General features: G+C 32.5%; 56 protein-coding genes and 1 tRNA gene (2 of these 57 running past the window's edge). 30 read left to right on the top strand and 27 right to left on the bottom strand.

Features of this window, described 5'->3' with window-relative positions; translation table 11 throughout:
* The 5 genes from FDM27_RS05110 to FDM27_RS05090 form a co-directional block, all read left to right on the top strand.
* Positions 1 to 63, top strand: partial view of a hypothetical protein gene (locus FDM27_RS05110; RefSeq protein WP_071184408.1) — the 3' end only. Its footprint begins 312 nt before the window's first position; only the last 63 of its 375 coding nucleotides appear in the window; the start codon falls outside the window, past its left edge; the stop codon is at positions 61 to 63.
* Entirely contained in the window at positions 63 to 965 is a 903-nt protein-coding gene (hemF, locus tag FDM27_RS05105) for an oxygen-dependent coproporphyrinogen oxidase (protein WP_140485456.1), read from the top strand. Before FDM27_RS05110 ends, hemF begins: the two co-directional genes overlap by 1 nt.
* 429 nt (positions 966 to 1,394) lie before the next feature.
* Entirely contained in the window at positions 1,395 to 1,853 is a 459-nt protein-coding gene (gene tnpA / locus FDM27_RS05100; RefSeq protein WP_140485455.1) for an IS200/IS605 family transposase, read from the top strand.
* A gap of 99 nt (positions 1,854 to 1,952) precedes the next feature.
* Positions 1,953 to 2,951: a porphobilinogen synthase gene (hemB, locus tag FDM27_RS05095; protein WP_140485454.1), complete on the top strand. Its 999-nt coding sequence runs from the start codon at positions 1,953 to 1,955 to the stop codon at positions 2,949 to 2,951.
* Between the two features lie 7 nt (positions 2,952 to 2,958).
* Positions 2,959 to 3,426: a c-type cytochrome gene (locus FDM27_RS05090; protein WP_255510479.1), complete on the top strand. Its 468-nt coding sequence runs from the start codon at positions 2,959 to 2,961 to the stop codon at positions 3,424 to 3,426.
* A 106-nt stretch (positions 3,427 to 3,532) separates the two neighbouring features.
* On the opposite strand, the gene FDM27_RS05085 is transcribed toward FDM27_RS05090, so the two are convergent.
* On the bottom strand, positions 3,533 to 4,240 hold the full coding sequence (locus FDM27_RS05085; protein WP_140485453.1) for a class I SAM-dependent methyltransferase: 708 nt from the start codon (positions 4,238 to 4,240) through the stop codon (positions 3,533 to 3,535).
* Positions 4,241 to 4,573: 333 nt separating this feature from the next.
* Here FDM27_RS05085 and FDM27_RS05080 point away from each other — a divergent pair, with 333 nt between their 5' ends.
* The 7 genes from FDM27_RS05080 (at position 4,574) to FDM27_RS05050 (ending at position 12,563) form a co-directional block, all read left to right on the top strand.
* Positions 4,574 to 5,467 (top strand): LysR family transcriptional regulator, encoded by an 894-nt coding sequence (locus tag FDM27_RS05080; protein WP_140485452.1) that lies wholly within the window; start codon positions 4,574 to 4,576, stop codon positions 5,465 to 5,467.
* The gene (locus FDM27_RS05075) at positions 5,457 to 5,945 is read left to right on the top strand and encodes a methylated-DNA--[protein]-cysteine S-methyltransferase (protein WP_140485451.1); all 489 of its coding nucleotides are present in this window, start codon (positions 5,457 to 5,459) and stop codon (positions 5,943 to 5,945) included. Before FDM27_RS05080 ends, FDM27_RS05075 begins: the two co-directional genes overlap by 11 nt.
* A 126-nt stretch (positions 5,946 to 6,071) precedes the next feature.
* Complete coding sequence (locus FDM27_RS05070) at positions 6,072 to 7,244, top strand: serine hydrolase domain-containing protein (RefSeq protein ID WP_140485450.1); 1,173 nt, start codon at positions 6,072 to 6,074, stop codon at positions 7,242 to 7,244.
* Between the two features lie 4 nt (positions 7,245 to 7,248).
* The gene (locus FDM27_RS05065) at positions 7,249 to 7,962 is read left to right on the top strand and encodes a 3'-5' exonuclease (protein WP_140485449.1); all 714 of its coding nucleotides are present in this window, start codon (positions 7,249 to 7,251) and stop codon (positions 7,960 to 7,962) included.
* Positions 7,963 to 8,076: 114 nt separating this feature from the next.
* A complete protein-coding gene (locus FDM27_RS05060) occupies positions 8,077 to 9,516 on the top strand; it encodes a nucleoside recognition domain-containing protein (protein WP_140485448.1) in 1,440 nt (479 codons plus the stop codon).
* 360 nt (positions 9,517 to 9,876) lie between these two features.
* Positions 9,877 to 10,338 (top strand): IS200/IS605 family transposase, encoded by a 462-nt coding sequence (gene tnpA / locus FDM27_RS05055; RefSeq protein ID WP_140485447.1) that lies wholly within the window; start codon positions 9,877 to 9,879, stop codon positions 10,336 to 10,338.
* Between the two features lie 623 nt (positions 10,339 to 10,961).
* Positions 10,962 to 12,563, top strand: a complete 1,602-nt coding sequence (locus tag FDM27_RS05050) for a fumarate hydratase (protein WP_140485446.1) — start codon at positions 10,962 to 10,964, stop codon at positions 12,561 to 12,563.
* Between the two features lie 89 nt (positions 12,564 to 12,652).
* Here FDM27_RS05050 and FDM27_RS05045 read toward each other — a convergent pair whose 3' ends face one another.
* The 8 genes from FDM27_RS05045 to FDM27_RS05010 form a co-directional block, all read right to left on the bottom strand.
* Positions 12,653 to 13,312: a CoA transferase subunit B gene (locus FDM27_RS05045; protein WP_140485704.1), complete on the bottom strand. Its 660-nt coding sequence runs from the start codon at positions 13,310 to 13,312 to the stop codon at positions 12,653 to 12,655.
* A 77-nt stretch (positions 13,313 to 13,389) separates the two neighbouring features.
* The gene (locus tag FDM27_RS05040; protein WP_140485445.1) at positions 13,390 to 13,878 is read right to left on the bottom strand and encodes a hypothetical protein; all 489 of its coding nucleotides are present in this window, start codon (positions 13,876 to 13,878) and stop codon (positions 13,390 to 13,392) included.
* A gap of 36 nt (positions 13,879 to 13,914) precedes the next feature.
* Entirely contained in the window at positions 13,915 to 14,616 is a 702-nt protein-coding gene (locus FDM27_RS05035; RefSeq protein ID WP_140485444.1) for a CoA transferase subunit A, read from the bottom strand.
* A 78-nt stretch (positions 14,617 to 14,694) separates the two neighbouring features.
* Positions 14,695 to 15,129: a GNAT family N-acetyltransferase gene (locus FDM27_RS05030; RefSeq protein ID WP_140485443.1), complete on the bottom strand. Its 435-nt coding sequence runs from the start codon at positions 15,127 to 15,129 to the stop codon at positions 14,695 to 14,697.
* A gap of 26 nt (positions 15,130 to 15,155) precedes the next feature.
* Positions 15,156 to 17,462 (bottom strand): penicillin-binding protein 1A, encoded by a 2,307-nt coding sequence (locus tag FDM27_RS05025; protein ID WP_140485442.1) that lies wholly within the window; start codon positions 17,460 to 17,462, stop codon positions 15,156 to 15,158.
* 6 nt (positions 17,463 to 17,468) lie between these two features.
* Positions 17,469 to 17,948, bottom strand: a complete 480-nt coding sequence (locus tag FDM27_RS05020; protein ID WP_140485441.1) for a gliding motility lipoprotein GldH — start codon at positions 17,946 to 17,948, stop codon at positions 17,469 to 17,471.
* Positions 17,932 to 19,233 (bottom strand): stage 0 sporulation family protein, encoded by a 1,302-nt coding sequence (locus FDM27_RS05015; RefSeq protein ID WP_140485440.1) that lies wholly within the window; start codon positions 19,231 to 19,233, stop codon positions 17,932 to 17,934. Before FDM27_RS05015 ends, FDM27_RS05020 begins: the two co-directional genes overlap by 17 nt.
* A gap of 297 nt (positions 19,234 to 19,530) precedes the next feature.
* Positions 19,531 to 21,030, bottom strand: coding sequence for a S41 family peptidase (locus tag FDM27_RS05010; RefSeq protein WP_140485439.1), 1,500 nt, complete (start codon positions 21,028 to 21,030; stop codon positions 19,531 to 19,533).
* Between the two features lie 49 nt (positions 21,031 to 21,079).
* Between FDM27_RS05010 and FDM27_RS05005 the strand changes: the two genes are divergently transcribed.
* Entirely contained in the window at positions 21,080 to 21,460 is a 381-nt protein-coding gene (locus tag FDM27_RS05005) for a hypothetical protein (protein ID WP_140485438.1), read from the top strand.
* Positions 21,461 to 21,585: 125 nt separating this feature from the next.
* Here the strand turns inward: FDM27_RS05005 and FDM27_RS05000 are convergent, their stop codons facing one another.
* From FDM27_RS05000 to cysC, 4 genes are all read right to left on the bottom strand, one after another.
* A complete protein-coding gene (locus FDM27_RS05000; RefSeq protein WP_140485437.1) occupies positions 21,586 to 22,944 on the bottom strand; it encodes a rhodanese-related sulfurtransferase in 1,359 nt (452 codons plus the stop codon).
* A 150-nt stretch (positions 22,945 to 23,094) separates the two neighbouring features.
* Complete coding sequence (locus tag FDM27_RS04995; protein WP_140485436.1) at positions 23,095 to 25,365, bottom strand: helix-turn-helix domain-containing protein; 2,271 nt, start codon at positions 25,363 to 25,365, stop codon at positions 23,095 to 23,097.
* A gap of 47 nt (positions 25,366 to 25,412) precedes the next feature.
* Positions 25,413 to 27,185, bottom strand: coding sequence for an ABC transporter ATP-binding protein (locus FDM27_RS04990; RefSeq protein WP_140485435.1), 1,773 nt, complete (start codon positions 27,183 to 27,185; stop codon positions 25,413 to 25,415).
* 6 nt (positions 27,186 to 27,191) lie between these two features.
* Positions 27,192 to 27,815: an adenylyl-sulfate kinase gene (cysC, locus tag FDM27_RS04985; protein WP_317133610.1), complete on the bottom strand. Its 624-nt coding sequence runs from the start codon at positions 27,813 to 27,815 to the stop codon at positions 27,192 to 27,194.
* 203 nt (positions 27,816 to 28,018) lie between these two features.
* On the opposite strand from cysC, the gene FDM27_RS16035 reads away from it, so the two are divergent.
* The 7 genes from FDM27_RS16035 to FDM27_RS04955 all read left to right on the top strand — a co-directional run bounded on the left by FDM27_RS16035 (position 28,019) and on the right by FDM27_RS04955 (position 33,570).
* Complete coding sequence (locus FDM27_RS16035; protein ID WP_181161636.1) at positions 28,019 to 28,156, top strand: hypothetical protein; 138 nt, start codon at positions 28,019 to 28,021, stop codon at positions 28,154 to 28,156.
* Between the two features lie 133 nt (positions 28,157 to 28,289).
* On the top strand, positions 28,290 to 29,123 hold the full coding sequence (locus FDM27_RS04980) for a hypothetical protein (protein WP_140485434.1): 834 nt from the start codon (positions 28,290 to 28,292) through the stop codon (positions 29,121 to 29,123).
* The gene (locus tag FDM27_RS04975; RefSeq protein WP_140485433.1) at positions 29,120 to 29,983 is read left to right on the top strand and encodes a sulfotransferase domain-containing protein; all 864 of its coding nucleotides are present in this window, start codon (positions 29,120 to 29,122) and stop codon (positions 29,981 to 29,983) included. The genes FDM27_RS04980 and FDM27_RS04975 overlap by 4 nt, the downstream gene beginning before the upstream one ends.
* Before the next feature lie 5 nt (positions 29,984 to 29,988).
* A complete protein-coding gene (locus tag FDM27_RS04970) occupies positions 29,989 to 30,258 on the top strand; it encodes a PqqD family protein (RefSeq protein ID WP_140485432.1) in 270 nt (89 codons plus the stop codon).
* A complete protein-coding gene (locus tag FDM27_RS04965; protein WP_140485431.1) occupies positions 30,245 to 30,658 on the top strand; it encodes a lasso peptide biosynthesis B2 protein in 414 nt (137 codons plus the stop codon). Before FDM27_RS04970 ends, FDM27_RS04965 begins: the two co-directional genes overlap by 14 nt.
* Positions 30,659 to 30,744: 86 nt before the next feature.
* Entirely contained in the window at positions 30,745 to 32,559 is a 1,815-nt protein-coding gene (locus FDM27_RS04960; protein ID WP_140485430.1) for an asparagine synthase-related protein, read from the top strand.
* Entirely contained in the window at positions 32,560 to 33,570 is a 1,011-nt protein-coding gene (locus tag FDM27_RS04955; RefSeq protein WP_140485429.1) for a nucleotidyltransferase family protein, read from the top strand. It abuts the gene before it with no gap.
* Positions 33,571 to 34,014: 444 nt separating this feature from the next.
* On the opposite strand, the gene FDM27_RS04950 is transcribed toward FDM27_RS04955, so the two are convergent.
* The 5 genes from FDM27_RS04950 to FDM27_RS04930 form a co-directional block, all read right to left on the bottom strand.
* A complete protein-coding gene (locus tag FDM27_RS04950; protein ID WP_071184376.1) occupies positions 34,015 to 34,578 on the bottom strand; it encodes an OmpH family outer membrane protein in 564 nt (187 codons plus the stop codon).
* A gap of 247 nt (positions 34,579 to 34,825) precedes the next feature.
* On the bottom strand, positions 34,826 to 35,674 hold the full coding sequence (locus FDM27_RS04945; RefSeq protein ID WP_140485428.1) for a class I SAM-dependent methyltransferase: 849 nt from the start codon (positions 35,672 to 35,674) through the stop codon (positions 34,826 to 34,828).
* A 240-nt stretch (positions 35,675 to 35,914) separates the two neighbouring features.
* Positions 35,915 to 37,786: a tRNA uridine-5-carboxymethylaminomethyl(34) synthesis enzyme MnmG gene (mnmG, locus tag FDM27_RS04940; protein WP_140485427.1), complete on the bottom strand. Its 1,872-nt coding sequence runs from the start codon at positions 37,784 to 37,786 to the stop codon at positions 35,915 to 35,917.
* A gap of 95 nt (positions 37,787 to 37,881) precedes the next feature.
* Complete coding sequence (ybeY, locus tag FDM27_RS04935) at positions 37,882 to 38,301, bottom strand: rRNA maturation RNase YbeY (protein WP_140485426.1); 420 nt, start codon at positions 38,299 to 38,301, stop codon at positions 37,882 to 37,884.
* Positions 38,298 to 41,576, bottom strand: a complete 3,279-nt coding sequence (locus tag FDM27_RS04930) for a hypothetical protein (RefSeq protein WP_140485425.1) — start codon at positions 41,574 to 41,576, stop codon at positions 38,298 to 38,300. The genes ybeY and FDM27_RS04930 overlap by 4 nt, the downstream gene beginning before the upstream one ends.
* Before the next feature lie 154 nt (positions 41,577 to 41,730).
* Here FDM27_RS04930 and gltX point away from each other — a divergent pair, with 154 nt between their 5' ends.
* Positions 41,731 to 43,236, top strand: a complete 1,506-nt coding sequence (gene gltX, locus FDM27_RS04925; RefSeq protein WP_140485424.1) for a glutamate--tRNA ligase — start codon at positions 41,731 to 41,733, stop codon at positions 43,234 to 43,236.
* A gap of 32 nt (positions 43,237 to 43,268) precedes the next feature.
* Here gltX and FDM27_RS04920 read toward each other — a convergent pair whose 3' ends face one another.
* Entirely contained in the window at positions 43,269 to 43,910 is a 642-nt protein-coding gene (locus FDM27_RS04920; RefSeq protein WP_140485423.1) for an outer membrane beta-barrel protein, read from the bottom strand.
* A gap of 76 nt (positions 43,911 to 43,986) precedes the next feature.
* On the opposite strand from FDM27_RS04920, the gene FDM27_RS04915 reads away from it, so the two are divergent.
* The gene (locus FDM27_RS04915) at positions 43,987 to 44,976 is read left to right on the top strand and encodes an SPFH domain-containing protein (protein ID WP_071184369.1); all 990 of its coding nucleotides are present in this window, start codon (positions 43,987 to 43,989) and stop codon (positions 44,974 to 44,976) included.
* A 20-nt stretch (positions 44,977 to 44,996) separates the two neighbouring features.
* On the opposite strand, the gene FDM27_RS16140 is transcribed toward FDM27_RS04915, so the two are convergent.
* From FDM27_RS16140 to FDM27_RS04895, 4 genes are all read right to left on the bottom strand, one after another.
* Positions 44,997 to 45,251 (bottom strand): DUF6327 family protein, encoded by a 255-nt coding sequence (locus FDM27_RS16140; RefSeq protein ID WP_140485422.1) that lies wholly within the window; start codon positions 45,249 to 45,251, stop codon positions 44,997 to 44,999.
* Between the two features lie 5 nt (positions 45,252 to 45,256).
* Positions 45,257 to 45,607: a competence protein gene (locus FDM27_RS04905; RefSeq protein WP_071184367.1), complete on the bottom strand. Its 351-nt coding sequence runs from the start codon at positions 45,605 to 45,607 to the stop codon at positions 45,257 to 45,259.
* Between the two features lie 29 nt (positions 45,608 to 45,636).
* A complete protein-coding gene (locus tag FDM27_RS04900) occupies positions 45,637 to 45,936 on the bottom strand; it encodes a YtxH domain-containing protein (protein WP_071184366.1) in 300 nt (99 codons plus the stop codon).
* 337 nt (positions 45,937 to 46,273) lie between these two features.
* Entirely contained in the window at positions 46,274 to 48,397 is a 2,124-nt protein-coding gene (locus tag FDM27_RS04895; protein ID WP_140485421.1) for a glutamine--tRNA ligase/YqeY domain fusion protein, read from the bottom strand.
* Between the two features lie 111 nt (positions 48,398 to 48,508).
* Between FDM27_RS04895 and FDM27_RS04890 the strand changes: the two genes are divergently transcribed.
* From FDM27_RS04890 to FDM27_RS16030, 4 genes are all read left to right on the top strand, one after another.
* Positions 48,509 to 48,727: a hypothetical protein gene (locus FDM27_RS04890; RefSeq protein WP_140485420.1), complete on the top strand. Its 219-nt coding sequence runs from the start codon at positions 48,509 to 48,511 to the stop codon at positions 48,725 to 48,727.
* Complete coding sequence (locus FDM27_RS04885; protein ID WP_140485419.1) at positions 48,715 to 49,023, top strand: hypothetical protein; 309 nt, start codon at positions 48,715 to 48,717, stop codon at positions 49,021 to 49,023. Before FDM27_RS04890 ends, FDM27_RS04885 begins: the two co-directional genes overlap by 13 nt.
* A gap of 2 nt (positions 49,024 to 49,025) precedes the next feature.
* Positions 49,026 to 49,385: a dihydroneopterin aldolase gene (gene folB / locus FDM27_RS04880; protein ID WP_140485418.1), complete on the top strand. Its 360-nt coding sequence runs from the start codon at positions 49,026 to 49,028 to the stop codon at positions 49,383 to 49,385.
* 116 nt (positions 49,386 to 49,501) lie between these two features.
* A tRNA-Cys gene (locus tag FDM27_RS16030) sits at positions 49,502 to 49,572 on the top strand.
* 662 nt (positions 49,573 to 50,234) lie between these two features.
* On the opposite strand, the gene FDM27_RS04875 is transcribed toward FDM27_RS16030, so the two are convergent.
* From FDM27_RS04875 to rnr, 3 genes are read right to left on the bottom strand one after another with little or no spacing between them, the layout of a single operon-like run.
* On the bottom strand, positions 50,235 to 50,912 hold the full coding sequence (locus tag FDM27_RS04875) for a LysE family translocator (protein ID WP_140485417.1): 678 nt from the start codon (positions 50,910 to 50,912) through the stop codon (positions 50,235 to 50,237).
* 39 nt (positions 50,913 to 50,951) lie between these two features.
* Positions 50,952 to 51,620: a head GIN domain-containing protein gene (locus tag FDM27_RS04870; protein WP_140485416.1), complete on the bottom strand. Its 669-nt coding sequence runs from the start codon at positions 51,618 to 51,620 to the stop codon at positions 50,952 to 50,954.
* Between the two features lie 5 nt (positions 51,621 to 51,625).
* Complete coding sequence (gene rnr / locus FDM27_RS04865) at positions 51,626 to 53,818, bottom strand: ribonuclease R (RefSeq protein WP_140485415.1); 2,193 nt, start codon at positions 53,816 to 53,818, stop codon at positions 51,626 to 51,628.
* 117 nt (positions 53,819 to 53,935) lie between these two features.
* Between rnr and FDM27_RS04860 the strand changes: the two genes are divergently transcribed.
* The 3 genes from FDM27_RS04860 to FDM27_RS04850 all read left to right on the top strand — a co-directional run bounded on the left by FDM27_RS04860 (position 53,936) and on the right by FDM27_RS04850 (position 56,603).
* Positions 53,936 to 54,175 (top strand): putative signal transducing protein, encoded by a 240-nt coding sequence (locus tag FDM27_RS04860; protein WP_071184361.1) that lies wholly within the window; start codon positions 53,936 to 53,938, stop codon positions 54,173 to 54,175.
* Between the two features lie 663 nt (positions 54,176 to 54,838).
* Positions 54,839 to 55,270 (top strand): ribose 5-phosphate isomerase B, encoded by a 432-nt coding sequence (gene rpiB / locus FDM27_RS04855; RefSeq protein ID WP_140485414.1) that lies wholly within the window; start codon positions 54,839 to 54,841, stop codon positions 55,268 to 55,270.
* Positions 55,271 to 55,463: 193 nt separating this feature from the next.
* Complete coding sequence (locus FDM27_RS04850; protein ID WP_140485413.1) at positions 55,464 to 56,603, top strand: ATP-binding protein; 1,140 nt, start codon at positions 55,464 to 55,466, stop codon at positions 56,601 to 56,603.
* Here the strand turns inward: FDM27_RS04850 and FDM27_RS04845 are convergent.
* Entirely contained in the window at positions 56,586 to 56,870 is a 285-nt protein-coding gene (locus FDM27_RS04845; protein ID WP_140485412.1) for a DUF1294 domain-containing protein, read from the bottom strand. The genes FDM27_RS04850 and FDM27_RS04845 overlap by 18 nt on opposite strands.
* Positions 56,871 to 57,209: 339 nt before the next feature.
* On the opposite strand from FDM27_RS04845, the gene FDM27_RS04840 reads away from it, so the two are divergent.
* Positions 57,210 to 57,671: the 5' portion of a hypothetical protein gene (locus FDM27_RS04840; RefSeq protein ID WP_140485411.1), read on the top strand. Its footprint extends 183 nt past the window's final position; the window shows 462 of its 645 coding nt (coding positions 1-462); its start codon is at positions 57,210 to 57,212; the stop codon falls past the right edge of the window.

Below are 57,671 nucleotides of genomic sequence, written 5' to 3'. Positions count from 1 at the left end.
GAAAGCAAGACTTTTTCGTTTGGAATTTTTAATAAAATAGCTTCCGCAAAAGCCAATTTATAATGAAAAATAAATTTTACGCCTACATACAAAACTTGCAAGACCAAATCGTAGCCGGATTGGAAGCAGTTGATGGTCAAGCCAAATTCAAAGAAGACCTTTGGAAACGTCCGGAAGGTGGTGGCGGACGAACTCGCGTGATTGAAAACGGAGCCGTTTTCGAGAAAGGCGGAGTAAATATCTCTGCCGTTCACGGAAAATTACCCGATTCTATGCAAAAACTGTTCAACGTAGGCGAAGCCGATTTTTTTGCGTGCGGACTAAGTTTGGTCATTCATCCTAAAAGCCCAATGGTTCCTACGGTTCATGCCAATTGGCGCTATTTCGAAATGTACGATGATAACGGAAATGTCATTCAGCAATGGTTTGGTGGCGGACAGGATTTAACGCCTTATTATTTGTTTGAAGAAGATGCAATCCATTTTCATCAGACTTGCAAAAGCGCCTGTGACAAACACAATCCTGAATTTTATCCGAAATATAAAAAACAATGCGATGCTTATTTTTGGAATGCACATCGCAATGAAGCAAGAGGAATAGGAGGATTGTTCTTTGATTATTGCAAAGCAACTCCGGAAATGTCAATGGAAAATTGGTTTAACTTTGTTAGCGAAGTAGGGAATAGTTTTCTTCAAGCTTATGTTCCAATAGTAGAACGAAGAAAAGATTTACCTTATACTCCTGAACAAAAAACCTGGCAGGAAATCCGTCGTGGTCGTTATGTAGAATTCAATTTAGTTCATGACAAAGGCACATTATTTGGCTTAAAAACCAACGGAAGAATTGAGTCTATTTTGATGTCTTTGCCACCAAATGTTCAGTGGGTTTACGATCATCATCCAGAAGCAGGAAGTGAAGAAGAAAAGTTAATTAAAGTGTTAGAATCACCAATTGATTGGATTTAGAAAAAACAAGAAAATATTAAAAGTTAAAACAATTGTAATCAGATTAACAATTAGTGTAACAAAATATAAAGACCTGATATTAAACTTTTCTTTGTAAAACTTAAACAAACTTATTATAAATAAAATAAGTGAAACTAAAACTAAGAAAGGTACTCCAACATAAATTAATATTGTTGCTGAAGCAATATCACCAGTTTCAAAATTTGTAATTTTAAAAATGAATATATAAACTAGTGCAATTAAACTCAATGCAAATTTTGTTTTCATAATGTAAAAATATAAATAATTATGATCCATTACGAAGAGTGAGAAAATTAAGAGTAAACTAAAGATAAAATAGACATTTCTAATTAAGCTCCATTGGAGCGTAATATTTATAGCAATAAATAATATTTTTCAAAAGAGCACCAGAGGTGCGACATATTTATAATGGCAAATACCTATACTCAATTATATATTCAAATTGTCTTTGCTGTAAAGGGAAGACAAAATCTGATTTCCAATAAATGGAAAGATGAATTATTTAAATATATAACAGGAATTGTCACAAATGAAGATCAAAAATTGATTGCAATAAACGGAATGCCTGACCATATTCATATTTTAATTGGGTTAAAGCCCAATAAAGCATTATCTGATTTGGTGAGAGATATAAAAGCCAATTCATCCAGATTCATTAATGAAAAAGCTTGGATAAATGGTAAATTTGAATGGCAAACTGGATTTGGTGCATTCACCTATAGTCATTCACAATTGACTAATGTTATCAATTATATTCAAAATCAGGAAGAACATCATAAGACAAAAACATTCAAGGAAGAATATATCGAATTTTTAAAATTGTTTAATGTTGATTTTAAAAATGAATATATATTTGATGATGTTTAATTAAAAATAAAGATATCACCCCTACGAGGTTCATATTCAAAACGATTATACAAATTGCTATAAATATTACGCTCCTACGGAGCTTGAAAAACTATAATTATGTTCCCATTACAAAGAGGTAGAAGATTAAGAACCAACGAATCCATTCGTTCTTTAGTGCGTGAAACCAGTTTAAGTCCATCGGATTTTATGTTTCCGATGTTCATTGCCGAAGGCGAAAACGTACAAGTGGAAATTCCATCGATGCCGGGAATCTTCCGCCGTTCGATAGATTTAACCGTAAAAGAAGTTGAGGAATTATTCGCTTTAGGAATCCGTGCGGTGAATATCTACGTAAAAGTATCTGAGAATTTAAAAGACAATACAGGAAAAGAAGCCTGGAATCCAAACGGATTGATGCAACAAGCCATTCGTGCTATCAAATCCGCTTGTCCGGAAATGATTGTGATGCCGGATGTAGCCTTAGACCCCTACTCTATTTATGGCCATGACGGAATAATTACTAATGGCGATGTTGAAAACGATTCGACTAACGATGCCTTGGTAAAAATGGCGGTTTCTCATGCAGAAGCCGGTGCCGATTTTGTAGCACCATCAGATATGATGGACGGAAGAGTTTTAAGATTACGTCAAGGTTTAGATGCTGCTGGCTTTCACAATGTGGGAATCATGAGTTATTCGGCTAAATATGCGTCAGCGTTTTACGGGCCTTTTCGTGATGCCTTAGACTCTGCACCAAAAGAAGCCAATGTAGTTGTTCCAAAAGACAAGAAAACCTACCAAATGGATTATGCCAACCGCATTGAAGCCATCAAAGAAGCTTTGTGGGATGTCGAAGAAGGTGCCGATATGGTGATGGTAAAACCGGGAATTGCGTATTTAGACATTGTTAGAGAGGTTAAAAACGCTGTAAATGTTCCCGTAACGGTGTATCATGTTTCAGGCGAATACGCAATGATTAAAGCTGCTTCCGAAAGAGGTTGGCTAGACAACGATAAAATCATGATGGAGCAATTAATGTGCATCAAACGTGCCGGTGCCAGTCTGATTTCGACTTATTTTGCCAAAGAAGCCGCAATTATTTTAAATCAAAAATAAACCAAAAATGAAATCGAAGATTCACGACTCGAGCTTTTGCGAACAGGCGGAGCAATTCCAAAAAAGAAATATTAATAACATGAGTAAAAAATTAGCAATAATAGCGCTGGCTATTCTTTCTTTTTCATGCAAAAAAGAAAGTCAGGAGTCTTTTGGAAATGAAACTCCAGCGGTTACTGAAGAAAAAGAATTAACACCTGAAGAACTAGGAAAAGTTATTTTTGAAGGAAAAGGAAATTGTATTTCTTGCCATCAAATTGAAAGTAAAACCATTGGTCCAAGTACACAAGAAATTGCCAAAATTTACAAAGAAAAAGGGGCCAATATGGTTACTTTCTTAAAAGGAGAGAGCGAAGCCATTGTCGATCCTTCACAATTTGCAGTAATGCAGGCCAATCTGGCTTTAACAAAAACATTTACCGATAAAGAATTGCAAAGTCTGGAAGCTTATATCAATTCCTCTTTAAAACAATAAATTAGCCCACAGATCTTAAAGGATTACACAGATTTTCACCGATTTAACTAAAAATGAAATCCGTTTTTTATCTGTAATATCAGTATTATCTGTGGGCTATTTCTAATTATTTTATCCCTCCAAAAGCCCCAAAACAGGCATTTTTATGTAAAATTTCGGTGCATGAAAAACCTACTCTTTTCATCAAATCCAATTGGTAAGTCATCGATCTCGGCGTGTCTTCTTTTTCGATATAATCAAATACTTTTTGCTGGTATTCCTCTCCACCGTGTTGCGTTAAATAGTTCGCATACATTTTCCAAACCAATCCATTAACACCTTCATGATCTTGAATCAATAAATCAGATATCAAGAAACAGCCTCCGGGCGTTAAACTGTCAAACAACTTTTGGAACACCAATTCCCAATCGGAATCTTCTCTTAAATGATGTAAAACCGCTCCAGCTAAGATAATATCAAAATGGTTTTTAGGCAATTCGATATCTCGAATATCTCCTTGAATGGTTTCAACTTTAGCTGAAGTAACTTCAGAAACACGTTCAAAAGCTTTATCCAACATATTCTGACTCAAATCCACCAAAGTACAATCTAAATTAGGTACTTTAGATAACATTTTCAACGTATAATTTCCAGCTCCGCAACCCAAATCTAAAATGGTTTTTGCTTCCGGTTTTATAGCTCTTGCAGTACACGTAATCAATTCTAATGCAATTTTTGCATCCACTGTAGCTACCTGTCCTGTTTCTAAATTCGAGAAACGTTCGACCTCATTATCAAAACGTTCCCTGATTTCTGTTACTGTTGATTTTTCCATAATATCAAATTTTAAATTCCTTTCACCATTATTTGCCACGAATGCACGAATAAAAGTTCTCACTAAGCTCAATTATTTCACTAATTCGTTGCTTTAAGACTATTATACTCATTATTTGCCACGAATTCTCAAACAATAATCTTTAAGTAAATCAATTATTCCAGTAACAATTTGATTTGTGTAATGTCGTCTTCCACCTTTTAAGATTAATTCGTGAATTAGTGGCTTAAAACACATTGGTAGCAATTAACTTGTTTATTTCACAAACCTATCATTTTTATATATGCTATAAAAATGCTTATTTTGTCAATTATTAATACTTAAAAGGTATTTATGGAATTGCGTCACTTAAAATATTTCCTAAAATTAGCCGAAGAACTTAGCTTTGTTCGAGCAGCCGATAAACTATTCATTTCTCAACCGCCTTTAAGCCGACAGATTAAAGAATTGGAAACCGAACTAGGAGCTACACTTTTCGAAAGAAATAATAAGCGGGTAATCCTTACCGATGCAGGAAAATTTTATCAAAAAGAAGTTCAAGAACTACTAAAAAATTTAGAGCGCATCAACATTCAGACTAAAAAAATAAGCGAAAATCAAAGCGGCGAATTCCGGATTGCCTATGTGAGTTCCACATTTTCAGGAGATATTTCTAAGTTGATACAATTTTTGTCTGCTCAATATCCTTATGTTAATTTTCGTCTTTATGAAGTACCAACTGTCAAACAAATTGCCGCTTTAGAAGAAGGAAAAATCGATTTTGGAATCATTCGTGCGCCTTTACATTCTCCAAAAATCGATTCTCAATTATGGTTTAAAGACAGTTTTTCGCTGGTATTTAATCGAAATAAATATGCTATTGCCTCGGAAGACGAACTGGAAATATTAAAAGAAGCCACCTTTGTGTTTTTTAATAAAGAATATGCGCCGTATTTTTACGATGCTTTATTGCAAATTTGTGCCCAATATGGTTTTAACCCAAAAGTGGTACATGAATCCAATAATATTTCGTCTATCATTCAATTGGTTAAAAATGGATTGGGAATTTCGATAGTTCCAACCGCCATTATGAAAAGTCATAACTATCCCGAATTGGAATTTTTAGAACTCAAAAAAGTGAATCTTTCTACCGATATTTTATTGGCTACGCCAAAAGGAAATCAGTCCGAAATTTCAAAAGCAGCCATAGAATTTTTAATGGAACAAAACAGTAAAAATGAAAACTAACGAACAAGCCACAGCTTACATCAAAACACCTTTAGGAATTACCCAAATCACAGGAGATGAAAACGGAATTTCAATAATTTCAATTGCTGATGAAGGAGAAATTAGTCCTGAAATTCCTGTCGTTTTACAAGAAGGAGTTACACAACTTCAGGATTATTTTGATGGAAAAAGAACCACTTTCGACTTTAAACTGAATCCAAAAGGAACCGAATTTCAGCAAAGAGTATGGCAGGCGCTGCTCGAAATTCCATTTGGAAAAACCTGCAGTTATATGGATTTGTCTAAAAAATTGGGCGATGTAAAAGCCATTCGCGCTGTGGCTTCCGCCAATGGTAAAAATCCGCTTTGGATTGTAGTTCCTTGTCATCGGGTTATTGGAACCGACGGTTCACTAACGGGTTACGCCGGTGGATTGTGGCGCAAGAAATGGTTATTGGAACATGAAAATCCATCGCGAAAACAAGAACTTTTGTTTTGAAATTAACCCGTTGGGTGAAATCATCAAAAACGTCAGTTCGAGTGTTTTTTGCGTAATGAAATGAAGCAAAAAATGTATCGAGAACCATTTTTTATGTAAATTCGTACTGAAGCTAATTCAAACCCCATGAAAAAACTCAAAAAATTTCTAGTCGGATTGCTCATTTTTATAGGTGTTCTAATCCTTTCTCTCTATATTTTCAAGAAAGACTATTTGTTAAGAGCTGTTAGAGTTACTTATTTTAACGGACATACAACTGCTTTTTTAGATGATTATAAATATTTTGACAATCGAATTATCCAAAAAAGTAATCAACCGCAACCTTGGAATTTAGCCAAAGATTACAACCAGACAAAACCTACGGACAGATTAGAACAGTTACACAAAGAAATGGGAACTGTGGCTTTTTTAATTATCAAAAACGATAGCATCTGGAACGAAAATTATTATGATAATTACGGAAATGATTCTAAATCGAATTCTTTTTCGATGGCCAAAAGTATCGTTTCAGCTTCCTTGGGAAAAGCCATTATGGATGGAAAAATCAAGAGTTTAGACCAAAAAGTAGGCGACTTTTTTCCTGAATTCAAAAAAGGAAAATCGGCACAAATGACGGTGGGCGACTTGGCTTCGATGTCCTCAGGATTAGATTGGGATGAATCCTATTACGACCCGTTTTCAATTACTACTCAGGCCTATTTCGATGAGAATTTAACTCCAGTCATATTAGGTTTGAAAAGCATTGAAGAACCGGGAAAAGTTTATAAATACCTGAGCGGAAATACCCAACTTTTAGCAATGTGCATCGAAAAAGCAACAGGAAAAAATTTAGCCGATTATGTTTCAGAATCTTTTTGGAAACCCATGGGAGCTCAAAGTGATGCTTTTTGGCAAACTGACAGGGAAAACGGAATTGTAAAGGCCTATTGCTGCATTGCCAGTAACGCCAGAGATTTTGCCCGTTTTGGAAAACTCTATCTTCAACATGGAAAATGGAACGGCAAAGCAATTTTAGACAGCACATTTGTTGCCAAATCACTAATACCACGATTTAAAGATTCGCCGCAATATGGCTATGGATGGTGGTTGAGTAATTTTAAAAACAAAAAAGTGTTTTACATGCGGGGACATTTAGGTCAATACGTAATTGTAGTTCCAGAAGACGATTTGATAATTGTAAGACTTGGAAATCATGATAAACCGAGTACCAATGGTTCGCCACATAGTGATGATTTTTATGTGTATTTAGAGGAAACTTATAAAATGCTGCAACAAGAATTACCTCCAAACAAAAATTAAGAACATGATTGAAAAAATAAACCTCAACAACATATTATTTCTGGATATAGAAACGGTTCCTGAAACGGAAGATTTCAACTCTTTGGATCCGGAGATGCAAGCCTTGTACGAGCAGAAAACCCAATACCAACGCAAAGACGATTTCTCGGCAGAGGAATTTTATGATCGTGCCGGAATTTGGGCTGAATTTGGTAAAATTGTATGTATCTCAGTTGGTTTTTTTGTCATTAAAGGCGATATCCGCAACTTTAGAGTAACTTCATTTTTTGGAGAAGAAGCCAAACTTTTGAAAGATTTCAATAATTTATTGAACAATCATTTCAATGGGCCACAACATCTTTTGTGCGGACATAATGCCAAAGAATTTGATATTCCGTTTCTGGCTCGCCGCATGATTATCAATCAAATCCCAATTCCCGACAAGCTGAATTTATTTGGCAAAAAACCTTGGGAAATTCCGCATCTGGATACTTTAGAGTTATGGAAATTTGGTGATTACAAACATTTCACTTCCTTAAAACTGATGTGTAAAGTCCTCGGAATTCCTTCTCCCAAAGGCGATATCGACGGCAGTCAAGTGGGGCATGTTTTTTATGTAGATAAAGACATTGACAGAATTGTAACCTATTGCGAAAAAGACACTATTGCCGTGGCGCAAATTTTCCTCCGCTTGCGAAGAGAGGATTTATTGATTGAAGACGAGATTATTCATGTTTAATAATTTACCGCAAATTCGCAAATTGAATTTTAGCAAACCTAAATATTTATTTTAATTTGCGAATTTGCGGTTGAACTTTTTTCAAAATTTTTACATTTACAAAAATTATAAATTATGGTATTAAGTAGATTTTGGTTAGTAATTTTCATTTCGTCGATTGCGTTTGTGATGTTCAGTTTGTTTTCGGGTAACAGTTATACAATAGACCATGTTTTGAACGGGAAAAAAGACGATCCTATTTTAATTTCTGAAAAATATATTGATCAAATCCCTGTATTTATAAAAGACAGTATCAATAAATCGGAAGAAAAAACCTTTACTATCAATAGAGATACGCTAAATATTGATACTACTTATGTCTACAAAAATAAAACGGTAAAAATCTACAGTGGTGTTCAAAAATCGGATGGTTTATTACCCACTTGTAAAAGTACCTTACTTGATTTGATCTTGCCACTTATGGCTTATTTAGCCTTTTTCTGTGGATTAATGGAACTTTTAATCATTTCCGGAGTTTCCGAAAAACTGGCAAAAGTATTGAGTCCTGTATTCGTGAAAGTGTTTCCAAGTATTCCTAAAAACCACCCTTCAATATCCTACATGACCTTAAATTTTGCTGCTAATTTCTTAGGATTGGATTCGGCTGCAACACCTTTTGGATTAAAAGCCATGGAGAGTTTACAAGAAATAAATCCTGAAAAAGACAAGGCCAGCGATGCACAAATTATGTTTATGTGTCTACATGCTTCGGGACTTACCTTAATAGCAACTTCAATAATTGGCTATCGTGCGGCGGCCAATGCTGCTAATCCTGCCGATGTAATGTTGCCTTGTATCATTACCTCTTTCATTGGTACCATTGCTGCTTTTCTAATTGTAGGAGTTAAACAAAAAATTAATTTCAAAAGCGCTTCTTTACTCATCGGATTAATGATGTTAATTGCGGCTATTGTAGGTTTGTTAATGTACGTAAACCATTTGGATTTAATTGGTAAAAACTATTTCACTACTAATCTTTCAGCCATAATATTGATAGGAATTATTGTTGCTACTTTGATATTTTCTTTTCTTAAGGAGAAGAAATTTACTGAGGCTAACACTACTGTTTACGAAGCTTTTGTATCAGGAGCCAATAATGGTGTTAAGACCGGGGTTACCATTTTTCCTTATGTTTTAGGAATGTTGGTTGCTATTTCTTTATTCAGAAACAGTGGTTTATTTGAAATTATCAGCAACGGACTTGGATTTATTTTCTCGAATATGGGAGTCAATAAAGAAATTGTAGATGCTTTACCGGTTGCCTTACTAAGACCATTCAGTTCTGCGGGATCAAGAGGGTTTTTGATTGATTCGATGAATACTTTTGGCGCCGATTCCATGACGGGAAGATTGAGTTCTATTTTTCAATGCAGTGCCGAAAGTACTTTTTATGTGATTGCGGTTTACTTTGGTTCGGTTAATATAAAAAACACCCGATACGCCTTAGGAACTATGCTTATAGTTGATGTGATCTGTGTAATTACTGCTATTTTCGTGGCAAGCTGGTTTTTTTAAATCAAATATGCCGAGCCTAGGGCTCTCATTTGAATGTAGATTGATCGTTTTCAACGGATTAATCCCGAATGCTTTCGGGACGTTGCTACAAAATGTACCGAGCTGATGGCTCTATGATATGTGCCAAATATAAAAGTTCCGTAGGAACGATAAATATTGTAACAATTCTGTAGAAACGCATCGAATATGAGAGTTCTGTAGAAACGAATTATATTGTAACAACGCATTTTTGTTGCTACAAAATGTACCGAGCCGATGGCTCTATAAAATATATCAAATGTGAAAGTTCCGTAGGAACGACAAATATTGTAGCGACGGATTTTAATCCGTTGATGATATGAATTATAAAAAAACCAAATTATGGCAAATACCTATCATCAAGTATATATCCAGGTTGTTTTTGCGGTAAAATATCGGGAAGCAATTATCGCTGATGAATGGAAATCCACATTATTTGGTGTTATTGGCAATTTGATAAATGAAGCAGGATGTAAAACCATCATTGTAAATGGTGTAGAAGATCACGTTCATTGTTTTTTAGGTCTTAAACCTACAGTCTCCATCTCGGAATTGATGAAAACTGTAAAGGCAAAATCATCAAAATATATTAATGACCATAATTTAACCAAATCGAGGTTTGAATGGCAGGAAGGTTATGGTGCGTTTTCTTACGGACATTCTCAAATTAATATAGTTTATAAATACATTGCTAATCAAGAGGAACATCATAAAAAACAAACTTTCAAGGATGAATATTTAGAGTTTTTAGATAAATTCCAGCTTTCATTTGATGAAAGATATATTTTTGAAGATTTGATATGAATCCTATTTGTATATGTACCGAGCCTACGGCTCTCATTGGATTTGGTTTGATTATTTTCAACGGATTAAAAATCCGTTGCTACAAAATGTACCGAGCCGATGGCTCTATGAAATGTACTAAATGTAAAAGTTCCGTAGGAACGACAAATATTGTAGCAACGGATTTTAATCCGTTGGTGATATGAAATAACAACAAACGGAGTTCCGTAGGAACGGCTCATATTAAATAGCATTTTATTCTGTTATCAAAGAAACGAATTATATTCGAGCAATTAATTTTAACAGATTGATATAACAATAATTCTAGGTTTTTTAATCTATTTTTCATTCTTTTGAATTTTACAAAAAATACTTTTTAAATAACTCATTAATTAATCTAAAAAAATGTCAAAATACACTAAATACATCGCCATAGGATTACTGATTCTATTTTTAGTTACTAGCTTATTAAGCTAGTTTTTAAAACATTAATCGTACAAACAAAGGGATGGTATTTATGAAATATCATCTCTTTTTGCTTGTTTTTATAACAAAAAGTGTGATTTTCCGAAAGAATCACAGCTGTTAAAAGACTGTGGCTACGCCAAATAATTTTTATATTTGTCAAAAAAAATAAAATACCAATGGACTTTATATACCAGGATCCTTATCCAATTTTAAAAGACGATACCCAATACCGCAAAATCACTTCTGATTACGTAAAAGTAGAGAAACTCGGCGATAGAGAAATCTTAACTGTTGACCCAAAAGGCTTGGAATTGCTTTCGCAGGAAGCGATGAAAGATGTTTCTTTTATGTTACGTACTTCGCATTTGGAAAAATTAAGAGCTATTCTTGATGATCCGGAAGCAACAGACAACGACCGATTTGTGGCTTATAATTTATTGCAAAATGCTGTTGTAGCTATTGATGGCCAATTGCCTTCTTGTCAAGACACCGGAACAGCGATTGTAATGGCTAAAAAAGGGGAAAACGTATATACAGGTGTCGATGATGCCGAATGGCTTTCTAAAGGGATTTTTAACACCTATCAGGAACGCAACTTACGTTATTCTCAAATTGTACCTATTAGCATGTTTGAAGAAAAGAACTCAGGTTCAAATCTTCCGGCACAAGTTGATATCTATGCTAAAAAAGGAAGTTCGTATGAATTCTTGTTTTTAGCAAAAGGTGGAGGTTCTGCCAATAAAACTTATTTATACCAACAGACGAAATCCTTGTTGAATGAAAAATCACTGGATGCTTTCATTCGTGCTAAAATCATGGATTTAGGAACTTCTGCTTGTCCGCCTTATCACTTGGCTTTGGTAATTGGAGGAACTTCTGCCGAAGCAACTTTAGCAGCAGTTAAAAAAGCTTCTGCAGGGTACTACGACAATTTACCTACTACAGGAAACATGGCTGGTCAGGCTTTCCGTGATTTGGAATGGGAAAAACGTGTTCAAAAAATCTGTCAAGAAAGTGCTATTGGAGCTCAATTTGGAGGAAAATATTTCACGCATGATGTACGTGTAATCCGTTTGCCACGTCACGCTGCTTCTTGTCCGGTTGGATTGGGAGTTTCCTGTTCTGCCGATAGAAATATCAAAGGTAAAATTACCAAAGACGGTATTTTCGTAGAGCAATTAGAGGTAAATCCAAAAAGATTATTACCTGAAACACCTCCACATTTGGAAGAAGCTGTTGAAGTTGATTTGAACCAACCAATGGCTGATATTCTTAAAAAATTATCACAATATCCAATCAAAACGCGTTTGAAACTAAACGGAACTTTGATTGTTGCCCGTGATATTGCACACGCTAAAATCAAAGAATTATTAGATGCCGGAAAACCAATGCCGGAATACTTTAAAAATCACCCAATTTACTATGCAGGTCCTGCTAAAACACCAGACGGAATGCCATCAGGAAGTTTTGGACCAACAACTGCAGGACGTATGGACGTTTATGTGGAAGAATTCCAGAAAAATGGTGGAAGTATGGTTATGCTTGCCAAAGGAAACAGAACTAAAGATGTAATGAATGCCTGTAAAACTTACGGTGGATTCTATTTGGGTTCTATCGGTGGGCCAGCAGCTATTTTGGCGAAAGAAAATATCCTTTCGGTTGAAGTAGTTGACTTTGAAGAGTTAGGCATGGAAGCCGTTCGTAAAATCACTATTAAAGATTTCCCTGCGTTCATTATTACTGATGATAAAGGAAATGATTTCTTTGAAAATTTATAAAGATTAACCGCAAAGAACACAAAGTTTATAAAGAATATTTTAACCGCAGATTCGCAGATTTTAAATTTGCTGATCTGCGGTTTATTTTTTTAATCAATTTTCATTTCAGGAATATCGCCTTCGATAATCAATTCTGCTTCGGTGGAAGCGATGATATGCTCTACTGTTACTCCGGGAGCTCTTTCCTGTAATTTAATTCCTTTTGGGGTAATTTCCATAACTGCTAATTCAGTCACGATTTTTTTAACGCAGCCCACACCTGTTAACGGCAAACTACATTTTTTTAGGATCTTAGACTCCCCTTCTTTGTTGACGTGCATCATGGCAACGATGATATTTTCGGCAGAAGCCACTAAATCCATCGCGCCACCCATTCCTTTAACCATTTTACCGGGAATTTTCCAGTTGGCTATATCGCCGTTTTCGGCTACCTCCATAGCACCAAGAATCGTTAAATCAACATGCTTGCCGCGAATCATTCCGAAACTTAATGCCGAATCAAAAAAGACAGCACCGGGAAGCGTTGTTATGGTTTGTTTTCCTGCATTAATTAAATCAGCGTCTTCTTCTCCCTCAAAAGGAAACGGCCCCATGCCCAGAACGCCATTTTCGCTTTGAAATTCGACGTTAATTCCCTCAGGTATATAGTTGGCCACCAAAGTAGGAATTCCTATCCCTAAATTAACGTAAAAGCCATCTTTGAGTTCCCGAGCAATTCGTTTTGCGATATCTTCTTTTGTTAAAGCCATAATTTTATTTTTTGAACCATGTAATGAATTTAAGGTCATTTAAGTTATTGGTTGAAAAAGAGTATTTAATATAAATATTATTTTATCATTTCGTTTAGCCATTTTTCTGTAGATTTTGATAAAAAATTATCTTCCGAATAAAACATATCATTCAAAGTTAATTCTTCTTCGTTTGTACAACCGCTACAAATGGTTACTTTTTCCTTACTTGATTTATTAACTTTGATTTGATCAGACTCTTTTATAGTGAGTTTAATTAAATTTTTCTTTCCTAATTTTTCACAGGCAACTGTAGCTAAATATTTCTCGGCAGGATTAACGTCGTAAAGTTTAGCTTTTAGGTTTGTAAAGTTTTTGTTTTTCAGAATATCAGAAATTTTTTTAACAGAATTAGATTTACTTCCTGCATAATAACAAGCAAATCCAATTAAAGTATTTTTGTCAATTACTTTTGGCGGAGGTGGAGGATCAAGTTGTACAATAACTTCTTTTCCATTGCTGTTTTCTAGTTGTTTTTTACAACTCAATACAATAAAAATTATTAATAAAAGTAAAGCCTGTTTCATCAATTTAAATTTTGTTTTAAAACTAAACACTGAACACTATTTCCTTTCTCGAACCGTTCTCTTCTCAATCCGTTTTTCATATTTCTCACCTTGAAAAATCCGTTGCACAAATATTCCGGGAATATGAATTTGATTAGGATCTAAAGTTCCTGCTTCAACTAGTTCTTCTACTTCGGCAATAGTGATTTTGGCAGCACCGGCCATGGCAGGATTGAAATTTCGGGCAGTTCCTTTAAAAATTAGGTTTCCTGCCGTGTCTCCTTTCCAGGCTTTTACAATGGAAAAATCAGCATTGAAAGCCAATTCCATCACGTGCATTTTTCCGTTAAATTCCCGGGTTTCTTTACCAATGGCAACTTCGGTACCAAAACCAGCTGGTGTAAAAAAAGCAGGAATTCCGGCTTGGGCAGCACGACAACGTTCGGCTAGCGTTCCTTGTGGAATAAGTTCTACTTCGAGTTCACCCGAAAGCATCTGACGTTCAAATTCGGCATTTTCACCCACATAAGAAGAAATCATTTTCCTGATTTGTCTTTTTTGCAAAAGCATCCCCAAACCAAAATTATCCACTCCGGCATTATTAGAAATACAGGTGAGATTTTTAATTTCTTTTTGGACTAATTCGGCAATAGAATTTTCGGGAATACCACAAAGTCCAAAGCCTCCCAACATAATGGTCGCATTGTCTTGAACATCACGCAATGCTTCCTGAACAGAATTTACTTTTTTACAGATCATAACGAATTGATTTCTTTTGATTCTTAAAAATAAGCCTTTATTTTCAAAACAAAAAACAATATTACAATTCGCCGTAAATTAAAGTTTTGGCTCTATATTTTTATGAAAATGATAAGCACTGATTGTAAAATCTTCTTTGAAATAGAGTTTATGAGCTGTAGTTCTGCCTGGACCGGAATCCAATTGAATTGAGACACAGTTGTTTTCTAAAGCTATTTCTTTTAAATGATTTAAAAGTTGCGAAGCATAGCCTTTGCCTCTATATGTTTCCAGAGTAGAAAGATCATCCAGATAAAGCATTTTACCGCAATAGAGCATCGTATAAATGCGATAACCGGCAATTGCAACCGTTATACCCTCTTCCTGAATATAAAGCAACTGATAGCCTTCTTTTTGCAAATCCTTTATTAGAGAAACAAAATGTTCTCTTTCTAACATTGGTCGTAATACAGAAATAGCTTCCCAACAGGAAGCTATTTCATTATCGGTAATTGCAATTTTAATTTCAGTCATAATGAACAAATTAAAATAAAACGTTTTTAGAATTCAAACTCGTCTGTATCCTGAATAACTGCAGTGGTATCCTTTTCTACTTTTGGACGCGGTTGATAACAATCTACTTTTATAGAAAGATTAGCCGGTCTTTCAAATGGTTCTTTTGAGACTTTTAGATTTGGATCCTCATAACATAATTTCATAAAATATCCCCAAACCGGTAGTGCTGCTGTAGCTCCCTGACCATAAGTAAGACTTTTAAAACGAGCCGAACGGTCTTCGCAACCTACCCAAACTCCTGTCACCAAATTTGGAACCATTCCCATGAACCATCCATCAGATTGGTTTTGTGTTGTTCCTGTTTTACCTGCAATCGGGTTTTTAAATACATACGGATAACCTGTCCAACGGTTGTCTCCGCTACCTCCGTATTCAGTTCTTAATCTGGATCCCGAACCTCCTTCGGTAACTCCTTCCAGTAATTTAACTACTGCAAAAGCAATATCTTTGTTCAAAACATCATGCGATTCCGGTATTGGCTCATAAATAACCACACCGCTTTTATCTTCAATTCTGGATAAAAATTGTGGTTTATTATAAACTCCCTGATTAGCAAAAGTACTGTAAGCAGCCACCATTTCTTCAACAGTAATGTCTACTGCTCCAAGTGCAATCGAAGGCTGAGCAGGAATCTCTGTTTTAACCCCTAATTTGTGTGTTAATTTAATAACTGCCTCTGGTCCTACTTTGTCAATTAATTTAGCCGAAACAGTATTAATCGAATTTGCCAATGCTTTTTTCAAAGTTACCATTCCAAGGTAAGTGTTGTTTGAGTTTCTTGGAGTCCAGGTTTCTGTAACGTGATGACGACCAACAGGAATAGTGAATGGTGCATCGATAATAGAATCGCAAGGAGACATGTTCAACTGCTCTATGGCTGTTGCATACACAAAAGGTTTGAAAGTAGAACCCACTTGTCTGGCTCCCTGAGCTACGTGATCGTATTGAAAATACTTATAATTGATTCCTCCTACCCAAGCTTTGATGTTTCCTGTTTGTGGCTCCATAGCCATCAATCCGGATTGCAGGAAATGCTTGTAATAACGAATAGAATCCAAAGGTGTCATAACCGTATCTCGCTCTCCTTTCCAGGTAAAAACAGTCATTTTTGTTTTCTTATTGAAAGATTCAATAATTTCATCTTCTGATTTTTCCATTGATTCCATAACAGTCCAACGGTTAGAAGCTTTCATAGCCAATTTTAAAATTCGATTGGTTTCTTTCTCAGAAATACCAACAAATGGCGCATTTTTATTGGTTTTTGCCTCAATAAAAAACTGTTCCTGAAGATTTGCCATGTGCTCAGTAACCGCCTTTTCAGCATGCAATTGCATTCTGGAATCGATAGTAGTGTAAATTTTTAATCCATCTTTATAGATATCATAATCTGAACCATCCGGTTTTTTATTGGTTTCTGCCCATTTTTTCATGTAGTCACGCAAGTATTCTCTGAAATAAGTAGCAGTTCCTTCTCGATGACTCTCTAATTTAAAACGTAAGTTTAGAGGTAGTTTTTTTAATTTTTCTTTTTGGGCTTCAGTAATCATATCCGACTTTTCCATTTGTCCCAAAACCACATTTCTACGGTTTTTTACACCCTCAGGATTTCGAATTGGATTATAAAGACTTGAATTTTTAAACATACCCACCAAAATTGCCGACTCGTCCACCGTTAATTCTTTTGGAGTTTTTGAAAAATAAGTCTGAGCTGCCGAACTTACTCCTACAGCTGAGTTTCCAAAATCATATACATTGCAATACATCGCCAGAATCTCATTCTTGGTATATTGTCTTTCTAATCGAATAGCAATAATCCATTCCTTCGCTTTTTGAACAATACGAAAAGGCAGGAATTTAGATCCTTCACCATGAAACAATTGTTTAGCCAATTGCTGTGTTAAGGTACTCGCACCACCATTTGTTCCTAAACTTACAATAGCTCTTAAAGTTCCTCTTCCGTCAATACCTGAATGTTCATAGAAACGCTCATCCTCAGTTGCAACAAGTGCATCTACTAGATTTTTAGGCAAATCAGAATATTTTAATTGCGAACGGTTCGTTTGAAAATACTTTCCAATAACTACTCCATCAGCAGAAATAATTTCGGTAGCCAAATTAGAATCCGGGTTTTCTAAGTCTTCAAATGAAGGCATGGAACCAAAAAGTCCCCAGGATGCAAAAAGGAAAAACAACATAATTCCTGCCATTCCATAAAAGAAAAACTTCCAGAATTTTTTGGTGTAGTACTTAAAATCGTGTTCTGTAGTATTTGTTTTTTTATTAGTTGTCATAACTATTTATTCTTTTTTTTCAATTCTTAAACCTACTTCGGTAATGCCTTCTAATTCTGTAACTCCCGGAACCTTACCACCTTCTCTAACAGCCTGTTTGATATTGAGTTTGTATTTTCCTCTGAACCTTACATTCTCTTTAAAATACAATTTGCTCTCTTTTATATCGGTAAACCCATTCCCCAACAATGTGCCATCAGCCGCAGCCATTTGGTATTCTAAGGTATCCACTTTAGTGTAACCATTTGGTTTTTCAAGTGTTACAATCAAAAATAGATTACTAAAAGGATAATTATTATTATCTCTGATATTTATAAAAAGATCATATCTTTTTGTAGAATCCAATTCAGGCAAATTAAAGGAAACGACGCTATCTTTATGCCAGGCTCTACCAACGGATTTATATTCATCAAAAACTCTTTTTTTATCACAGGAGAAAAAAAGTATGCTAACTAAAAGTAATACAACGCTATTTTTTAGCCTCATTTTTTTTAATAATTATAGGTTTTCTAGGTCCTTTAGGTTTCTTTTCTGACGGTTGTTTGGGTGCAGATGGAGCTGCAGCCGTATTATTGTTGTTATTATTTGCCGGTTTGTTTTGCTGTTTTTTGGCATTTGGTGCTCCGGCATTATTTTCAACTGCCTTTTTGGGTTTTTTATTGTGTCTTTTGCTCTTTTTTGGTTGATCAAAACGAGTTAAACTTTCTTGTCCCATGGCATTATTAAAGTCTTTTTCAACTTCCTGAACAACTTCAATTGCAAAATCTTCTAAGGACGAAACTTTATTTTTTAGCTTATTTTCAGCAACAATTTCCTTAACCTTATCAATTTTTAAAACATGCCAATTGGCAAAATTGTTCGTGTAAGCAAACCACATCAATCCTTTAAAAATATCTTGTTTTTGACAAACAGCATCCCCTTTTTCGGTAATCAATTTGGTGTCAAAATCAGGAAATCCTTTTAAGGCATCCATGTAAGTGTCTAATTCATAATTCAAACAACACTTTAATTTACCACATTGTCCCGCTAATTTTTGCGGATTTAAAGACAATTGCTGGTAACGTGCTGCCGAAGTATTGACACTTCTAAAATCAGTCAGCCAGGTAGAACAACACAGTTCTCTGCCACAAGAACCTATTCCACCCAAACGAGCCGCTTCCTGACGGAAACCAACTTGCTTCATCTCGATTCTGGTATTGAATTCTTTGGCAAAATCTTTAATTAATTGTCTGAAATCGACTCTGTCATTAGCCGTGTAATAAAATGTTGCCTTAGAACCATCTCCCTGAAATTCGATATCCGAAATTTTCATTTCCAGTTTTTGAGCAATAGCCAATTCGCGGGCGCGAACTTTCATTGGCTCTTCTTTACTGCGAGCCGCCGACCAAATATCGATGTCTTTTTGAGATGCTTTTCGGTACACTTTTGGTACTTCATTGCTATTAGGATCTACTCCTTTTTTCTTCATTTGGATTCTTACCAATTCTCCCGTCAAAGTAACAATTCCAATATCATGCCCGGGAGAAGCGACAGTTGCCACAATGTCTCCCATGCTTAAAGTTAATTTCTCGGTATTGCGATAAAATTCTTTTCTTCCGTTCTTAAAACGAACTTCAACACAATCAAAAGGAGCTTCACCACCCGGTAAACTCATATTCGAAAGCCAGTCAAAGACCGTTAATTTGTTGCAGCTATCGGTGCCACAAGTCCCATTATTTTTGCAACCTTTTGGTGCGCCACCATCAGAGGTTGAACAACTTGCACATGCCATAATTTTATATGTAGTGTTGTGACTGGCACAACTTAAGTTCTTAAAACGTTTAATCCGTAAAGATAGTATTTTTTAATCTTAAGATGCAAAATTAAGAATTTCTCAAAACATTAAAATTTTTATAAAAAAAGCCTGTTTCAAAATGAGTTGAAACAGGCTTTAAAATAATTTATAATTGAAATTTTAATCCAAAATTTTATATCATTTATAAGACAAACGAATTCTGAAAAGAATTAAAACAGTTACAACTTTCTTTTGACTTTATGACTTTTAAAATTTTGTCTTACATATTGATTATTATTGTTTTAAACTTTTAAAATCTTCAATATACAATCCTTTGGCAGCATTCGTAGGATTGAACGAAGCAAGATTGTCGTTTCTAAAAGACAATGAGGTGTTGGTGTTTTGAGTATTAGTCCGCAAAGTTTGCCCAGTAATCAGTTCGAGAGCCTTTTTTAAACATGGATCTTTTACGTTTCCAAATTCAACCAGATTTAAGAAAGTAGAATAAGGATTAATCTCGTGATTAGGTGTAATTTTAGTTGGATTTACGTCTTTGTCTTTGTTGTAATAGGTAAACGTAATGGGTTGCAATTGCCATTGGTGTTTGGTACTTCTATTAGCGTATGAGGTATAATTTGATGTAGGAGAATCATATAGTGTATTAGATCCTACAAATTTACCTACTGTTTCTTCACCAATTGTAATTACGCTAATGTATTTTTTTAGACATTGAATAGTGAGTTCGCTGGCAGAAGCCGTTTGAAAACTTACTAAGACATATATTTTTGTTAAAGAAAGGCTATTGATACTTTCGTCTCTCTGAAAAGTGGGTTCGTTATCAACCAAATTGAAAATTTTTACTTTATCAGAAAGGTTTTCAAAGCCATCGTTGCTATTATGTTTAGCATTGAAATCTAAATAAGCATACGGCTTGTTAGTAAAACTTCCATTGATCATTTGTGCCAAAGCTACTGCTGTTTCTAATGATCCGCCTCCGTTATATCTTAAATCTAAAACCAATTCGTTAATTCCATCCGATTGCATTTTGGCGAAAGCAGCATTAAGTTCATCATTATAATCGGATTTGAAACTGTTATACACCAAATAGCCAATGTTTTTACTGTCATATACTTTCTTTTCGTAATAAGCAACCGGGTTTTCATCAATTTCTGTTTGGGTTACATTTACAGTTCCTGCTTTGTCAGTGGTTACCATTCCAGTAGTTATAAATCCCACAGTTGCTGCCAAAGTAAGTGATACTTGAGTATTGGCTAGTTGATCATAATTACTTGAGGTAAGTTGGTTACCATTTATTTTTGTAATAACGTCACCTCTTTTCAATCCCGCTAAATCCGCAGGTGAACCTGGTACAATATAATTTATCAAGGCTACCAAATTTACATTATTCAAATCCTTAGGATAAACTCCATAACTAAAACCGCCACTTTTTTTGACTTCGGCAATTTTTGAAACATTCACCACTTCATTACTATTTTCAATCCAGGAAAATCTATCCACAGTTCCTCTTTGATAAAGGAGTGAATAAAAAAGAGCATCTGGAGTTTTTCCGTTAATGAAATTAGCATAGTTATTGCTGGAAGTAATTTTGCTATCGGATAAATTGGCAACATTGGATTGCCAATAATACCAGGAATTCATCGCTTTCCAAACAAAGTCATTAATCTCATCAGGTACAACGGTTTTGACTGCATCAGAATCCGAATCAGAATCCTTGCTGCAAGAAGTAAAAGCCAATCCAACAAGCAATATTAAAATTAGATATTTTAGTTTCATTATTAATCAATAGTTTAAATTAAATTTGTGCGAATAAAACATCAAAACTATGAAAAATAGTACACCAAAAGTCATTATTTTATTACTTTATTTAGGATCTTTCTTTATTTTCTCCTGTTCCAAGCAATTATTAGATATTAAAAACCAAACCTATAAAAGCTATAACAGAGATAGTGAGAAAGGATATACAGTTAGTTTTGAGCTTATTAATACTGAAATTATTCCAAAATCGATTGTGATTAATGGTATAGTTCAAAATATATCATTAGCAAACAAAACTGGTAAAAACTACCAAGTAAATGTGATTGCACAAACTAATATAATTCATAACTACCAAGTAAAATTAGAGAAAAAAGAAAACGGAATATATTTTGAAAAAGATTCAAAGGTGTTTTTTCAAGCTGTGAAATTCAAATTAATTAAGGATTAATTTTTCGCTACTCTAAATTAATCTTATGTTGCAAGATTAAGAACTGTCTAAAAGATTAAATTTTTTATAAAAAAAGCCTATTTCATTTTACTGAAATAGGCCTGCTTATAATTTTATAACTGTATTTAATCTAATATTTTAAATAATTTATCAGATAAACGAATTCTGAAAGGAACGGCAAAAGTTAGTTTGTCTCCTGCCTTGGCTTGAGTTCCCTCATAACCATTAACAAACATTTTTTCTAAAACCAATTCCTGATTACCAGTCGTAGGTCCTGAAATCAGGATTTTATCGCCCAAATTCAATTCATTATTTTCAATGGTAAAAAGACCAATATTCGCTTTTACATAATAATGCTCGGCTTTACCCACTAAGGTCTTTTTTACTTTTATTTTTTGACGAATATCGGCAGTTTTAGGAGCTGTGGCCAAAGCAGTATCAGACAGTTCACCCGAATGTTTGAACTTCAAACTTTCTGATTTTCCTTTTCTAAAAACTTTATTACCTACTTGCTTCCCTTTTCTTAATTTAATTTGTTCGTCATAAGGCAAATGGATTGTTTCCTGACATTCGGTAGAACAGCAATTTTCCATAGCTGCTTTACATTCATCACATTGGATAAACAATAAATGACAACCATCATTAGCACAATTGGTGTGATTATCGCAAGGTTTTCCGCATTGATGGCATTGCGAAACAATATCATCAGTGATTCTTTCTCCCAAACGATTATCAAAAACGAAGTTTTTCCCGATGAATTTACTTTCCAGTCCTTCCTCTTCAATTTGCTTGGCATAATTGATGATTCCACCTTCTAATTGGAAAACATTTTTAAAACCTTGGTGTTTAAAATAAGCACTTGCTTTTTCACAACGAATTCCTCCGGTACAATACATCACCAGATTTTTATCTTCTTTGTGGTCTTGAAGTTGCTCGTTGATGATAGGCAAACTCTCTCTAAAAGTCTCCACATCAGGAGTGATAGCCCCTTTAAAATGTCCCACTTCACTTTCGTAATGATTTCTAAAATCTACTACAATAGTATTTGGATCTTCCAGAATTTCATTGAATTCTTTGGCTTTTAAGTGTACGCCTTTATTGGTTACATCAAAAGTATCATCGTTCAATCCGTCAGCCACAATTTTGTGACGCACTTTGATAGTCAATTTTAAAAACGCGTGATCGTCATGTTCTACGGCTACATTCAAACGAATGCCTTTCATAAAATCATAAACCTCCAAGGTTTCTCTAAAAGCTTCAATATTTTCGGCAGGAACGTTCATTTGAGCGTTAATACCTTCATGGGCAACATAAATTCGTCCCAGGGCGTCAAGTGCGTTCCAGGCTAGAAATAAATCGTCGCGAAATTTTTTAGGATCTTCAATTTTGGCATACGCATAGAAAGACAACGTAAGACGTTGTTTACCCGCTTGATCAATGAGTTCAGCTCTTTCTTCTGCGCTTAAGGTGTTGTACAGTTGCATGCTATAAACGGTTTAAGTGAGAATATTTTTTGCAAAAGTATAAAAAATAAATGGTTTAGCTGTTACGCAAAGATTCTCAAAGAAATCTCATTTGCAAATCAAGCGTTGTATAGCTCTTAGTGAGATTGCTTCGTTCCTCGCAATGACTTTTTAATTCAAACTCGCCTTAAACATTCGCAATTCTTCCCAACTGTATTTCTCTCCCAATTGTCCTTTCATTGGAGTAAGCGATTCTTCTTTGTAATATTTAAAAGCTTCGGCTAATTCATCCATTTTATCCTGCGGTAAGACTTCGCTAATTGAAACTCTTTTGGCTTGAATCAATTTAACCAAATGACTTTGAATAGTATTAACCGTTAATTTTCGAATATCGGCAATATCCTGAATCGAATTTTTAGCTATCCACAAATCGAAAGTTTCCTCAACAGTCGATTTTTTCGGCTCTTTTTGATCTTTTTTCTTCGAAGTATAACGTTCCACATCCTTTTCATCTTCAATCAGCGTAATATTCGCTTCCTTGAATTGATTTTGAATGGCTTCTTTTTTTCTCGAAAGATATTTTTTTATCTCGTCTGAAGTGAGTTTTTCTTTCGAAATAGCCTCATTCGCAATAACCGTTTCAATTAAAAGTTTGGTTTTCATCAATCGCAAAACAGCCTTGGATTGCAACTCTTCCAATTCAGACAATTCTTCGAAATAGGCTTTGGCTTTCTTCAGTCGTTTGATTTCTTCAATTTTCCACAAAACCTCAAAAACCAAATCGTCCATAGGTTTGAAAAAATAATCAAACGCTGCCTGAATTCGGGCAGAAACATGAATTAAATCCACCGTTTCATTAGCAAAGATTCTGTTCAATTGTATGATGAATTTTTTGGATGGATCCAAAAGCGATTCGATATTTTCCAATTGTTTCGCTGCCCAAAGTGCATTTTTAGATTTTGCCGAAGTTTCCGTTTTATCCGAATAACTGAACTTATGATTGCGCCATTCCTGAGCCAGATTATACCAATCAAAGCTGTTAATCAAATAATTATGAATGAAATTCTTGGTTTCAAAATGCAGGGAATTCTTCAACACCTCTTCCGAAGCCTTATTTTGGGCATATTCCATCACATCCTGGTCGTTAGAAATGCCATTCATTCGCAGCGGAGAAAGCAAAACCAAGCCATCTAACGAACGTAAACGCGACAAAGCCACATAAGCCTGACCAGGCATAAAAACCTGCGAAACATCAATCGCAGCTTTGTCAAAGGTTAATCCCTGACTTTTATGCACTGTAATTGCCCAGGCTAATTTGATAGGATAATGCACAAAAGTGCCCAAAACCTCCTCTTCCACTTCCTTGGTCAATGGATCCACTTTGTAACGAATGTTTTGCCATTCGTATCGTTCCACTTCTATGGTTTTATTTTCTTCCGGAAAATGCACCAGGATTTCCTGACTTGAAAGTGATTTGATAATCCCCATTTTGCCATTGAAATAGTTTTTCTCGAAAGCCAAATCGTTTTTGACAAACATGATTTGAGCACCTACTTTCAATTGCAAATTATACTCCACAGGATAGATTTTCTCAGGAAAATCGCCTGTAATTTCTGGTTTATACGTAATCAATTCTCCTTTTAAATCTTCCAAAGCCTGAGCATTCATCGCATCAGCTTTGGCATTATGAGTCGTTAATGTGATATAACCTCTATTGGTTTTTAAATCGAAATCAGGTTTCACATATTGGTTCAAAACCTGAACATCTTCGGGAGTAATTTGGTTATTCCTCAAATTATTTAAAACCGAAATAAAACTGGAATCCGTCTGGCGGAAAATTTTAGATAATTCAATATACAAAGGCGGACTTTGCTGAATAACATGCGAATGGAAAAAGAATTTTCCCTTGTAATAATTGCGTAAAGTGCGCCATTCTTCATCCCGAATTACAGGCGGCAACTGCAATAAATCGCCAATAAAAAGAACCTGAACACCACCAAAAGCAATCGCTTTTTTACGAACGGTTTGCATCATATAATCCATCGCATCGAGCAAGTCGGCACGAAGCATACTCACTTCGTCAATAACCAGCAATTCCATATTTCGAATCACTGATTTCTTTAAACTGTTCATTTTAAAATGCCTACGCAAACTTTCCTTAGTTTCAAATTTGACCGTTTCAGAAAATTGAGATTCGGCTGTATGCGAAGGAATAAATCCGCTAAAAGGCAGTTGAAACATCGAATGTATGGTAACACCTCCAGCATTTAAAGCCGCAATACCTGTAGGCGCTACAACCACTGTATTTTTATGGGTGGTTTCAATAATTTCACGAAGCAAAGTAGTCTTACCTGTACCCGCTTTTCCAGTCAAAAAAACCGAACGTTGCGTTTGGTTAATGAACTGTAAAGTATATTTAGCGGCTTCTGATACGGTTTGCATGGAATGAAAAATTTGGAACAAAATATAATTCAAAAAACTATTTCAAACTACAATTGATCATCAAACATTTCACAAAAATAACTTTTTTGGGCTATTAATGTTTCAAAATCACCTTTCTCCACGATACACCCATTCTTCATGACATAAATGACATCAGCCTTTTTCAATTGAAATAAACGATGAGAAACCAAGATAATCATCTTTTCTTTACCCCAATCTCTAAGTGAATTGTACAATTCACTTTCTGAAAAAGCATCCAAAGCACTTGTAGGTTCATCCATTACAACCAAATCAGCATCGCGATAAAACAATCTGGCTAAAGCTAATTTTTGCCATTCTCCCCCACTAAGCTGTTCCCCCATCCAAAAAGTACGTCCTAGTTTAGTATCCAATCCGTGTTTCATTTTATCAATAAAAACCTTTGCTCCACTGTTTTTTACAGCTTCATTTAGTCGTTCTAAATTCACTTCCCCTTCGGCTCCTAAACTAATGCTTTCAGCTACACTTAAAAAATATTTTTCGAAATCCTGAAAAAGGAAAACACTATTAGTTCTAAATTCTTCTTTATTAATATTTTTCAACGAAATACCATCAATGGTAATAGTACCATTTTCATAATCGTATAACTTACCTAAAAGCTTTACCAGAGTCGATTTTCCTGAACCATTAGCCCCAACAATAGCAATAATTTGTCCTTTTTCACAAGACAAAGAAATGTCTTTTAGAATCTCTCTTTTGGTATCCGGATAAGTAAAATGGAGATTCTTAACTTCCAATTTTGAAGGTTTTACTGGAAAAGGAACTGTATTTTCTTTTAAATTTCTTTCAGGAATATCAAGAAATTGGAAAAGATGATTAATAAACATCCGATGTTGAAATAATTGTACTAAAGCCGTTAAAAAGCTTTTTGTCCCTGATTGTAATTTCTGGAAACCCTGAAGGTAAATTACAAAAAGTCCTGGAGTAATAATTTGCTCCCAGGTATTTTGAGCCAACGATAAAAAGATAAAACCAACCAAGATAATTTCACCTGCTTCAATAATAACACTGTAAAAATTTTGCTTGTTTTGAATGGATTTTCGTTGCGTGAACAAATATTCTCTTAAAGCACTGTAACGGCTAATGAATTTTTGTCCAAAACCAAAAAGACGTACTTCCTTTGCATAACTCAATCCCGTTAAAACCTGCTGTAAATAATTGGATTCTCTTTCGGCTGCTGCCAATCTTTTTTCTTCAGTAAAACTCTTTCTGGAAAAAAACCATTTTACGGCAAACAAAGGCAGAGACAGCACCACAATAATTACAGCATATTGCCAATAATAATAAGCTAACATACTCGCAATCATAATAACGCTCGAAAACTGCATCAACAAATTACTGAATCCATTCAACAATTGGGCAGCTTTAAAAACCGCTTGTTGTTGTGCCAAATGCAAAGTATCATGATAAACAGGATTTTCATAATACGAGAAATCAACCGAAATGGCTTTGTCAAGCACACGTTTAGACAAATAATCACCTACTTTTTGTTGGTAAAGTGAGTTTACATAAGTTGCCATTTGGCTGCAAACTGAAGAAATAAGCTGCAAAACACAAAACCCTATAACCAACTTAACAACTTCATTGAAATCATGTCCTTTGGGAGTCGTTATGATATCAATAATCTCTTTGGTAATGTAAAGCGACAAAACCGGAACAACCGACTGTAACAATACCAAAATAAAATAACTCACCGCATTTCCCGGAGAAGATTTGTAAATGATTTGTAAAATTTGGACATAGTCCTGAAGTATTTTTTTAAATTGGAATTGTTTTTTCACAATGTATTATAGCTTTAATTCAGTAACCGCCTGCAATTTGTTTTCTAACAACCAATCGGTTATGATTTGCAAAGAAATTTCAATACTATCAATAGTAGTATCCACAACAATATCCGGATTGGATGGCACTTCGTAAGGACTATTGATTCCTGTTAAATCCTTGATTTCCCCTTTTCGTGCTTTTTCGTACAATCCTTTAGCGTCTCTTTGAATACAGGTTTCTAAAGGCGTAGCAATGTAAATTTCTACAAAATGTTCTGCTCCCACGATGGCTTTAGCCGATTTTCTGTCTTCTTCAAATGGAGAGATAAAAGAACTAATCACCACTACTCCGGCATCATTAAAAAGCTTGGCCACTTCGGCAACACGGCGAATGTTTTCTTTTCTTCCTTCACGGCTAAAATCCAAATCACGGTTAAGATGCATGCGGGTATTATCTCCATCGGTAATGTAAGAACGGATTTGACGCTTATAAAACCATTGATCCAATGCAGCTGCAATGGTCGATTTACCTGAACCCGAAAAACCCGTAAGCCAGATAGTAAAAGAGGCATGTGCATTTAATTCCTCACGGTCTTTTCTGGAAACCGAATAGTTTTCCTGGAATAAATTGTTAGCTGCACTCATCATTATAAAATTTATTAAAGGCTCAAATTTAGTCTTTTTGGTTTTAGTGAATAACACAAATAAACTTGATTTTTTATTTTCTAAAAAAATAAGGAACAATACAAACCCTATTTTATTGATTACAAAGCACTGTTTTTTTCTGACAAAAAGTAATATTTTAAATTATTTTTATTTATTTTCGCTTCAAAATAAATAACAAAAAAATTATGAAAAAAGAAACTACTCAAAAGAAAATCTGGCAAAAACCGGAAGTACAAGATTTAGACGTAAAAAATACAGCAACTGGAATGTTTCCTGCCACAACTGAATCTTTTTTTCCTACTGACAGTCCAGACCCGTCCTAAAAATCCAATTAATAGTCTTTATTAAAAAATAGAGAATAACTAGAATTTATTGTTGTGTTTAAAATTTTAATTACTTAAAAAAAACCAAAAAAATTGGTTTAATAAACACATGAGTTTTATTAACTTAAATTGAATGAATTTACAATTTCCTATTACTATAGAAAAACTTGATTTTTCTATAGTTGATTTAGAGACAATATCTAATCCTCGTTTTTCCTGCTCCTATATGCAGATTAACGAGGATGATTTTTATTTGAAAGTAAATGAAGTAGCCAACTACAGAGTCCAAAAAGGCAATATCATTAAAATTTTCCCTCATAAAAATTCTGATATAGCCTCTATCAAACTGTTTTTAAATGGTTCAGTTTTGGGTGCTATATTGCATCAACGTGCTACACTACCCTTTCACGGCAGCTGTTTTGAATACGACCAAAAAGGTATTATGATTTGTGGGGTTTCGGGTGCCGGAAAATCATCGGTAACAGCCGCTTTTTGTAAAAATGGAGCACAATTCATCAATGATGATATTACCCCAGTGGAAATAACTGATGAGTCCACCACCATCATTCCTATCAAAACTAAAATTAAACTATGGGATGATTCTTTAGCAAAATTAGACATAGTCACTAATGATTTAGAAAAAATAAGACCTAGCTTAGAAAAGTTTTACCTGCCAGTTGAAAAAGACTTCAAGAAACAACAAACGCTGCATCACATTTTTGTCCTCAGCACCCATACTAAAAATGATTTTGAAAGTTTTGAATTAGAAGGCATGGCCAAATTTAATACTTTACGCAAACAAATTTACCGTAAAATCTACTTGAAAGGCATGCCAGAAACCGAAAAAAAATATTTCAAGCAACTCTTCCTTTTGGTAAAAAACGTTCGAGTTACTCGAATTGTTCGTCCACAACTGGCTGAAATTTCTACTACCATGGAATACATTAAACAACAGTTGGAGGAATGAAAAAGAATATTGTTTGGCTGGCTTCTTATCCTAAATCAGGAAATACCTGGTTCAGGATGTTTTTGGCAAATTACTTAAAAAATAGTGTAACAGCCATCTCTTTAGAAGAAATTGAACGTACGCCTATTTCCAGCGATGCAGTTGGTTTTGAAGAAATTAGCGGTTTCAATCCTTTTGAACTTAGCCCAGACGAAGTTGATCTCTACCGCCCAGAAATGTACCAGTACTTGTCTGAAAACGAGGAAACCGAAGCGGGTATCCTGTATAAAAAAACCCATGATGCCTATATTCATAACGTACATAATATTCCATTATTCCCAAAAGAAGTAACTAAAGGAGCCGTTTATTTTGTTCGCAATCCGCTGGATGTCTGTGTCTCTTACGCCAATCATGCAACAGCTAAAATTGAACGAACCATACAATTTTTACAAAATGAAAAGGCAGAGATTGCTGGAAAAAAATCGGGACAATTAAGACAAATTATGTTTTCCTGGAAAAACCATATTAAAAGTTGGCAACAACAAGATCAAATCCCGGTTCATATTGTACGCTATGAGGATATGAAACAAGATCCTATAAATACTTTTGGTTCCATTATCCAATTTTTAGGAATAGTATATGACGAAGAACGTTTAAAGAGATCCATTATTAACAGCGATTTCACACTGTTACAACAAATGGAACAGGAAAAAGGATTTAAGGAAAAACCGCAAAATAGCAAAGGTTTTTTTAGAGAAGGAAAAACAGGTAACTACAGAGAACATCTAAACGAAGAACAAATAAAACAATTAGTTACCTACCATTATGATACCATGAAGGAATTCGGGTATCTTGATGCACAAGGCAATTTAACTATATAATAAAAATGGAAAAATACAGCAGAAACGAACAAATTATTGATGGTGAACTAGACGACAACCAAGTAATGATGCACTTGGATAAGGGCAAATATTTTGGATTAGATCCTGTAGCTAAAAGAATATGGGAATTAATCGAAGAACCTAAAAACATTACAGAAATTACTTCCGCTTTATTAGAAGAATTTGAAGTATCTGCTGAACAATGCAAGCAGGAAGTAAAAATTTTTTTAGACAAAGCCATTCAATTTGATATTATAAAAAGTGAACTTGCTTAAAAAAATAATACAACTACCATTAGAAGAAAAAATACTGTTTTTAGAAGCGGTATTTTTTTTGTTTTTCTCTAAGGTTTTTCTTTTTTTGCCTTTCAAGTTTTGTATTAGGCAATTAGATTCTATTGAGAGTTTACCTCAAAAAGGAGATCCTATTTTGCTAAAAAAAGTGCAACTAGCCGTTGCCAGAGCTAATAAACTAGCTTTTTGGCAAAACATTTGTTTGGTCAAATCTTTTGCTGCCCGGTTTATGCTGCAACGCAGGCAAATTGGTTCAGTAATGCACTTAGGCTTACAATTCAAAAACAATAAAGAATTAGTAGCCCATGCCTGGTTGGTTGCCAATGAAATCTATGTTACCCCTAAAGGAAGAACCCGTTACAAAGAAATATTTAGTTTTTAAAACAATTATTTTCATTTCAACAAAGAAAAAATCAGATTATAAATAATACATTAACCCTATAAATAAGTCCATTAAAATCCGAACGCATGAGTTTCATTTACGGTATTATCAATTTAGACCAAAAAGCAGTAACAACACAAGAAATTGAAGCATTGGCTACTGCTGTCAAATGGAAGGAATTTCAAGAAAATAATACTACAATCGCTAATAATTATGCTTTGGGCTATTGCCATCATACGGAAAGAGAACCTAATGCGGACATTTTTGAATATGAAAACCTCATCGTTCTTGCTGATATCCGAATTTATAATATACCCGAATTACAAAATCATTTTTCTTTTACATCTCCCGAAGAAGCTTTTACTAAAGCATACTTAAAATGGGGTATCGATTGTGCCAATTATATCAATGGGGATTTTGCTGTAGTAGTTTTTGACCAAAATAAAAACGAAGTACACTTATTTCGCGACCATATTGGTACACGACCTCTAACCTATTGGTTTGAAAACAACCAACTCCTATTTGCTTCGCATGAATTTGGTTTAGCACAATCTAAATTAGTTACTACTGCTCTTTCTGAAGAAAAATTAATTATCGATTTTTTTCAACAAAAGAGAAATTATTCCCAGACTACATTCGAGAATATATATAAAATAATTCCAGGGCATAGCGTTAGTTTTTCATCTAATGGAAAACAGCAAACTAAATATTGGAAACCCGAGCAACTTAAAAAGAACAAAACACTTACTTTTGATCAGGCAGTTTTACAATTGCGAAAACTACTTCTTGAAGCTACCGAAAAGCGCATCGAATCAGGAAAAACAGGAGTACATGTAAGTGGTGGTCTGGATTCTACCGGAGTGGCAGCCATATTAGCAGATGCTATTGAAGACAAATCGCAACTTATTGGTTATTCCTGGACACCCGAAAAACTGGATATTGAATTTGAAGGAGTAGATGAAAAAGTATTGATTGAAACTTTTGCAACTGAAAAAAAAATTACAATTAATTACCAGCAATTAAAAGAAAATGAATTAAGTAAAGACTTCATTCTTCCTGAATTTGAACGAATGTCTATTGAGCATCCAACGATGCAAATGGCAGGAAAAGATCAAGTAACTACCATTTTTAGCGGTTGGGGTGGAGACGAATTTGTTTCACTAAGTACCCGTGGTATTTACAATCATTTGTTTTTTAGTCTCAAATGGAAAACACTTGGTCGTTTTGTTTTAAAATCAGGCATAAAACCAAGTATTATGCGGTTTAGAACAGAAGTTTTGCCGGTATTAATTCCTTTTTTGCCAACATATCGTTCTCAATACTGGTCTATACTTCGTTATACACAATTTCATTTTATTGGAAAACATTGGAAAAAAATATTTTTAAATCGTTCCAAAAATATTTTTGGTTATGGAAATCGAACACAATTCATGCTCAATTTATTGCACAACTACCATATTCCAGATCGTATGGACAGTTGGTCATTACACTCCGAACGTTATGGATTTGTGTACAAATATCCGTTATTGGACAAATCAGTTTTAGAATTTTGGTTAAGCATGCCTATCGAATATACCTATTGCAATATGCAATCCCGTTTTTTATATCGGGAAGCCATGAAAGGAATTTTAACGGAATCTATTAGAGTCCGTAAAGATAAAGGGGAAGGATTAAGAATTGCTTATACCCAGAAAAATAGAACAAATGATAGAGAATATATAAAGAAGCTTTTCCTATCCATCTCAGAACAAGAACATATACCTTTTTTTAATCAAGAGGCAATAATAAAAACATTTCATAAAACTAATAAGAAACTGCATCCGAGAAAAAAAAGAGAAAGAGAAAATATTTCTCTTTTATATCTTCGCTATGTTGCATTGACAAAAAAATACCTTTCCTAAATGTATACTAGAGAAATTTTACACAAGCGCCATCGTTTAAGTCACCAACAAATTGACCGTTGGCTGAGTGAAAATCGGTCTAAAGAATTTTTGAAGGAAAAAATGCGCCATCTAAAAATGGTGCGAAATTTTATTAGTGTTACGGATTTGTTGAGAGAAAACAAAATTCCTTTTACTTCTTTAAAAGGTCCTTTGCTTTCTCATCGTATTTATAATGATCCGACAGTACGATTTTCACACGATATTGATCTTCTAATTGACGAATCTAAAATAAATGCTGTCATAAAACTTTTTCTAAAGAACAACTATAATTTAACAGAAGGTGCTTTTTGGCCTGAAAAAAAGTCACAACAAGAGCTGGTAATTAATAATGGTCATCATATTTCTATTTATAATAAAGAACTTAGATTGTGTGTAGAAATACATTGGACACTGATGCACACACTTCCAGTATCTCAAAAAAAAATTAAACAAATTGTTGCTCAAAATCAAACGGAAGTATTTTTTTCTGGTCGGAAATTCACGATTCTAAATCCAGAATTTGAGCTATTATTTCTTTTATTACATGGTTCTCGCCATGGATGGGAACGTTTGAAATGGCTGGTTGACATCAAAGATTATCCATTTGAAAAACTAGACATTGAGGCTTTTAAAAAACTAGTAAAAACATTTAATGCAGAACGAATCATTGGTCAAACTAACTTTTTATTAGAAAAATTTTTCGATAAAAGATTACCAAACACTATTGATCAAAAACAAAATAAAAAATTAAATCAAATTGCTATTGCATTTATCGAATCGGAAAATGTATTACAATATACAAATGAAGAAGTAAAACGTATCTATCTCAATTATTTTTTAATGTTTCCAGGGCTAGTTTACAAATTTCAAACTTTGCTCAATATTCTATTCAGAATAGAAGATATCCGAGCCATAGATTCACCATTCAAAATAATTTATTATATCTATAGACCTTATAGTTTTATAAAAAGAAGAATACTAAATGCGTAAAATCTTTTATTTTAAAAAGTTTTATGCTGTTTTTACATCACAATCCTATCCGATAATTACACTATTCTTCATTAATCTATTTTGGGAATTAATCTAAATACGTATTTAGAAATTTTAAAAAGCTCTCCATATTATAATTTAGCAAGCTTTAGAGCTTGTTTAACTGCCTTCAGTTGAATATATTTTGAAAGCCAATGTTTATTACCGCGAGAGAAAAAAACTTCTTATAAATGACTTATTTCAGTTTTGAAGTCAATCATTTTACTTAGATGCTAAATTTGGCTTAAACTCAATAGAAAACTCTATTTTTTATATTATTTAATTCGTCCTTTTAGACTAATTTTATTCCCTGGTAATCCAAATAAAAAATAAAATTTATCCATAAAAAAATGCCTTCAATTCAAATTAGAAATGAAGGCATTTTTTAAACTTTAAAAGAAAGAATTATTTCTTTTCTTCAGCTTTAGTTTCTGATTTAGAAGAAGCTTTATACTTCTCATTCAAGGCTTTAATGATTTCTTTAGTGATATCATACTTATCTTCAGCATATAGAATAGAAGCAGCATCTCCAGTACCGTAGATATAAGAATAACCTTTTTCTTTTCCGTAATCCTTAATAAATTTCTTAACTCCTTTAATAAGCGTATCCATTTCTGCACCACTTTCTTGTTGTAATTGTTGTGCCAAAGCTTGTTGAGCATAACCCAATTGTTGCTCTCTTTTTTGCAATTCAGCTCCTCTTTTTTGAGCCCATTCCTGACCGTTTGCCTGAGCCTGCGATTGGAAATTAGCAGCATCCTGCTTAAAACGATTAATCTCAGCTTCTAACTGTCTTCCTTTTTCCTCTGATTGTGCTTTATACTTTGCTTCAAGATCTTTTGCCTCTGTATATTCTTTCATTAATTCCGAAGTATCTACATAAGCTGTTTTCACTTCTTTAACTTCGGCAGTTTTGTTACAAGCAACAACTGAAATAGAAATTGCGATAATTAATAATACTTTTTTCATTTTAAATTAAATTGTGTAATTGATGTGTTGGTAGCAAAAATATAAAAAAATAGATAGCATCCTATAAAAGGCTGAAAAAATGGGAAAATTTTACGGTATTAGATTTTATTATTAATAAAACGAAAGCTATAATTTAAAGCTATAAAAAACGAATTAAATAGATTGAAAATAAAGCCAAAATAAAAAACAGACAATAAAGTTTACCGTAAACACCAAAAAAGCCTCTAAAAAGGCTTTAAAATAAGTTTTAGTTGTTTTTTAAGACGTAAATCAACGAAGAATACTCCGAATTCTGTTTTGCTTTCCAATTCGATTGTAATCCGATAAAAAATGCTTTAATAAAATTCATTTTTCCGTTTTTATATTTTTCTGAAAGCAAACTAACATAAAACGAATCAAACTTCATAGGAAGTACTTTTTCTAATTTCATATTTTCTTTTTGAAAAAGTATTTGGATTGCTTTTTTTGAAAAATGCCAAAAATGGATTGGCACATCAAAAGCAGCCCAAAAAGTTCCATAATGTTTTGCGTCGAAAGATTTAAAATTAGGAACAGCAATAATTAAAGTTCCTGTTGGCTTTAGCAAACGTTTTAATTCTTTAATCTGAAAATCCAAATCGGGCACATGTTCTAAAACATGCCACATGGTTATCACATCAAAAGAATGACTTTCTAATGCAGTTGTATTTTCTACAAATGAAATTCCTTTATTGATTGCAATTCCTTTAGCTCTATCGCTAGGTTCAATTCCAACAGTTTCCCAACCGTCATTTTTAGCAACAGTTAGAAAATCTCCTGTCCCTACTCCTATGTCTAAAATTCGTCCTTTAGCAACTTGCTGAGAATTGATTAAATTCAATTTGTTTTTTAAGGCGATGCCTTTTACAAAATGATATGCTTTTTCAAATAAAGAACGTTTGTTATCTGTATGCGAAATATAATCTTCGCTTTCATAATACTTCCCTAAATTTTCTAAACTAGGTTGTGGATGCGTAATTAACATATCCAAATCTTCATCGTGATACAATTCGAAAATTTCTTTAGAAACAGAATGGTCTTTAACCGTAAGGAAATGCTTTTTATTTGAAATATCCATTTTTTAGTTTTCAGTGGTTGGTTTAGAATGAGGTAAAATTTTATACTAAATTTTAAAAAAGAGTAATAAATCGAAATCTATTACTCCTAGTTTTTTTATTTTTAAAATCACTTTTCTTAGTAATGACAAGGTTTTCGAGCGTAGTTTCACGTGGAACAATTAAAGTTAGAGGATTGAAATTAGAGGTTAGAAGTTTACAATAATACTTCCAACCTCTAACTTCAGACTTCTAACTTCATATTATCTTCCCATGTAAATCAATAAAACCGAAATATCGCTAGGTGAAACTCCGCTAATTCTTGAAGCTTGTGAAATAGTTACTGGACGAATTTTATTTAATTTTTGTTTAGCTTCAATAGACATTGATTTAATTTTATTATAATCAAAATCGGCTGGAATTTTCACATCTTCTAGTCGAGTCAACTTATCTGCATTATTTCTTTCCTTTTCGATATAACCAGAATACTTCACCTGAATTTCGGCTTGTTCCAAAATTTCTTGGTCCAAATCATTTTCTGCTACATAAGCTTGAACTTTTTCAAACTTAATCATATCCTCCAAATCAATTTGTGGACGAGAGAAAATCTTAAACATCTTATCTCCCTGAGAAATTGGTGCGCTTCCTTTAGATTCCAAAATTGGATTGGTCTCTCCTATCGAAACACTCGTTTCCCTGAAAAATGAAACCATTTTTTCTGATTCATTAAGTTTACGTTCCATTCTTCGTAAACGTGCTTCTGAAGCCAAACCTATTTCATACGACATTGGTGTCAACCTAAAATCGGCATTATCCTGACGCAACAAAGTTCTGTATTCTGCACGAGAAGTAAACATTCTATATGGTTCTTCTGTTCCTTTCGTGATTAAGTCGTCAATTAAAACTCCAATATAAGCTTCATCTCTTTTCAAAATTAATGGTTCTTTTTCATGCACTTTTAAATGCGCATTAATTCCAGCCATTAATCCTTGAGAAGCCGCTTCTTCATAACCGGTAGTTCCATTAATTTGTCCGGCAAAATACAAACCTTCAACCAACTTCGTTTCCAAAGTATGTTTTAATTGTGTTGGTGGAAAATAATCATATTCGATTGCATAACCTGGTCTAAAGAATTTCACCTTTTCAAATCCTGCAACAGAACTCAAAGCTTTAAATTGAATATCCTCAGGAAGCGAAGTAGAAAATCCATTCACATAAACCTCACAGGTATTCCATCCTTCTGGTTCTACAAAAAGTTGATGTCTTTCTTTATCAGCAAAACGATTAATTTTATCTTCAATAGACGGACAATATCTTGGACCAAGACTTTTAATTCGACCGTTGAACATTGGCGAACGATCAAAACCTTCTCTCAAAATATTGTGAACTTCCAAAGAAGTATAAGTCATGTGACAAGATCTTTGGTGCGTCAATGGCGAAGTCAAATCAGAATATGAAAACTTATCAGGTTTAGCATCTCCTTTTTCTTCATTCATTTTCGAATAATCCAAAGAGCGACCATCAACACGAGGGGGTGTTCCGGTTTTCATTCTGCCCGCTTCAAATCCGGCTGCAATCAAATCTTCCGTAATTCCGTATGCAGCACTTTCTCCTGCTCTTCCTCCACCGAATTGTTTTTCTCCAATATGAATCAATCCGTTCAGGAAAGTACCATTGGTCAAAACCACCGATTTGGAACGAATTTCAATTCCAAGAGAAGTTCGAATTCCTTTTACTTTTCCGCTTTCAATAATCAAACCTTTTACCATTTCCTGATAAAAATCAAGATTTGGAGTTCCTTCCAACATCATTCTCCATTCTTCGGCAAAACGCATACGGTCACTTTGAACACGCGGAGACCACATGGCTGGTCCTTTCGACTTGTTCAGCATCTTGAATTGAATTGCAGTCCTATCAGAAACAATTCCCGAATAACCTCCAAGCGCATCAATTTCACGTACAATTTGACCTTTGGCAATTCCACCCATTGCAGGATTACAAGACATTTGGGCTATGTTTTGCAAACTCATTGTAACCAACAAAGTTTTCGAACCCAAATTTGCAGCAGCAGCAGCAGCTTCACAACCTGCGTGACCAGCGCCCACAACAATTACATCATACTCTTCTAGAAACATTTTTTTATATTTTTCCTGAACACAGGACTTAAATTAAAACCTAAAACATCAAACGTTCCACGTGGAACACTCATCTTTAAATTCAAAAAATAATTTTACTGTTCCACGTGGAACATTGCTATTTTTTCATCTTCCTTAAAACGCATCAATCGTTCATCCTCTTCTCCCTTATCTTTATAACCGCAATAATGTAAAACTCCATGAACCAAAACACGCTTCAATTCTTCTTCAAAAGAAACATTAAAATCATTAGCATTGTCCTGAACACGTTCAACAGAAACAAAAATATCTCCATTTAACTCATTTCCTACCGTGTAATCAAAACTAATAATATCAGTAAGTGTATCGTGATTTAAATATTCTAGATTGATTTTATGAAGATAATCATCATCGCAAAAGATATAATTAATCTCTCCTTCCTTCTTTTTCTCAGATGCGATTACAGCCGACAACCAAGTAGAAATAGCTTCTTCATTATCTAAATTAAAGTCGTTTTCGTAATTAAAATTTATCATTTTGTTTTAAAATATTCTTGAACCTTGCGGTTAAAATTGGAGCGCAAAGGTAATGATTGTCTGTTTAATATCTCTATGCTATTCATATATTCTAACAAAGAATTAGGTAAAACTCTTGAATGATTAAGAAATTCTTTATCATTGGTTTGCGATTGTCTTTTATTTTCTTCTCCTTGTTGCTGAACCGCATTATTTAATTTTAAGAGCTCCTGCTTTAAATTCAACACTTGTTGAAGCGTTTCGTTTTTAAAACCTTTATTCAATAATTGCTTTTCAATCTGTTTCATTTGCTCTAAAGCATTCTGACCTTTACTTCCTAAACCTTGCCTTTTTAATTCACCATCTAAAGCTTCACGCAGTTCTTTCTGCTCTTTGTAAATTTCCATTATAGATTTGGCATCACCTTCTCCGCCTTTACCATCTTCATCGCCTTTACCAGAATTAGGTTTCCCTTCTTTTCCTTCTCCGGGTTTAATTCCTTTTTTAATTTTATCTCCTAAGCCTTGTTGCTTCGAAATAATATCAGGCAACTGCATACCTTCTCCTTGACCCGGTTTAGGTTTTCCCTGTCCCATAGAAGACAAAGACATTTGCATATTATTCAGCATTTCACTTAGAAAATCTCCTAGTTTATTTGCAGAAGCTATCACATATTGCTGATGAGAAACTCCTTTAGGAATTTCAGAATCGGATAATTTATCAATAGCCTTATCAATATTGTACTGAACATTTCCAACTTCTTTCGTAATATCTTCAGTGAATTTTGGATTTCGTAAAGACATTGCAAACAAACTATCATCAACATGTTTGAACTGAATTCGTAAATCCTGTTGCAGTTTTATATTTTTATTAAAAGCTGGAGAAGCAGAATTAAGAGATTTAAAATTCAACATTACGGATTCCTGCGAAAGAGAAAAAGCCAATAAATTATCTAAGATTTGGCGCAGCATTTTAACGTCTTCTTCCAGCTGTTCCATCTCGGCTCCGTCCATACCCTGATCCATTTTCATAGCCATGGATTTCATTTTCTTAGAAGCACTTTTCTGATTTGGCTTTGCTTTTGAAGCATTGTTTTTTTGCAATTCTTCTGAAGCCTTCTTCAAATCTTCGTCAATACTTTTTTCAGTTTTATCATCTTTAGGAATGTCTAAAGGTGATTTTAACTGTTTATTGTCTTTTTCTAGATCATTCAAATCTTCTTGAATTTTATCAAAATCCTTATTTATTTCTTGTTGTTTAGCATTAGTATTTTCCTTTTCATTCTCTGAAAGTTTATCTTGCTTGTCTGATAATTTTTCTAATTTATCAGCTATTTGTTCTGCCTTTTTTTGAACGTAATACTTCTTAGTCAATTCGACTAATTGTTGTAAATTCTTAACCTGATTTTTACTCTTCTGTTTAAACTGATCTAACTTTTCGAGTAAATCTTCATTCTTCATTTTATCATTTAGTGCTTTTAATTCGTCTAAAAGTTTTTTATTTTTTTCTAATTCCTCATTGTTATTATCAAGACGTTTTTCCAATTCTTTTTTGAAATTATCCTCAGGTTTTGATTTAGATTCATCTAAATTATTTTTCATTTTATCCATAAAGTTGCGCATCATTTCATCCTGCTTCTTTTGCTGTTGAATAAAATCATTTATTTTTTGTTGGTCATTGAATTCAAAATTTTCTTTTTCTTTTCCTGTTTTCTGAATCTTATCCAATTGTGAAAATTGCTTGTCCTGACTCTTTAATGATTTCTGTAAACCTTGAATATTATCATTTTGTTGTTGCAAAATTAAATCCTGCTTTTCCTGAACAGTTAGAATTCGATTAGAAAAAACCGCTGATTTAGAACTTTTGAAATGATGTAAAACATCATTATCAAAAACTTCAAAATAATAATCATAAGTTACTCCTTCAACAACAGAAAGATTAGCTGGAAATGAAAAAACAAATTGATCAAAAACTCCCGACTTAATAGCAATTGTTCCACGTTTAGCAGTAGCCGGTTTATTAGATTCATAATAGACCACTTGTAATTTTAACAAACCATTATCATCCCCTATTTTCCCTAAAAGATAATTGGTAACTAACTTCAAACTATCAGGAGCCTGGTTAACTGTAATCGTTGGATACTGATCTTTGATAACAGTAAGCTGATAATTGAGTTTTTCGAAGTTAGAAACCATATTATTTGAAGTAATAATCTGATAATCTGTGTTTTCTATCACTTTTTTTGATAAAACAAAATTGTTTTCTGATTTTGCAAACGGATAAACCGTGTTTGCATTAGAAAATAACACTTTTTGGGTTGCTTGTGTACTCATTCTCCAGGTTACCAATGTTCCTTCGGGAATAATGGCATTTCCTGTACCTTTGATAATTTCAGCTTTTCTATTGAGATGCGAAGGGAAATTCAATTGCATTTCGAAATTTAAAATAGAAGGAACAGCCACAACTTTTAATTCATAATCATCAGATGAAACTGAATTTCCTTTAATATAAAAAGAAACATTTTGAGTAGGCTTCTCAATCTTAAACTCAAATTCACCTGGTTTGGTATTCTCCATAAAATAACTTTCATCATCAATGAAAATCATCACATTTTCAGGAATTACTTTACCCACAGTTTTTACTTTAACAATAAAATCTTTGTTTTGCTCCGTTTGTAAACTAGAATTCAAAAGCACAAATTCAAAAGGAGCCGGAGGCAAAAAAGAAGCATTAAAATGCACTACCCTATTCAAACTTTGAGTCAATATCGATTTATTTCCTGAGATATAAAAAGCAGCAAACAATAAAAAAGGAATCAGAGCAAGTGGTAAATACTTTTTATTCGAATTAAAATTAATCGCATTAGAAAAAGGAATAGGTTGTAAAGCATTAGCTTTTTGTTCTATTGAAGCCAAAAGCAATTCGGATTTTGCCGTGTTATTTTCAGGATTTGAAAGCTGAATAAAATTAAGCAGCTTATCTTTTACATCCGAAAAATGATTCCCAATAATAGCCGAAGCCTCATTGTAATCAATTCCTTTTTGAAATTTAAAAAGTTTAAATATTGGAAATACAATAAAACGAAAAAGTAAAAAGATTTCTACCCCAACAAAAGTCCAAAACAAAATGGCTCTTCCTGTAGGCTTTAACCAAAGGAAATATTCAATAAAAAGTGTAAAAAGAAAATACAACAAACCAAGCCCGATAAAGAAAACCACTCCTCTTATCAACTCGTTTAAATAATACTTTCTAATAAAAGCTTCTAATTTTTGATATATAAAATTGGAACTATTCAAGGTAATTTTGCTTTATAATAACCCATAAAAGTAATAATTATAACATTATCAAATTCAATGACAATAAAAATGAACAGCTTGTTATTGAAAAACTTCTAACTTCTAACTTCTGACTTCTAACTTCTAATTATCTTTGCTACAAAATTTATAAAAAATGTCAAACCCAATTCGTGTGCGTTTTGCACCAAGTCCAACGGGACCTTTACATATTGGCGGAGTTCGTACTGCCCTATTTAATTATTTGTTTGCCAAAAAAAACGGTGGAACTTTCTTTTTAAGAATTGAAGATACCGACCAAAACCGATTTGTTCCCGGTGCAGAACAATACATCATGGAAGCCTTGGAATGGTTAGGAATTGCTCCTGATGAAACTATTGCAAAAAATGAAAAATTTGGTCCTTACCGTCAAAGCGAAAGAAAAGAATTATACAAACAATATGCTGACCAACTGATTAATTCAGGTTGGGCATATTATGCATTTGATACACCGGAATCATTAGATGCAAACAGAAAAGCGGAAGAAGAACAAGGAAAAACATTTATCTACAATCATACTAACAGAGAAAAACTGGATACTTCTTTAGTAATTTCCGCTGAAGAAACAGCTAAAAGAATTGCTAACGGAGAACATTATGTTATTCGATTCAAAACTCCTGTTGACGAAATTTTACATTTAAAAGACATCATTCGTGGTCATGTAAAATTTGAAAGTAATCTTTTAGATGATAAGGTTTTGTTTAAAAGTGACGGAATGCCAACCTATCATTTAGCCAATATTGTTGATGATCATTTAATGCAAACTACGCATGTAATTCGTGGTGAAGAATGGTTGCCATCGATGCCTTTACACGTTTTATTGTATCATGCATTTGGCTGGGCCGCTCCTGAATTTGCTCATTTACCTTTGATTTTAAAACCTGTTGGAAACGGAAAATTATCAAAACGTGATGGCGATAAATTAGGTTTTCCGGTATTTCCATTAGAATGGAAAACGGATGAAGGCATTTCTTCAGGATACAGAGAAAACGGATTTTTTCCGGAAGCTGTGGTTAACTTCTTAGCTCTATTAGGCTGGAATGATGGAACAGAACAAGAGTTATTTTCTTTAGAGGAATTAGTTGAAAAGTTTGACTTGAACCGAGTTAATAAAGCTGGTGCCAAATTTGATCCGGAAAAAAATAAATGGTTCAATCATCAGTATTTAATTAAGCAAAAAAATGAAGATTTGGCGAAAGCCTTCGCTCCTATTCTTAAAGAAAAAGGGTTCTCGACTTCGCTCGAACTGACAACTAAAATAGTTTCCTTGATAAAAGAAAGAGCAAATTTTGTTTCTGAATTTTGGGATTTGAGTGATTTCTTTTTTGTTGCTCCAACTGCTTATGAAGAAAAAGCAAAGAAAAACTGGAAAGAAGAAACACCTGCTTTAATGCAAGAATTGATTTCAGTATTAGAAGAAATCACCGATTTTACTTCAGTAAATATTGAAACTATTGTAAAAGATTGGTTAACTAAAAACGAAATTGGAATGGGTAAAGTAATGCAACCTTTCCGTTTGAGTTTAGTTGGTGCTTTGAAAGGACCTCACCTATTTGATATTGTGGAAATAATTGGAAAAGATGAAACAATTTCAAGAATTCAAAAAGCTATTGAAACTATATAAACTAAAAAGTCCCGATAATCTCGGGACTTTTTTTATAAATAAAGAAGAATATTTCCGTTTAGAATTCCTGGATTTCCTTTAAAATGATAACCCAGATTTTTAGTGTTCAAATTCCCCAGCATATTCGAAATTCCGTATTGATAGGAAACATTTAATCTAAAATGTTTGGCTCCAGCTGTAATTCCAACCGTTGGATAAAAATTAAATTTACCGATATCAGTTATATGTTTGGCCAATAAAGTAGTTCCTGAAATTATATTATTTTCCTTATCAGCATCAATTTTAAATTTTCCGTTTACCTGAACCAAAGGGCCAAATTCAATTGATAAATGATTGTCGATTAAAACATAGCTCAATTGTAAAGAAATTTGAGCTGAAGGTAATTTGTAATTCACATCTTCACTGATTATAAGCGATCGATTTGTGGCTACAGAAAAATTGTTTTCAGAAAATTGAATAGCATAGACCATATCCCAATTATCATAAAAATTACCTCGTATTGAAAGGCCGGCATTCCAACCCATTTCAGGTTTTGTATCAAAATTAGTAGTGTTTAGAGTAAATTGATTTACTCCTCCTTGAATTCCAATTCTATTGGAATCGCGATAACCGTATTGCGCGAAACAAAATACTGAAATTAGGAGAAAACAAAAAGTTAATGAAGACTTTATCATAATGTGAATTTTAACTGACACAAACCTAAAGTTTTTTTGTAATTTAACAGAGAAAATTTAACTAAATATACAACTTATGAACACTTCATTTATTTTTCTGTTATTTATTGCATTCTTTATTTTGCTTTCCTCCTTCTTCACCGTTAAACAACAAACGGCTGTAATTATTGAACGTTTTGGAAAATTTTTAAGTATCAGACAATCCGGTCTTCAACTTAAAATTCCTTTAATTGATAGAATTGCCGGACGTGTGAATCTAAAAATCCAACAGTTGGATGTTATCATTGAAACCAAAACTAAAGACAATGTATTTGTAAAATTGAAAGTTTCGGTTCAATTTATGGTGGTTAAAGAAACCGTTTATGATGCATTTTACAAACTAGAATATCCACACGATCAAATTACTTCTTATGTATTTGATGTGGTTCGTGCCGAAGTACCTAAATTAAAATTAGATGATGTTTTTGAACGAAAAGATGATATTGCTGTTGCAGTAAAAAGTGAATTAAACGAAGCCATGACAACTTACGGATACACAATCATCAATACTCTGGTTACTGATATTGATCCTGATATACAGGTAAAAAATGCGATGAACAGAATTAATGCTGCCGACAGGGAAAAAACGGTAGCTGAATATGAAGCCGAAGCTTCGAGAATCAGAATTGTAGCTAAAGCCAAAGCAGAAGCTGAAAGCAAGCGTTTACAAGGACAGGGTATTGCCGATCAAAGACGTGAAATTGCCCGTGGATTAGTAGAAAGTGTGGATGTTTTAAACAAAGTTGGAATTAATTCGCAAGAAGCCTCTGCCCTGATTGTGGTAACTCAACATTATGATACATTGCAAGCCATAGGTGCAGATGCTAATTCTAATTTGATTTTACTCCCTAATTCTCCACAAGCCGGAAGTGAAATGCTGAACAATATGGTCGCTTCTTTTAGTGCTTCGAATCAAGTGGGTGAAATGATGAAGAAAAATAAAAAGAGTACTCCTAAAAAAGCAGAACCAAAATTTGAAGAACCCGAAAATCCTCTAGAAGAAACAGAAGAATCGGATGAAGTATAAATTACAAACGAAAAAGAGGCTTAATTGCCTCTTTTTTTGTTCCTAAACCATTTTATAATAATTGGTATCACTAATCTCAATATTGTGCCGTAGGAACTAAAAAAAGTGCTTTTTACAGTATCTACAACATTAGAAGTAATATTTAAGAACGAAAAACTTTTCTTCGTTTTTTGAACACTTAAAACTAACTTTTGATAGCTGATTTCTTTTTCAACTTTTAAAATTTCAAGTTCCCTATCAATTTGAGCATAAGAAGAATATTTTTTTGTTTGCATAATAATTAGTCGTTAAAAAATATTTCTGAAAACTTCTCTAAAATAGGTCCTTCCACAATTTTATCTCTAACTAAGAACAATAAAGCTGTTAAAATAACATAAATTAAACCAACGGATAGAAAACCAAGGGTATAGCTGCCAAAATAATTTCCAATAGCAAATGCCAATGCTATAGAACAAAATAACAAAACCATACATATACAAAGCAAAATCAAGGTGAACTTAAAAATCATTGTAGTTGATTTCATAGCCATCTTAAACGCTAATAATTTGTAGTAAGAAAGATTCTTTTCTATATAATCTTTAGTTTGTTCCTGAATATTCTCAGTATGTTCTTTTAACTCATCAAAAGCCATAGTTTTTTATTTCAATATTATAAAAGAAATTATTGTTTATGAAGTTTAGCATTTTGTTCTTTCAAATCAGCTAATTTTTTTTCTAAAAAAGTAATAACATCTTCTGTTTTATAACTCATATTAGAAACTAAATTTTCATAAGTATCTTCTAAATCAACTTTTGCATTAGCTAATTTAGCTTTCATATCTTTTTCAAGATCTTTATATCCGTCTTTAATTTTTTTTCTTGTTTTTTCTCCTTTATCCGGAGCAAACAAAATTCCTAATACAGCTCCTATTGCAGCACCACTTGCAAGAGCTATTAAAGTTTTTCCTGTACTACTTGCCATAATATATTATTTTTAAGTTTCTTATAAAGATACTAATAAATTTAAAAAAAAATCTTCATAAATGTTATTATAAAAAAGTTAGAATATTTTTCATTATTTAAAATTATATAAATAGCATTCTATTTTCTTAATCGAAGTCTAAAAAATGGTAAAAATTAAAATAAAGCTTTGTATTAAACGAAAAAACAAAGAATGAATATTTTATCAAAGCTTTTAAAAAAACGTTTTAAAATTAAAATATGAAAGCCATTTTTAATTATAAAATCCTATATATTTTAAATTAAAAATAGATTTTAATAATAATAAAAAAAAGCGCTTAATCAGCGCTTTTTGATAGTTATAATTTATTTAAAAATTCTTCAATAAATTCCTTCTCTCTTTCGGTAGAACTTTTTGGAGGATTGGCCTCTAGTTTTAAAATTTCATCTTTAAAAGAATTTCTAAAGTCCAAATCATAATCCAAATGATTTAAATTTAAAATTGCTCTTGACCGAACAAAAGTGGATTCACTTCTAAGAGACATTGTATATAATTTATGCAGCTCTTCTTTATCATAATCTGAAGATTTTAAAGGAGCATATTTCAAAATCAAATTGGCAAACAACAATGAACTTTTATTATTGTTGATATTTTTCTTTAATGAATTTTGCAATAAACTATAATTAGAAATTCCGGCTAAAGTCTCCCCTATTGCTTTTCTAATGGCAATACGCTCTTCACGCGTTTCCACTTTAAAATATTTATTAATTTCTTTTAAAGAATTATTGATACTGTTGCTGTCTTTTTTTCCTTTTTCTTCCCAGGCATCTTTTAGTCCAACAGTCTTGTTAAATACTAATTTAGAAGCAGTTGAATCTTTATCAACATTAAAATAACCCAAACGTTGAAACTGAAATTTATCGCCAGAAACTGCTGTTTCTAAACTTGGTTCAACAAATCCTTTTATAATTGATAAGGAATTTGGATTGATAAAATCAAGAAAATTTTTCTCTTTATGACTATCCGGTGCTTCATCAATAAACAAACGGTCATACAAACGAACTTCGGCTTCAACAGCATGTTTAACTGAAACCCAATGCAAGGTTCCCGCTACTTTACGTTTAGAAGCTTCTGTACCACTTCCACTCAAAGAATCAGTATCATAAGTTACATGAATTTCAGTAATATTTCCGTTTTCATCTTTTACAACACTTTCTCCTTTAATGATATAGGCATTTTTTAAACGCACTTCGTTACCTAAGCTTAAACGGAAAAATTTAGCCGGAGCCACTTCTAAGAAATCTTCTCTTTCAATATATAATTCTTTAGAAAATGGTACTTTTCTAAAACCAGCACTTTCATCTTCCTGATTGTTTTCGGCATCCAAAAGTTCTTCTTTTCCTTCAGGATAATTAGTAATAATTACTTTTACGGGATCTAAAACTGCCATAACTCTTGGAGCAGTTTTATTCAAATCGTCACGCAAACAAAATTCTAATAACGAATAATCAATGATATTTTCACGCTTCGCAACTCCAATATTTTCACAGAATTTTCTAATTGAAGCAGCTGTATAACCTCTTCTTCTTAAGCCGGAAATAGTTGGCATTCTAGGATCATCCCAGCCATTCACCACATTTTCCTGAACTAATTGTAATAGCTTTCTTTTACTCATTACAGTATAATTCAAGTTCAAACGGGCAAATTCATACTGATGTGGTCTTACTAGATTTTCATCATAAATTTGGTCTAAAAACCAATCATATAATTCGCGGTGCATCACAAATTCTAAAGTACAAATAGAATGCGAAATTTGCTCTAAATAATCACTTTCTCCATGAGTATAATCATACATTGGATAAATACACCAATCATCCCCTGTTCTATGATGTTCTTTGTGTAAAACACGATACATAATAGGATCACGCATCAACATATTAGAAGAAGCCATATCAATTTTAGCACGTAAAATATGTGTTCCTTCTTCAAAATCACCGTTTTTCATTCCTTCGAATAAAGCTAAATTTTCTTCTACAGAACGATTTCTATACGGACTATCAACACCTGCTTGACTTGGTGTTCCTTTTTGTTCCGCCATCGCTTCAGACGATTGACTATCAACATAAGCCTTTCCATTATTGATTAAAAGAATAGCCCAATCATATAATTGTTGAAAATAATCAGAAGCATACAATTCTTTATCCCATTGAAATCCTAACCATTGCAAATCTTCTTTGATTGCATCTACATACTCTTGTTCTTCTTTCGCAGGATTGGTATCATCAAAACGAAGATTTACCGGAGCATTGTATTTTAAGCCCAAACCAAAGTTCAAACAAATAGATTTTGCATGCCCAATATGTAAATATCCATTAGGTTCAGGTGGGAAACGAAATCTTAATTTATTTTGAGGAAAACCATTCGTTAAGTTTTCTTCGATAATTTGTTCTATAAAATGCAGTGATTTTTCTTCGGTTGACATAATTTTATTAATTGAAGGACAAAGGTAAAAAAATAGATGATAGATAATAGACTTAGGGATAATAGACTTTGAATAATATTTATTAGTATTTTTGTATAAATATTGAAAGTTATGAGACAATTAACTGTTACAATTCCAGACGATTTTTACGAAACTTTTGTTAGTTTCTTTAAACATATTCCTGATGTTTCTATAGATGAAAACATTGAGAATGAAATTCCGCTGTGGCAACAAGAAATGGTTTTAGAACGAATGAAAAATGCTAAACCAGAAGATTATCTACCATGGGAAGATGTTAAAAAAGAATTAGATGAAAAATGGTTAAAATAAAATTTAAAATCATTGTTTCAGCTAGAGCCAAAGAAGAAATTAATGAAACTGCTTTATATTATGAATCTTTAAAAAAAGGATTAGGTAAAACTTTTTATAAAACAGCTTCCAAATATATTGAAACATTAAAAACAATTCCTTTTTTTGAAGTTAAATACAATGTAATTAGAACTTTACCTTTAAAAAAATTCCCTTATACCATTCACTTTACAGTTGACGAATTAGAAAAAATAGTCTCCATACAAGCCTTAACCTCCAATTATCAAGACCCTAACACCACAAGATTAAAATTATAAAAATGGAAACTATTAAATTAAAAAATATCCGCACTTTTTCCTACCACGGATGTTTAGTTGAAGAAGGAAAAATAGGTTCTGAATACACTGTTAACTTAGAAATTAAGGCCAATTTACAGCAATCTACCCAATCAGATGAATTAGTTGATACGGTAGATTATGTTCACTTAAACCGTATTGTTGTGGAAGAAATGGCTATTCGTTCCAAATTATTAGAACATGTTGCCAAAAGAATTAACAAAAGAGTTTTAGCTGAACTTCCAATGGTAATGAAAACCATAGTTGAAGTTTCTAAAATCAATCCTCCTATTGGTGGTGATGTTGAATCAGTTACCATTATACTAGAAGAAAGCAGAAGTTAAATTCCAAATCTTAAAAAAAAATCCAAATTTCAAAGTAATACGATTATGCGTTTTATTTAGAATTTGACATTTGGAATTTAGATTTTTTATATTACATTTGCAGTCCATTAAACAATGGCGTCGTGGCCGAGCGGCTAGGCTGGGCTCTGCAAAAGCTCCTACTCCGGTTCGAATCCGGACGATGCCTCAAAAACCTCTAAAGCAGTTTAGAGGTTTTTTTTATGTCTAATTTTTAAGAAAAATTAAGTAAAGTTTAGGTTCGAATCCGAACACTAACTCAACAAATTCTAAAACAATTTAGAGTTTTTTTTATATCTAATTTTTAGCAAAAATTAATCAAAACATAGGTTCGAATCCGAATGATGAATTGATTTTTTTAATTTTTTTAAAGTTGAAAAAACTAATTTATTATAAAGTCATAAAACTTCCAGTAAACAACATCATAATTTGATAACAAAGAATTATCATAGTAAATATTAAAGGAAAATTTGTTTTTTCATTCCAAATAAAACTTAAAAAGTTATACTTTTCCTCATACTTTAATTTTACTTTAAATCTTAAAACTTTGATTAACAATGAAAATATTGGAATTGATGTACTAAATTTTAATAATTGTAATAATAAAAATATTACTGCATCTTTTTCATAAATATTACTTAAACATTTTAAGATAACTATTAGAATAAAAATAAAAAGAATTTGAAGTTTTACATTGTTATATCTATTAATAACAAAATAAATTAAAGCGTTTAAAAGGATAAATATTATTATATAAATAATTAACATTATAATTTATTTAATATTAGTTTAACTCTTTATTATTTTTTATAAAATCAATTATTTAAACAACTACTTTTCAATATTCTCTAAGGCTTGTTTTACCATTTCTTTTTCTTTTGGAAACCAACCCTGAGTGATTAATACCACTCCAAAAACCATCAAAACGATACTAATTCCTTTTTTAATTTTTAAAATATTAGAAGGAGTCATCTTAGTCTTTAATTGTTTGGCTAATATAATTTTAATACAATCTACTAATATATAAGTGATAATTACAGTACTAAAAAATGTAATCATTCTTGAGGTTTGCATGTCTAATTTAGGGCCTACTGAAATAATTACAGCTAACCAAAAACCTAAAACTCCAATATTGATAATATTCAAAAAAAGACCTTTTATAAATAGACCTAAATAGTCTTTTTTAATAATTTCATTATCAATTTTTTTAGTATTTATCCTCTTTTCTTTGTGCAAACTTATATACGAAATAACTCCATAAGCAAGCATTAAAATACCTCCAAAAATGAAAAGTGCTGGCTTATCTTTCAAACTTTGAATCAATCTAAAACTACCCAAATAAGCAATGGCAATAAAAATAATATCACCTGTAACTACTCCTAAATCAAAAACAAGAGCGGCCCTGAATCCTTTTATTATACTGGTTTCTAGTAAAATAAAAAAAACAGGGCCAATCATAAAGCTCAAGAAAATTCCCCAAGGAATCCCTGATAAAATATCGTTAATCATTAATTTTAGAATTTATTAAAGAATAAAAATACATTTTTTTTATTCTTTTTCTTCAATTTTTCCTCCTAAAATTGTTTCTTGATTAATTTGTTTTGGCTTTCCATAGATAGAAACAGTTCCTCCAGCTTTTACTTTTGCATCGACTAGAGTACTTGCATTAATTTCGGCATTTCCTCCAGCTGAAAGACTTACAGTGGTTTGTGAGGTAAGTAAATTTTTAGATTTTAAAACACCACCTGACATGATAACTACATCTTGATTCACTGCTTCACCACTCAATTCGATAATCCCTCCCGTAACTGCTTTTACATTTACTTTTTGAGCATCTACTTTTAAGTTAATTCGTGCTCCTTCTTTAGCATTCAAATCAAAAATAGTTTGTTTAAAAACCGCATCACTGGAAATTGAAGAACCTTCATTAGCCGTGATATCATCAATATTTTTATAATATAATTTGATCGAAATAGCATCTCCTGACAACAATTTAGGGAAAGGCATTCTTAATTTTAACTCCCCGTTATTGTTAACAACCTCTATTTCTTTTTCTCTTGTTCCGCTAATAACAACCTTGTTTTCAGTTGAAGCTATTAACTTAACACTCAGTTTATCAAATACTTTTAAAGCATTAAAATCACCTAATTTTTTTGTTACTTGAGCAAATGTTGCTTGTGATACAATTGCAATTGCTACTAAAAATACTTTTTTCATTTTCATTAATTTACGGTTTCTTCTGATCTTCTTAAAAAATTAAAATCCAATTGTTTTTTTACTAAATCGGCATTTTTAACTTTAACGTAAATTTCGTCTCCTAATTGTAACAACTTACTTGAAGTTGCTCCAACCAAAGCATATTGTTTCTCATCAAAAGTATAATAGTCTTCTTTAATGTCTCTGATTCGAACCATACCTTCGCATTTATTTTCGATAATTTCAACATAAATTCCCCATTCGGTCACACCTGAAATAACACCCAAAAATTCCTGATCTTGATGATCTTGCATGTATTTTACCTGCATGTATTTAATAGAATCTCTTTCGGCATTTGTAGCTAAACCTTCCATGGTTGAACAATGCAAACATTTAGTTTCAAACAATTCCTCATCTACTGATTTTCCTCCGTCTAGATAAAATTGCAACAAACGATGTACCATAACGTCAGGATAACGACGAATAGGCGAAGTAAAATGCGAATAATAATCAAAAGCTAATCCGTAATGTCCAATATTATCCGTAGAATATTTGGCTTTACTCATTGAACGAATTGCCAGTGTATCAATAAGATTCTGTTCTTTTTTCCCGCTTACATCTTCCATCAATTTATTCAACGATTTTGAAATATCACCCGGATTTCTAAAATCAAGTTTATAACCAAACTTAGCAATTACGGTTTGCATCGCTATTAATTTATCTTCATTTGGTTCATCGTGAATTCTGTAAACAAAAGTTTTCTTTTGTTTTCCAATGTATTCCGCCACTTTTTTATTGGCTAAAAGCATGAATTCTTCAATTAGATGATTGGCATCTTTAGCTATTTTAAAATAAACACCTTCCGGTTCACCATCGGCATCCAAATTAAATTTTACTTCTACTTTATCAAAAGAAATGGCACCATCATTCATTCTTCTTTTGCGGAAAATTTTAGCTAATTCGTCCAATTTAAGCGTTGCTGTGACAATTTCTGGAGCAACTTTATAAGAAGTACCCGTTAACGAAATTTCAGCCGGAATAACATCATCTTTCGTTTCTATTATGTATTGAGCTTCTTCATAAGCAAATCGTTGATCTGAATAGATTACTGTTCGTCCAAACCATTGATTCACCACCTGACATTTTTCGGTAATTTCAAATACTGCCGAAAACGTATATTTTTCTTCTTGTGGACGTAATGAACAGGCAAAATTTGATAAAACTTCTGGTAACATTGGTACTACCCTATCTACCAAATAAACCGAAGTCGCTCTTTGATAAGCTTCATCATCTAAGATGGTTCCTTCTTCCAGATAATGCGAAACATCGGCAATATGTATACCTATTTCGTAATTTCCATTTTCCAGTTTTTTGAAAGAAAGTGCATCATCAAAATCCTTTGCATCTTTTGGATCAATGGTAAAAGTCAAAGTATCACGCATATCGCGACGCTTGGCAATTTCAGCTTCAGATATTGAAGTATCTATTTTTTGAGCATAAGTTTCTACCTCAATTGGAAATTCGGCAGGTAAACCATATTCGGCCAAAATAGCATGAATTTCAGTATCATGTTCTCCTGGTCTTCCTAAAACTTTTGTTACTTTTCCAAAAGGACTATCGGCTCTTTTAGGCCAATCTTCGATATGAACCAATACCACATCCCCATTTTGAGCCTCTCCTAAATTATCTTTTGGAATAAAAATATCAGTATACATTTTTGGATTAGCAGTCGATACAAAAGCAAAGTTCTTTTGAATATCAATTACTCCTACAAAATCCGTTTTATGTCTTTCTAAAACTTTAATAACCTCACCTTCAGCTCGTCTTCCCTTTCTGCGATTGTAAACATAAACACTTACTTTATCTTTATCTAAAGCACGATTTAAATTATTCGTTGGTATAAAAACATCTTCTTCAAAATCTTCACAAATAAAATAAGCCGTTTTACGACTAGTCATATCTATGGTTCCCTCATAATAATCCTGACTTACCGCTTTGATTAAATATTTTCCAGGTTCGGATTCTATAATTTTCTTTTCGGCTGCAAGAATTTTCAAATCCTTTATAATTTGATTTCTGCTTTGAGTATCATCTACTTCTAATTTTGCTGCTATCTGCTTATAATTAAAGGCTTTATTAGCACTATTCGATAATATTTTTATAATTTTATCTGAGAAACTTTTCTCTTTCTTAGCAGGCTTTCTTAATCTTTTTCCCATACGTCTTTTCTTAAAAGTCGAAAATTACGAAATAGTTAACAGTTAAAAGAATATAAGAACAGTTTTAAAGAAAATATAACGCATTAGCAATCGTTTCAACTTTGTAAAAAATTAGATATGGAAACTTTTATCACCATTGCCACTTTTAATTACATTCACGAAATCGAAATCCTGAAACACCGATTAGATCAGGAAGGTCTGCAATATTACTTTGAAAACGAAATCATGTCATCCATCGCTCCAATGTATTCAACAGCATTGGGCGGAATCAAACTTAAAATTCATCCTAACGATTTTGAAACTGTAAAAGCAATTCTTCAGGAAATGAAATACAATAACAATTTAAAAATTGTTTAATCTTTTCAAAGTTGTCAACATATAATACTATTATAAAAAAGAAAATTTTAAATTAATTAAATTATTGTTTGTTATTATAGCGTGTTAATAGTCGCAATAATTTTTTTAGAAATTGTTTCTAAATGAAGTTTTACCATGTTATAAAGACTTATTAACATAGTTATATTTAGCTAAATATTTAGTTTTAAAGTCTTTTTAAAATTTAGTTAACAACCGTTGATAACCTAAAATCATTTTAAAATGTAAATAAGTAATTTTTGAAATTGTATTGATAAACTAGTTTTTTCTGTTTATAACTTTTCTAAAAATCATTCAAACTTTTTTAGGTTATTAAATTCCAATTTTGGATTAGATTTTTTTTCGATACAACCAAAAAAAACTTCTGATTTTCTATCTCAACTTATTAACAAAAGATGTTAAATTAAGGTTAACTGAAAATCAATCAATTATGAATTACTATTAACAATGTAAAAAATTAACAAATTAATTATATAATACTAATTGATTTTCAATGTTTTATAGATTATTATAAGTGTTAATAAACTCCTATCCTATTAGTTATCTGATAATTATAAAATAAAAGGAGATATAGCTTTTTACATTTTTTTAAAAAAGAAATACAAATTGTTTTGGTAAATTTGCAGAAAATTAAATAGATATAAAATGAAGATTTCAATTGGAAATGATCACGCTGGACCAGAATATAAAAAAGCAATTGTTCAATATTTAGAATCAAAAGGACATCAAGTAACCAATTACGGAACAGATACAACAGCTTCTGTTGATTATCCTGATTTTGGACATCCTGTTGCTTCAGATGTTGAAGAAGGAAAAGCCGATTACGGAATTGTAATTTGCGGAAGCGGTAATGGAATTGCCATGACTGTTAATAAACATGCAGGTGTAAGAGCAGGTTTGTGTTGGACTAAAGAAATTGCTTATTTAACACGTTTGCATAATGATGCTAATATTGTGAGTATTCCGGCGCGTTATACTTCAATTGAACAAGCAATTGAAATTGTTGATACTTTTTTAACTACAGAATTCGAAGGTGGAAGACACCAAAATAGAGTAGATAAAATTTCTTGTAAATAAAATTTTCGCGGTGCTACGCACCAAAATAAATAGTTAAGCTCGGTAATTCACCGGGCTTTTTTTATTTTCTATTAACTCAATTAATGTTAATTCAGTCAACGTACTGACTGAATTAATGTTAATTCAGTCAACGTACTGACTGAATTAACGTTTTTTAATTATATTTGTATCTAAATTATTAAAATTCAACATCATGAATTTTTTAGAACGAGGTATAGATTCAGTGTTTTCTAAAAAAGTTTTACCTAATAAAGTATTGATTTTATTGGGTGCAAGACGTGTAGGTAAAACAGCTTTCATTAAAAATTATCTTTCTGTTCTTCCAAAAGAAGATTATTTACAATTAAATGGTGAAGATATTCAAGATGCTGATTTGTTAAAAGAACGGTCAGTTGCTAATTATAAACGTCTTTTAAACAATGTAAAATTATTGGTTATTGACGAAGCACAAAATATTCCCGAAATTGGATTGATTTTGAAATTGATTGTCGATTCTATTGATGGTATAAAAGTGATAGCTACAGGATCATCGATTTTTGATTTATCTAATAAGTTAGGAGAACCTTTAGTGGGCAGAAAAAACACCATTTATTTATTTCCATTGGCTCAAATGGAATTCAATAAATATGAAAACTTTAAAGAAACCACTCAAAAATTAGAAGAACGTTTGCTTTTTGGAAGTTATCCTGAATTAGAACAATATCCAGATTGGAACGACAAAATCAATTATTTAAAAGAGATAGTAAATTCTTATTTATTAAAAGACATCTTGATTTATGAAGGCATCAAACAATCCAATAAAATATTAGATTTATTGAAATTAATTGCTTTTCAAGTGGGGCAGGAAGTGTCTTTGCAAGAGTTAGCTAAACAATTAGGAATTTCTAAAAATACGGTCGAAAGTTATTTAGATTTGCTTTCTAAAGTTTTTGTTATTTACAAAGTCCCCGGTTTCAGTAGAAATTTACGCAAAGAAATTACCAAATCTAATAGATGGTATTTTTATGACAACGGTATTCGAAATACTATTATAGCCAATTTTAGTAGATTAGATTCAAGAACAGATGTGGGCGCCTTATGGGAAAATTATCTCGCATCTGAACGAATTAAATACCAAAATTATACTCAAAAAAGTGTTACTAATTATTTTTGGCGTACGTATGACCAACAAGAATTGGATTGGTTAGAAGAAGAAAATGGTATTTTACGAGCTTACGAATTCAAATGGAATGAAAATAGAAAAGTAAAAATCCCCACTGCTTTTGCAAAAGCCTATCCAGAGGCAAATTTTGAAGTGATTAATAAAAGTAATTATTTAGATTTTATTAGTTAAAATTTTAAAATGATAGCCCAGATAAATCAATATAATTTGGATAAAAATAATAAACCAAAACTTCCATAAATAACCAATTTTATTGGTTTTGTGTCTGAATAGGAGCATGGCTAATCCTGAACCAACAGTTCCGCCAATAAATACAAAACTAAGAAGCGTTCGTTCAGAGATTCTTCTTTTTTGTTGAATAGCTAATTGCTTGTCATATCCCGTGACTAAAAAAGCAATAACATTTAGTATTAAAAAGAAATAGAATAAAGAAGTCATTTGTATCAAATTAAAATCAAAGATATTATTGTAGCTAATATAAAATATCAAAATGATTAATATTTAATTCCTCTCAATTTTTAGTTAATTATTTAGTTTACAAGTATTTAAAAAATAGTTTTTAATTTATTTAAAAATACTCTTCTATCAGGTTTCATAATCAAATTTATTTTTTTTGATTTGCAAGAAAAGGATGAATTTAAAAGAATCAATTACTAAAAGAAATACGAGAAATTTATTTGCATTTTGATGGTTTTAGATTTGATAAAAGGAACTTGAATTCTAATAATAAAACCGCTAAAGAATTAAAATTGTTTATAATAAATCAAACAAAAAACCATGATTCGAAATTTTGATGAATTACTGATTTGTATTGAAAAAGTTGAAAAAGAAATTACTAAACTAAAAGAACAACAACGTTATTTTATTTGCAATTTGAATTTCTCGAAGTCAAGGCAATTGTTTTCAAAAGCACAACTTTTGGAATTAAATATTTTAAATTATATCAATTATTACCAGAATAAAATTAAAGACAATTATTTAGAAAACAAGTTATATAAAACCAAATTAAGGTATTTAAAAATCAAACATCAGCCTAAATCTATTGCAAATGATTTGCTTTACTGTATACAGGAATTAATTATAGAATACAATGAGTTGAAGAAAATTTGTAATATAAATGAGTTAGATGATGATTTCGATTTTAAAAAAACAAGACAATATCACTTTGATAAGGTGGAGTTAATATACGTGGAATTGAAAAATGTGATATTGTTTTCAAATTCAAAAATTAATGCTAAT

It is taken from the genome of Flavobacterium sp. GSA192, from assembly GCF_006386525.1.
Taxonomy (GTDB): domain Bacteria; phylum Bacteroidota; class Bacteroidia; order Flavobacteriales; family Flavobacteriaceae; genus Flavobacterium; species Flavobacterium commune.
Note: the sequence above shows the minus strand (reverse complement) of the source record. Positions and strands in the feature narration are given on the sequence as shown.

Coding starts and splice junctions, on each gene's coding strand:
- hemF (WP_140485456.1), top strand. CDS start 63: ATGAAAAATAAATTTTACGCCTACATACAAAACTTGCAAGACCAAATC.
- tnpA (WP_140485455.1), top strand. CDS start 1,395: ATGGCAAATACCTATACTCAATTATATATTCAAATTGTCTTTGCTGTA.
- hemB (WP_140485454.1), top strand. CDS start 1,953: ATGTTCCCATTACAAAGAGGTAGAAGATTAAGAACCAACGAATCCATT.
- FDM27_RS05090 (WP_255510479.1), top strand. CDS start 2,959: ATGAAATCGAAGATTCACGACTCGAGCTTTTGCGAACAGGCGGAGCAA.
- FDM27_RS05085 (WP_140485453.1), bottom strand. CDS start 4,240: ATGGAAAAATCAACAGTAACAGAAATCAGGGAACGTTTTGATAATGAG.
- FDM27_RS05080 (WP_140485452.1), top strand. CDS start 4,574: ATGGAATTGCGTCACTTAAAATATTTCCTAAAATTAGCCGAAGAACTT.
- FDM27_RS05075 (WP_140485451.1), top strand. CDS start 5,457: ATGAAAACTAACGAACAAGCCACAGCTTACATCAAAACACCTTTAGGA.
- FDM27_RS05070 (WP_140485450.1), top strand. CDS start 6,072: ATGAAAAAACTCAAAAAATTTCTAGTCGGATTGCTCATTTTTATAGGT.
- FDM27_RS05065 (WP_140485449.1), top strand. CDS start 7,249: ATGATTGAAAAAATAAACCTCAACAACATATTATTTCTGGATATAGAA.
- FDM27_RS05060 (WP_140485448.1), top strand. CDS start 8,077: ATGGTATTAAGTAGATTTTGGTTAGTAATTTTCATTTCGTCGATTGCG.
- tnpA (WP_140485447.1), top strand. CDS start 9,877: ATGGCAAATACCTATCATCAAGTATATATCCAGGTTGTTTTTGCGGTA.
- FDM27_RS05050 (WP_140485446.1), top strand. CDS start 10,962: ATGGACTTTATATACCAGGATCCTTATCCAATTTTAAAAGACGATACC.
- FDM27_RS05045 (WP_140485704.1), bottom strand. CDS start 13,312: ATGGCTTTAACAAAAGAAGATATCGCAAAACGAATTGCTCGGGAACTC.
- FDM27_RS05040 (WP_140485445.1), bottom strand. CDS start 13,878: ATGAAACAGGCTTTACTTTTATTAATAATTTTTATTGTATTGAGTTGT.
- FDM27_RS05035 (WP_140485444.1), bottom strand. CDS start 14,616: ATGATCTGTAAAAAAGTAAATTCTGTTCAGGAAGCATTGCGTGATGTT.
- FDM27_RS05030 (WP_140485443.1), bottom strand. CDS start 15,129: ATGACTGAAATTAAAATTGCAATTACCGATAATGAAATAGCTTCCTGT.
- FDM27_RS05025 (WP_140485442.1), bottom strand. CDS start 17,462: ATGACAACTAATAAAAAAACAAATACTACAGAACACGATTTTAAGTAC.
- FDM27_RS05020 (WP_140485441.1), bottom strand. CDS start 17,948: ATGAGGCTAAAAAATAGCGTTGTATTACTTTTAGTTAGCATACTTTTT.
- FDM27_RS05015 (WP_140485440.1), bottom strand. CDS start 19,233: ATGGCATGTGCAAGTTGTTCAACCTCTGATGGTGGCGCACCAAAAGGT.
- FDM27_RS05010 (WP_140485439.1), bottom strand. CDS start 21,030: ATGAAACTAAAATATCTAATTTTAATATTGCTTGTTGGATTGGCTTTT.
- FDM27_RS05005 (WP_140485438.1), top strand. CDS start 21,080: ATGAAAAATAGTACACCAAAAGTCATTATTTTATTACTTTATTTAGGA.
- FDM27_RS05000 (WP_140485437.1), bottom strand. CDS start 22,944: ATGCAACTGTACAACACCTTAAGCGCAGAAGAAAGAGCTGAACTCATT.
- FDM27_RS04995 (WP_140485436.1), bottom strand. CDS start 25,365: ATGCAAACCGTATCAGAAGCCGCTAAATATACTTTACAGTTCATTAAC.
- cysC (WP_317133610.1), bottom strand. CDS start 27,815: ATGATGAGTGCAGCTAACAATTTATTCCAGGAAAACTATTCGGTTTCC.
- FDM27_RS16035 (WP_181161636.1), top strand. CDS start 28,019: ATGAAAAAAGAAACTACTCAAAAGAAAATCTGGCAAAAACCGGAAGTA.
- FDM27_RS04980 (WP_140485434.1), top strand. CDS start 28,290: ATGAATTTACAATTTCCTATTACTATAGAAAAACTTGATTTTTCTATA.
- FDM27_RS04975 (WP_140485433.1), top strand. CDS start 29,120: ATGAAAAAGAATATTGTTTGGCTGGCTTCTTATCCTAAATCAGGAAAT.
- FDM27_RS04970 (WP_140485432.1), top strand. CDS start 29,989: ATGGAAAAATACAGCAGAAACGAACAAATTATTGATGGTGAACTAGAC.
- FDM27_RS04960 (WP_140485430.1), top strand. CDS start 30,745: ATGAGTTTCATTTACGGTATTATCAATTTAGACCAAAAAGCAGTAACA.
- FDM27_RS04955 (WP_140485429.1), top strand. CDS start 32,560: ATGTATACTAGAGAAATTTTACACAAGCGCCATCGTTTAAGTCACCAA.
- FDM27_RS04950 (WP_071184376.1), bottom strand. CDS start 34,578: ATGAAAAAAGTATTATTAATTATCGCAATTTCTATTTCAGTTGTTGCT.
- FDM27_RS04945 (WP_140485428.1), bottom strand. CDS start 35,674: ATGGATATTTCAAATAAAAAGCATTTCCTTACGGTTAAAGACCATTCT.
- mnmG (WP_140485427.1), bottom strand. CDS start 37,786: ATGTTTCTAGAAGAGTATGATGTAATTGTTGTGGGCGCTGGTCACGCA.
- ybeY (WP_140485426.1), bottom strand. CDS start 38,301: ATGATAAATTTTAATTACGAAAACGACTTTAATTTAGATAATGAAGAA.
- gltX (WP_140485424.1), top strand. CDS start 41,731: ATGTCAAACCCAATTCGTGTGCGTTTTGCACCAAGTCCAACGGGACCT.
- FDM27_RS04920 (WP_140485423.1), bottom strand. CDS start 43,910: ATGATAAAGTCTTCATTAACTTTTTGTTTTCTCCTAATTTCAGTATTT.
- FDM27_RS04915 (WP_071184369.1), top strand. CDS start 43,987: ATGAACACTTCATTTATTTTTCTGTTATTTATTGCATTCTTTATTTTG.
- FDM27_RS16140 (WP_140485422.1), bottom strand. CDS start 45,251: ATGCAAACAAAAAAATATTCTTCTTATGCTCAAATTGATAGGGAACTT.
- FDM27_RS04905 (WP_071184367.1), bottom strand. CDS start 45,607: ATGGCTTTTGATGAGTTAAAAGAACATACTGAGAATATTCAGGAACAA.
- FDM27_RS04900 (WP_071184366.1), bottom strand. CDS start 45,936: ATGGCAAGTAGTACAGGAAAAACTTTAATAGCTCTTGCAAGTGGTGCT.
- FDM27_RS04895 (WP_140485421.1), bottom strand. CDS start 48,397: ATGTCAACCGAAGAAAAATCACTGCATTTTATAGAACAAATTATCGAA.
- FDM27_RS04890 (WP_140485420.1), top strand. CDS start 48,509: ATGAGACAATTAACTGTTACAATTCCAGACGATTTTTACGAAACTTTT.
- FDM27_RS04885 (WP_140485419.1), top strand. CDS start 48,715: ATGGTTAAAATAAAATTTAAAATCATTGTTTCAGCTAGAGCCAAAGAA.
- folB (WP_140485418.1), top strand. CDS start 49,026: ATGGAAACTATTAAATTAAAAAATATCCGCACTTTTTCCTACCACGGA.
- FDM27_RS04875 (WP_140485417.1), bottom strand. CDS start 50,912: ATGATTAACGATATTTTATCAGGGATTCCTTGGGGAATTTTCTTGAGC.
- FDM27_RS04870 (WP_140485416.1), bottom strand. CDS start 51,620: ATGAAAAAAGTATTTTTAGTAGCAATTGCAATTGTATCACAAGCAACA.
- rnr (WP_140485415.1), bottom strand. CDS start 53,818: ATGGGAAAAAGATTAAGAAAGCCTGCTAAGAAAGAGAAAAGTTTCTCA.
- FDM27_RS04860 (WP_071184361.1), top strand. CDS start 53,936: ATGGAAACTTTTATCACCATTGCCACTTTTAATTACATTCACGAAATC.
- rpiB (WP_140485414.1), top strand. CDS start 54,839: ATGAAGATTTCAATTGGAAATGATCACGCTGGACCAGAATATAAAAAA.
- FDM27_RS04850 (WP_140485413.1), top strand. CDS start 55,464: ATGAATTTTTTAGAACGAGGTATAGATTCAGTGTTTTCTAAAAAAGTT.
- FDM27_RS04845 (WP_140485412.1), bottom strand. CDS start 56,870: ATGACTTCTTTATTCTATTTCTTTTTAATACTAAATGTTATTGCTTTT.